The organism is Flaviaestuariibacter amylovorans, assembly GCF_039541815.1.
Classification (GTDB): Bacteria; Bacteroidota; Bacteroidia; order Chitinophagales; family Chitinophagaceae; genus Flavisolibacter; species Flavisolibacter amylovorans.
In genome coordinates, this window is sequence record NZ_BAABGY010000016.1 from 288,358 (window position 1) to 344,861 (window position 56,504).

Genomic DNA, 56,504 nt, shown 5'->3' on the forward strand with positions numbered 1-56,504 from the left:
TCGGGATCTGCACCGAGGTCTGCAACACGGCCTCGGGTGATACCCGCCGGAGCACTTCCTGCATGCGGTTCCCATAGGTCCCGATGAGGTGGCGCTGCAGGAACAACTGCATCACGTAGGGCATGTTGTAGATCTCCATCGGCGTGCGTGCCTTCAACGAGCTTTCCACAAAGGAGCGGGCGGTGGCGCCCAGCTTCGCACCGGACTCCGGCAGGTAGCGGGCCTTGAGCGTCGCCGATACGTCTTTGCGGAACGCAGGTTCGATGAGCTGCAGGCCGGCATAGAGCGCGTCGGCGAACGCATCGGCAAAGGCGCCGCCGCGGCGCTGCGCGCGCAGGGCTTCGGCGTAGGCGCGCTCCAGGAACAGGGTGGGTAGGGCAAAGCGTTGCTTATACAGGTACTGGCGTGCCGAGTCGATCAGGCGGATCGCGCCGTCGGGATCGTCGCCATACAGCCGTGCGATCACAGCCGCCGTCATCACCTCGGCCAGCAGGCCCGAATCGCGCAGGGGCTTGCGCAGGAAGGGCGCCACATCGGCCTGGAGGCGCGGAGCCACCGACCGGAACTGCAGCACCAGGGCGGCCGAATCGTCGGCGCGCAGGTCGGCAGGAAGGTCGTAGGCCAGGCGGTGAAAGTCACCGTTGGAAAGGGTATCCTGGGCACCGGCAGGCTGCAGGGCCAGGAGGGCGAAGACAAGAAGCAGGAGTCTCATGGCAGGAGTTTCGTCTCCTGAATGTAAGGCTTCCGGCCGGCACCTGCAAACGGGGCCTCAGCGCCTCGCGCGGGAATACTGCCGGGCCCCGGCTCGTCGTGCACGCCTTCGGGCATCAGCGAGTCGCGCCTCAGCAACAGGATGCGGCGGGCGATCCAGGGCCCACCGGCAAAGCGGGTGCGGAGCGAATCGAGCGCTTCGTCTTTCCGGGTCCAGTTCCGAAGGGGGCAGCTGCGCTGTGCTTCGGCATAAAAGGCCGGCCACTGCACCGGTGCTTGGATGGCGAGTGTGGCCCGGTACGAGTCCTGCGCGGGTACCCAGCGGGGCGGCGGGGCGGTCCCACGGGTACTTTTGTGCCGCGGCAAGGAGGCGGCCTTCGAAGGCGGCGGCAAACACGCGAAGCCGCGATTCGCCGCTGAAGCCGGCGTCGGAGCGGCGGTACTGATCGAGCAGGCGACGCTCCTCCGGTGTGGCAGCGGCACTCTTTCCTTCGAGGCACTCCTGGAAGCACGCGAGCAGCGCGCCGATCGCCGTACTGACGGTGCTGTGGCTGTTGCCGAAGCGGCGATCGTCCTCGGCAATGGTGGCATACGCCGCCTGCGTGGCCCCGATGCCGGCGGCGGGCAGGGGCGCGGACTCGTACCAGGTGGCAAAGCCGGTTTCGATGGGGCGCTGGGCGCCGGCGGCGCGCACGAGCATCGGCACCGACAGTATAAATACGGTGCGTAACATGAGGGCGGGGTTGAACGGGATCAATCAAAAAGCCGGAAGGGCGTCCCGCAATGATCGCGGTGCGCGCTTCCGGCCGGCTGCGGCGACTACAACTTCACGAACTCGACGCGGCGGTTCTTTGCCTTGCCTTCCTTGCTGGCGTTATCGGCCACGGGCTGGCCCGCGCCTTTGCCGTCGGTCTGCAGGCGGCTGGCGTCGACGCCCATGCCGGCGAGGGCGCTGCGCACGGCGGCCGCACGCTGCTTCGAAAGCGCCAGGTTCTTCGCGGCATCGCCGTCGCTGTCGGTGTGGCCGGTGATCTTCACCTTCACGGAGGGGTTATCCTGCAGCACCTTCGCGATCTCCTGGAGCACCCCGGCGCTCTCGGGCTTGATGCGGTCGGAGCTTACGTCGAAGTGGATGCCATTGGTCACGAGCCTGCCTTCGGTGAGGAGCTTGCTGCGCAGGTCGGCGCTTCCCTGCGCAAAGCGGATGTTGGAAATGTAATAGCCTACTTCATTGTCGGTATACGGTGAGGAGCCGGTCTCGAAGGCGAGGCGGTTAAAGGCGGCATTGGCGGGCACGGCCTGCGGCAGGTCGTAGATCTTGTCGCCGTTGATCCAGAGGCGGAAGCGCTCCTTCTGCACCCAGATGGCCACGTGGATCGGCTTGTCGATAAGCCCGCTCATGCTGCGCAGGTCCTTGCCTTCCTGGCTGAACAGGACGTTGTTGTGCCCGCCCTCGGAGCTGAAGATGCTGAGGGTGGAGCCTTCCTCGGGATAGGGCGCCAGCACAAGCCGCACGTCGGTCTTCGCCTCGAAGTTGCCCGCGAAGAACTTGCGGGCGCGGTCGTCGCCGGTCTCTACGTTCATGAGGCGGATCACGAACTCGGGGTAATTGGTGTTCTGTGTATTGGGCGGCAGGTGCAGCACGAGGTCGAATTCCGTGGTGAAGTTCTCGGGCAGCTTCTTGATGTAGGGCGACACGAAGTGGCCTTCCTTGAACAGCTGCATCCACTTCCCGTCGAGGCCCTGGATCGTGACAGCCTCGCCGCGGTTGTTGGTCGACCACTTGAGCGGAAATTCGCCGATGACGTCCTGCGAGAAGTCTTCGGCGTATACGATCTCGGCACCGGGGATGAAGTCATAGCGCGAATAAGCCTTGAACGCGGCGGCAGGCGTAGCAGCGACAGCGGGAGTCGCCGTGGCCGTGCTGGCAGGCGCAGCGGTGCTTGCCGGCGAGGCGGCCGTTGCTGCCGGCTGCGCGGCGGGCTGGGCTTTGGTCTTGTCTTTGCGGGCGGCTTCGGCGGCCTTGCCTTCGGCGGCGTCGAGGCCTTTGTCCATACCCTGGTCGATCTTCTGGTCGACGCGGTTCTTCACCTTGTCGGAGAACCGGTCGAGGAGGGATTGCGATTGGGCGAGCGCCGGCAGGAGCAGGGCGAGCAGGAGGATGCGGTGTCTCATATAGCGGTTTTGGTAGAATGGAAACGGTTGGTCGGATGCAAAGGTGCACCGGCCTGAGGTGGAGGCGCAGTGCGTCTGTATGAGTTGGTAAAAGGGAGCGATGAAGTGACGACCGTAAGACTACGGGAAGGGTTCGCGGATGTGGGATTTGAGATTTGAGATTTCGGATTTCAGATTCCTGGGCGGCGCGGGTGCAACGAGTGTGGCGATGGGCCGGCTCGCGTCCTGGCCGGAAGCTGACTCTAAATCAGGAGTGCTCGGAAAAACCGTGAAGCGTGAAGCTTGAGGTGTGAGCGGAAAGCGGCTCCTGCCCGATTCTTCTTTTCACGCCTGGCAAAGCGGAGGCGGAATGATGTTCGGGCCCTGGAGGCCGTGTGCCGCGGGCCCCGCGCACAGGCGCCGCTCACCTGGTGCCGACACGACATCCAGGCGGGAACCGGCACGCCATGCTTCCTGCGGTAGGCCTCGGGAAATCCGCCGCATTCGGGTGTTACCGGCAGGTTTCGGTGCAGGTATCAACGGGAGGTGCCGCGCCGGCCTCCGCTTTCAGGAAGAGGAGCAGGAGCAGCAGGGCGAGGAGCTTGAAGAAAGTGGGGAACATGCACCGAAAGTAAACGGAGACCCGCGGCCGGCAGGGATCGAACCGTACCGACCGGCGCATTTGTTTTATGAATTGCACATGCAGCTGCCAAAGCCGGCCCGCATGCTCCCTGGCCTCCAGCTCCAGCAACAAGAGCAGGGACTACTTTCTCCCGCCTCGTGGAGCTCCCGGCTCGGGGATTACTCCCGACCTGCTCATCGTTTCGCCTCAAGCGAGCTCATGTCGATCACGTAGCGGAAGCGTACCTCCCCCTTCGCCATCCGGTCGAACGCGTCGTTGATGTCGGGCATGTTGATCAGTTCCACATCGGGCTGGATGCCGTGCTGCGCGCAGAAGTCGAGCACCTCCTGCGTTTCGGCCACGCCGCCGATGAGCGATCCGGCGATGCTGCGCCGGTGAAAAGCCACCTCGTTGTTGTCGATGCCCTTCTTGTAGGCACCCAGCATGCCCACCGTCACCAGCGTGCCGTCGCGCTTCAGCAGCGTCACGTAGGGGTTGACGTCGAAAGGATCGGGGATCGTAACGAGGATGAAGTGGTAGGAAAGCTCTTTGGCCTCCATTGCTTTCTTGTCGGTCGAAAGAAGTACTTCGTCCGCACCGAGTGCCTTCGCCTCTGCTTCCTTTTCTCCGGAGGTAGTGATCACGGTAACCGTGGCGCCACGCGCCTTCGCGAGCTTCACGGCCATATGCCCGAGCCCGCCGAGACCCACTACGGCAACCTGGTGCCCGGCGCCGATCTTCCAGTGCTTCAGCGGCGACCAGGTGGTGACGCCCGCGCAGAGGATGGGCGCGGCGCGCTCCACCGCCAGCTCCGGCGGTATCCGCAGCACGAAGCGCTCCTTCACCACGATATTGACCGAGTAGCCGCCATACGTATTACTACCGTCCGGCTTCATCGGGCCGTTATAGGTGAGCGTGCAGCCCTTCGGGCCCTCGCAGTATTGCTCCTCGCCTTCGGCGCAGGGTGCGCAGGTGCCGCAGGAATCGACCATGCAGCCAACGCCCACGATATCGCCCGCCTTGAACTTCGTGACCGACGCACCCGCCTCGCGCACGCGCCCGATGATCTCGTGGCCCGGAACGCAGGGATAGATCGTATTGCCCCAGTCGTTCTTTACCTGGTGCAGGTCGGAGTGGCACACGCCGCAGTACAGGATGTCGATGAGGAGCTCGTCGGCCTTCGGTGCGGCACGCTCGAAGTCGATGGGATGCAGTTTGCTGAGCACGGAGCCGGTGGCGCCGTATCCTCTGGAAGGAATGGGAGTCATGGAAGAAGCGTTTTAGACCCGCAGCGCTGCGAAACGTATACCACGGTGCGGATGTGCAGAATCGGGCATAGCGGCGTCCCTGTACCACTCCACAAAACCATCGCTACCGGAAGGGCTTCCTCAGGATGGGCACAGGGCGTCAACGCTTCCTTTCGAGGCGGCGCAGGGCCTCGGCCTCAGCTGCCTTGACAAAGGCGTCCTTACCGGTGTTGTAGGCGTTCATATCGGGCCACTCCTGCGCGGACAGTTCTAGCTTGAGGGCCGTATAGGCCGTCCGCAGCGCGGCGTCGGAGCGCAACCGGTCGCGGAAGGCGAGGTCCCGGATCCAGTCGGGCGTGCCGTGTACGATGAGGTGGATATGCGTCAGCGAGTGTACGTCGCGGCCGATCACCAGGGAGCTTCCGGCGCCTATCTCAGGAAACGCACCTTCCTGCAGGCGCACGAAAAAGCGGCGGGCGGGCCAGGCCCGCTCGAATGCCGACACATAGGTGAACCCGGCGGTCGTCATGGGCCCGACCGTTTCATCCAGGTTTCCTTCCGCTCCGACCCCGACCAGTATATCTACGATCGGCTTCGCCGCGAGCCCTGGCACCGACGTACTTCCGATGTGCCCGATGGCCGGCGCAAGCGGATGCAGCGCGGCCGTGATGACCGCCCGCTCGGCCTCGAAGCGGCACGTCCAACCGGGATCGTAAGAGACAACGGAAACCTTCATGAGGCTTTGCTCAGGCAAGTTTTCCGACCACTTCGGCAAATACCTTACTCAGCTTCTGGTCGGCCTGGCCCGCCACTTCGATGATCTCGGCAATGTTCACGGGCTTCAGGTTATCGGGATCGCATTCATCGGTGATGACCGACACGGCTGCGCATTCGATGCCGATCTGGTTGGCTACGATCACCTCGGGCACCGTGCTCATGCCTACGGTGTCGGCGCCCATGGAGCGGAGCCAGCGGTACTCGGCGCGCGTTTCGAGGTTGGGGCCCATCACCGACACGTATACACCTTTGTGCACGGGTAATCCCTGCGCTGCAATCGCTTCCGACAGCAGCTCCTGGAGGCGCGCGTTGTAGGGCGCGCTCATATCGGTGAAGCGGTTGCCAAAGGCGTCGCCAAGGCCGCGCAGCGGGTTGTCGGGCAGGAGGTTGATGTGGTCGTCGGCGATGACGAGGTCGCCCTTGCGGAAGGCGGGGTTCATGCCGCCGGCCGCGTTGCTGAGGAGGAGCTGCCGGATGCCGAGCCCGCCCAGCACACGCACGGGGAAGGTGAGCTGCGCCATCGAGAAGCCGTCGTAATAATGAAAGCGGCCCTGCATGGCCACCACCGGCACTCCGCTCAGCGTGCCGAAGAGGAGCGCGCCCTGGTGAAAGGCCGTGGCCGACTTCGGGAAGTGCGGGAGCTCGGCATAAGGAAAGCGGTGCGTAACGTCGATGAGGCCCGCGAGCGCATGAAGGCCCGTGCCCAGCACGATGCCGACGCGCGGCGCCGTGGGCACGCGTTCCTGGATAAAAGCGATGGTCTCGGAAAGGGCGGCGGCAATAGGTTCCATAAGCAGTGCTGTTGCGAAAGGCTAATGTACAGCATTGCGGGCCCGTTAAAATAGATTCCGGGCAGAACCCCCGCGGCGTAAATTACGTACCTAACCCTGCACCATCCAATCGCCATGCTCCGACCGCTTGTCTTTGCCCTGCTGCTGCTCTGCGGCCCCGCGGCCGCCCAAGGCTTCCGGCCCGGCGACGTCGTGCCCGACCTGCCCACGCCCCGCGTGCTCAACCACAGCGGCAGGGCCGCAACGCTTGCGGAGCTCCGTGGCCGCATTACGATCCTCGATCTCTTCGGCACCTGGTGCGTGCCCTGCGTGCGCGCCCTCCCCCACCTGCGATCGCTGCAGGCGCAGTTCCCGGAACTGAAGGTGCTGTTGCTGTCGAGCGAGCCGGAAGCGAAGCTGCGTGCCTTTCTCCAGGGCCGCGATCTGCCCTTCCCGGTGATCGTGGATGCCGGCGGATCGCTTACCGCGCGCTTTGCACCGCCGGCCTATCCCTATACCCTTGTGCTCGACGCCCGCGGCGCTGTGCTCGCCGCCACCGACGCCGCGGCGCTCACGCCGGAGGCGATCCGGGGCTGGCTCGCCGCGCAGCCCGGTACTGCCGTATCTTCCGGTAGCCCCGCCCCCATGCCTGCTGCCGGCAACCATACCACCCCCTCGTCCGCCCTCGTGCGCCTGTCGCAGGAGTTTGCCTACGCGGTGAAGACCGGCGATCCCGCAGCGCCCTTCCTCGACCGCCTCCGCGCCCTCGACCTCCCGACCCTGCGCGACAGCCTGCGCACCAATGCGGAGAAGACCGCCTTCTGGATCAACGTCTACAATGCCTATACGCAGGTACTGCTGCACGGCGATCCGTCGCTCTACCAAAGCCGTGGGCGCTTCTTCTCGGCCCGGCGGCTCGAGCTCGGGGGCGAGCGGCTTTCGCTCGACGATATCGAGCACGGCCTCCTCCGCCGCTCGCGCATCAAGTGGAGCCATGGCTACCTCCGCAACCCGTTTCCCGGCGCGTTCAAGAAGGCGCTGCGTGTCGATACCGTAGATCCACGGGTCCACTTCGCCCTCAACTGCGGCGCGAAGAGCTGCCCGCCCATCGCTTTCTACTCCGACACCGGCCTCGACCGGCAGCTGGAGCTCGCCGCCAACAATTACCTCTCCACAAGCGTTAGCTACGACGCGGCGCAGAACGTGGCCACGCTCCCGGCGATCCTCGGCTGGTTCCGCGGCGACTTCGGCGGCAAGGACGGGCTGCGCCGGCTCCTGCACGAAAAAGGACTCGTGCCGCCGAACAAAAAGCCGCGCCTGCGCTTCGGTAGATACGACTGGCAACTCTTTCTCGATAACTACAAAACAGACCCGATATGAGCAATCATTATTACAACGCAGAGGACCTCGGCAAATTCGGCAGCATCGGCGAATTCCAGCAGCCGCTGGCTGACAAGTTCTTCGCCTATTATGGCGAGGTGTTCAAGGACAGCGCGCTCACGGCGCGCGAGAAGTCGCTCATCGCCCTGGCGGTGGCCCACGCCGTGCAATGCCCCTATTGCATCGACGCCTACAGCACCGACGCCTACGAGAAGGGCTGGAGCGAAGGCCAGATGATGGAGGCCATCCATGTAGCCGGTGCCATCAAGGGCGGCGCCGTGCTGGTGCATGGCGTGCAGATGATGAACAAGGTGAAGGAAATAGCGATGTGATTTCGGATTTGGGATTTCAGATTTGCTTGGGTCCCCGCTTTTCCTAATCGTGCCTGACCGACTTTAATGCTTGTAGGAACCCGAAGTAATGGCCGCATGGAAGAGAATCTGAAATCACAAATCTGAAATCTGAAATAAAGCAAGCTGTTTGCTATAAATGAACGACTGATGAATCTACCCCCCCGCACTTCCCTCCAGCGGCAGCAACATGCGCTTGCAGATGTGCAGGCCCAGCTCAACATCCTGGAGCACGGGCAGACCGGCGACTTTGCGCTCGTGCCCTTCCAGCAGAAGCTGGAGGAAAGCGCGCTGTACCCGCTGAAGCCCACCGGTGTCTCCATCTTCCAGGTCAACGTAGGCAAGATGTGCAACCAGGTGTGCAAGCACTGTCATGTGGATGCGGGTCCCGACCGCACCGAGATCATGACCCGCGACACGATGGAGCAATGCCTCGCCGCGCTGCGCGCCCACCCCGGGCTCACTACCGTGGACCTTACCGGCGGCGCGCCCGAGATGAACCCGCACTTCCGCTGGTTCGTAACGGAAATCCGGAAGCTGGGGCGCCACGTGCTGGTGCGCTGCAACCTCACCATCATCCGCGCCAACAAGAAGTACCACGACCTCCCGCAATTCTACAGGGAGCACGGTGTAGAGGTGGTGTCGTCGCTGCCCTTCTACACCGCCGACCGCACCGACCGCCAGCGCGGCGACGGGGTCTTCGCCGACTCGATCGCGGCGCTGCAGCAGCTCAACGAAGCAGGTTATGGAAAGGACGGCACCGGCCTCGTGCTCAACCTGGTGTACAACCCCGCGGGCGCCTTTATGCCGCCCCCGCAGGCCGCGCTCGAAAAGGAGTACAAGCAGGCCCTGCTCGAGCGGTATGGCATCGTGTTCAACAACCTCTTCGCCATCACCAACCTGCCCATCTCGCGCTTCCTCGACTTCCTGCTGCAAAGCGGCAACTACGAGAAGTACATGGAAAAGCTCGTGAACGCGTACAACCCGGTAGCCGCTGCCAACGTGATGTGCCGCAACACGATCTCCATCGGCTGGGACGGGTACCTCTATGACTGCGATTTCAACCAGATGCTCGACCTGAAGGTGGACGGCGCGGTGAAGCACATCGCGCAATTCGACACCGCGGTGCTCAACGGCCGCGACATCGTCATCAACCAGCATTGCTACGGCTGCACCGCGGGCTCGGGATCGAGCTGCGGCGGCGCGGTGGCGTAAAAACAAATTCAAAAGTCAAAAATGTACCCCTTTCATCTGTCTTACGCATTTGTAAAGCCCGTTGCCGCGAACCCGTTTTTTGACTTTTGAATTTTGACTTTTCACTTAACCCCATTGATATGCACCCTACTTACCTCGAGACCACGAAGAATGTATACCGCGAAGCCGCCGAGAGCCCGCAGGTGGGGCTTTGCTGCACCACTACCCCGGTGTGGCAATTACCCGGGCTTCGCATCCCGCTCCGGATGCAGCAAATGAATTACGGCTGCGGCTCCACCGTGCACCCGCGCGACCTCGTCAACGATCCGAAGGTGCTTTATGTAGGCGTCGGCGGCGGTATGGAGCTGCTGCAGTTCTCCTACTTCAGCCGCCAGGCAGCCGGCGTTACCGGCGTGGACGTGGTGGACGAAATGCTCGAAGCCTGCCGCGGGAACCTGCGCGCCGCCAAGGAGCAGAATCCCTGGTTCCGGTCGGAGTTCATCCGCCTTGTCAAGGGCGACGCGCTGCACCTTCCGGTGGCCGACGGCTCCATCGACGTGGCGGCGCAAAACTGCCTCTTCAACATCTTCAAACATGAAGACCTGCGGCAGGCGCTGCGCGAGATGTACCGCGTGCTGAAGCCGCGCGGTCGCCTCGTGCTGTCGGATCCTACCTGCGAGCAGGCGATGCCGCCGCACCTGCAGGAAGATGAGCGCCTGCGCGCCCTTTGCCTCAGCGGTGCGCTGCCCCTCGATGAGTATATACAGCTGATCACCGACGCCGGCTTCGGCACCGTGGAAATACGGGCCCGCCGTCCGTACCGCATCCTCGACCCGGCCAACTACGGCACCGACGGGCTGGTCTTCATCGAAAGCGTGGAGGTCTGCGCCATCAAGGACCCGATGCCCGCCGACGGACCCTGCGTGTTCACCGGCCGCACGGCCATCTACTACGGCAGTGAAGAGAGCTTCGACGACGGGAAAGGACACGTGCTGCTGCCCAACCAGCCACTGGCCGTATGCGACAAGACCGCCGCTGCGCTGGAAGCGTTGGGGCGCAACGACATCTATGTTTCAGAAAGCACGTATTTCTACGACGGTGGTGGTTGCTGCTGATGCGGTGCCGCAGCAGCGAGCTGCTTCTTCACCTTTCGCCAGGAGCCGTAGCCGCTGATGAGCGTAGACGTAGTGATGACGGCGTAGACCCGGAACGGCAGGTTGCGCCCGAAAAGCACGAGGTAGATGTTGGCCGCATTGAACACGAAGATGGCGGTGAGCGCCGGCCAGAACGGCGATCGCCCGCGCCGGTGGCTGCGCACAAGCCAGGCCACTGCCCAGATGAAGAGCGGCGTCGCCACGATGTGGATGCCCACGAACAGCACGGGATCCACGCTGTAGCGCTCGCCGAGCATCGTGTAATAGTTGACAATCTGTTCCCAGAGCTCTTTCAACATTTGTAGAAACCGGGGACCACGGTCCCACGCTTGCAATACTGCCAACATGAAGCCAAATGACGCCAACGCCGCCCTGCCGCCGGAGCAACGCCCCTTCCGCGTGCTGCTCCTCGCTGGCTCCGACCGCCGGCAATACAACTGCCCGGGAGTGGACAGCAAGGCACGGACCCTGATGCTGCACATGGCCAACTCATTGCCCGACGATTGGGAGATCGACTACGAAGACCTCGGCAACGTATACGGCCGCGCGCGCATCCAGAGCTGCAATGCCTGCGTGAGCACCTCGATGGCCCTCTGCGTGTGGCCCTGCAACTGCTACGAGAAGGGAAGCCGGTCCGAGCCCGACCTCCTCTGGGACCTCGACCTCTATGCGCGCCTCGACATGGCCGATGCCTGGGCCATCATCGGGCCCATCAACTGGTATGCGCCCTCCTCCAACCTGAAGCTGCTCTTCGACCGGCTCGTGTGCATGAACGGCGGCAACCCCGACGAGACCACGATCCGGCACAAGGACCCCGAGCTTGCCATGCAACTCGAGCACAGCGCGGAATGGACCGAATTGAGCCGCAACCACCTCGAGGGCCGCACCGCTGCCTTCTTTTGTTATGGTGATGAAGGCAGCGACGAGCTCGATGCCGAAGGCCGGCCCAAGATCCTGGAGCACAAGCACTACTTCGACCCGGCACAGGAACCGTTCCGCAACGAGCGCGATGCCTATGCGCCGCTCGTGTGGCAATGCCGCTACGGGGGCGTGGAAGTGCCCGACCATCTGTGGGCGCATGCCACTACCGGCAAGGGTAAGAAATACAGCGAGGACCAGGCCGAGCACGTGATCCGCGAGAACGACTTCATGCAGGCTTTCAATGAATGGACGGCCGACTTCACAGCCTTCGTGGCCGCGAAAGGGAAAGTGACGCCGGGCCGCTACCGCGCTTACGGTTACGAGCAACCGCCCCACCTGCTTCAGGAGCTCCGTACCGGCCTCCGCTCCTGGACGCTCCGCTTCGGCATTCCGCCCCACGGCTCCTCGCCCTGGAAGCAGCAGCAACTCGGCATCAACGACGACGTTACCCTGAACCCCAAAGAAGGCGAAGGCCAGAAACTCCGCAAGCCATGAACGCAACCGACGCCCTCATCCTCTTTGTGCGCCGCCCCGAGCGGGGCAAGGTAAAGACCCGCGTGGCGGCCACCGCCGGCGACGATGCGGCGCTGGCGGTGTATGAGCGGCTCCTCGCCCATACCCATGCCGTTACGCACGGGCTCTCCTGCGACAAGTACGTGTTCTATGCCGATGCCATTGTCCGGGACGACCTTTGGGAAGAGGGCTACCACAAGCTGCTGCAGGACCGGACCGACCTCGGCATGCGGCTGTACAGCGCCTTTCGCCAGGTATTCGGCAAAGGCTACCGCAACGTATGCGTGATCGGCAGCGATTGCCCCGGGCTTACCCAGGCCCTGCTCGAAGACGCCTTCCTCCGCCTCAACGACAACGACCTCGTGATCGGGCCCGCCACCGACGGCGGCTATTACCTGCTGGGCATGCGCGGCGGCACACAGGAGCTGTTCGACGACGTGGCGTGGAGCACGTCGGGCGTGCTGCGGCAGACGCTTGACAAGGCGCGGACACTCGGGCTTGTCACGGACCTGCTCCCCGCCTGCAGCGACGTAGACACCTGGGACGACGTGCCTGAAGCCTGGCGAGCGGAGCTTGCTTCCGTCACTTCATCACCCGGAAGCGGCAGCCGGTAGCAAAGGCGGTGAATGATATACCTACCGCGGCGCATCTTTGAGCGAACTGATGCTGCATGAAAACCCGTACGCTGCTTTTCCTGTTCCTGCTGTGTTCGCTTTTTGCCGGCGCACAGCCGCTGCGCCTCGCCGTATACCAGTATGCCGATAACCCGCGGATACGCAACCTCGAGCCGGTGGCCGCCTACCTGGGGCGCGCGCTCGGCCGGGAAACCACCGTACGCAGCTACCCCGACGTGCATGCGCTTATCCGCGGCCTGCAGGCCGGCGAGGTGGACCTTGCCTTCATCAGCACCTTCGGCTACCTGCTGCTCGCCGGCGACAGCCTTTCGCACCCCATGCGCCCGCTCTGTGCCCTCGCTGCCGACCAACCGCAGGGTCAGTACCGCACGGCTTTCGTGGCCCGCCGGGAAGTCGTGGTAAGCACCTGGCCGCAACTGGGCGACCCGGGAGCCGAATCCCTGCGCCTCGCCCTCGTGGCAAGCGGCTCCACCAGCGGCAACCTCGTGCCCCGGCTAATGCTCGGCGGCATCGGGATCGGGAAGGCGGACGCTCATTTTGCATCGGTGCGGTACGCCGGTACGCATGCCCGCGCCCTGGAGCTCCTGTTGCGCGATTCGGCCGACGTAGCCGCGATGGGCAGCACCGAATGGGAGCGGCTCGACAAGGCCCGGCAAGACCGCCTGCGGTTACTGGCCCTTTCGGAAGACATTCCGCTCGGCCCTGCCCTGGTGAACCAGCGCCTGCCTGCCGGCCTGCAAAAAAAGATCGGCCGCTTGCTGATGCGGCTTCCTGCCTCCGACCCCGCTGCGTTCGACGCCCTCAGGGCTGCCTGGACCGAGTCGCGCAACGCCACGCGCTTCGATCGGGTAACGCTGGCCGATTACGAGCGCTACCTGCGCTCCTTCGGCAGCAAGACGCCCCTGCAGGCCCTGCTCCGCTCCCTCGCGCACTAGTGCGATACCGAATTGACGTACCTTTTCGGCGTTGCTGTACCGACTGCTCAAAATATATGCACGCGGCGCGATCCGGATCTTTTGCCGCCACATCGAACTGAACCGGCCGGAGCTCCTGCACGCGGAGGGGCCGCTGCTGCTGGCGGCCAATCACCCCAATTCCTTCCTCGATGGCGTCATCATGACCATCCTGCTCGACCGGCCCCTGTATTCGCTGGCCCGCGGCGACGCCTTCGCGCACCCGCTGCTCCGCCGCATCATGAAGCAACTGCACCTGCTGCCCGTATACCGCACCTCCGAAGGCGTGGAGAACCTGCAACACAACTACAGCACCTTCGCGGCCTGCCAGGAGGTGTTCCGGCAAAAAGGCATCGTGCTCATCTTCAGCGAAGGCGGCTGCGTGAACGAATGGCACCTGCGCCCGCTGCGCAAGGGCACGGCGCGGCTCGCGCTCTCGTCGTGGCAGCAGGGCATCCCGCTCAACGTGATCCCGCTGGGATTCAATTACAACCGCTTCCGGAACTTCGGGAAGAACGTATTTATACGGTCCGGCGCCCCGATCGACCGGGCCGCGGTGGAGCGGGAACCTACCGAAGGAAAGCAGCTCCTGGAATTCAACAGGCAGCTCCGTGCGCAGCTGGAAGAACTGGTGTACGAGATCGACCCGGACGACCGGGCGGCACTGCGGCGAAAGGTGGCGGTACCACAGCCCCTTTGGAAGCGGGTGCTGCTCGCGCCTCCTGCACTGGCAGGCGCCGTGCTGCATGCCCCCCTCTACTTCCCGCTAAAATGGTTCACAGGCGCCCGGTTCAACAACGATCACTTCGACAGCGTGCTGACCGCGCTGCTCTTCCTGCTGTACCCGTTTTACCTCCTGCTGTGCTTCGGGCTGGCCACCATCTGGCTGCCGGCAGGGGCCGCGCTCTCCGTATTTATACTGATGCCCTTCTTTGCGCGGGCCACCGTGCAGCTGAAGGATCAGCTCTCGAGCTGAGGCGCCCGCGGGCTGAAGCGGAGGCAGCGCAGCATCCAGTCGGGCAGCGGCCGTCCGGCAGGCCGCTTGCGGAGGTCGAGGTACCAGCCAAGCTTCCTGAGGATGGGCACACGGTGCGTTTCCACGTATTCGATGAGAGTACCGTCGGGGTCCTCGTTATAACAGAAATGGCCGGCGGCCTGCCCCATGGAAAAGGAGTCCTCGCTGTTCACGGTCATCGGGTAGCCGGCCGCCGCGCAGCATTGTGCCTGCTGCATCATCCCGCATACGTCGAAGCAGACATGGATGAAGCCGAGATCGCCCCAGTAGCGGCCGCCGAAGAGGGGTCCTTCCTGCCTGCCGGGCACCTCCACGAGCTCGAGCTGCGTGGGGCCGAGCAACCGCCCGAAGGGGCCGGCCACCGGCGCCGACGACCGGAGCAGCGCCCGCCGCAGCGGGCCTTCCGCGCCGGGAAGGCCTTCCAGGTCGGCATAGTGGTTCTCGCCGCGGAACAGCACTTCATCATAGCCCAGCACGCCTTTGCAGAACTGCAGCGAGCGCTCCATGTCCGAAACGCCCAGCACTACGCCGCAGACGCCTCCTACGGGCTGCCCGCGGCGCTTTCCGAACCAATAGGGATCCTCCGTCAACTCGAAGCGGTTGCCGTAAGGGTCGGCCACGTACACATGCAGGCGTCCGGCCGGGTCGGGCGCCACGTCGGTGCACATCGTTACGCCGGCCTCCCGCAGCCTCCGGGCCGCCGCGGCCACATCGCGGCAGCGCAGCTTCACGGCGAATACGCCGGTGCCGGCCAGGGTCACGGGCTTCGGCGCCGGCTGCGGGCTCCGGCTCGTGTACTGCCAGATCTCGAGCCCGCCGCCGCCCTGCAGGTTCATGGCCAGCAGGGCATAGCGTTGCTGCACCGTGCCGCCTGTGTAGCGGGTCATGAGGGTGGCCGGCGCCTTGTCCTCGAACAGGATTGTATCGAAACCGAAGTGCTTTTTGTACCAGCGAAAGGCCTCGGCCGCCGACGCCACGCCGACGCCGACCTGCTGGATACCGGAACGAATAGGCTGCATAAGTAGATATACGGTGAAGGGAAAGGCTTGGTTCAATCGAGGCTACCAGTTGAGGCGGCGCCGGTACTCGTCCACGAGCTCTTCCTGGGAGGCGCCGTTCCGGTAGCGCTGCACCACGGCGTAGTTGGCGCGCTGCACGCTGAGCCAGCTGTTCTTGTCGTACTTGCGGGCCGATACCAGGGCGCAATCGTTCAGGATCGTGTAGCGTCCTCTTGCCCGCGCGCGGGTGCAGAACTCATACTCCTCCATGATGCGCATCTCGGAGCGGAAGCCGCCGAGCTCGCGGAAGAGCGGCTTGCGGATAAAGAGCGTCTGGTCGCCGCCCATGCAGATGAACAGGTCGAAGCGGGTGAACCAGGCATTGAGGCGCAGCAACCATTTGCGGGAGTCGAAACGCGTGCGGTAGCGGCCGAGGTCGTAGCCTTTTTCAAGGGCGCGCCGGATGTCGGCTACATAGGTGGGTGGCGGGAAGGTGTCGGCGTGCACGAAATACAGCACGTCACCGGCGGCCAGCGCGGCGCCGTGGTTCATCTGCGCGGCGCGGCCCTTCTGCGGGCTCTGCAATACAACGGCGCCTGCAGCCGCGGCCAATGCGCCCGTGTCGTCGGTGCTGCCCCCGTCGCTTACCGTGATACCCGCGAGGGCATCGCCGCCGTGCTCGCTCAGGTAGCGGACCAGCGGGCCGATAGTGGCCGCTTCATTGTAGGTGGGAATGATGATGCTGAGGCGCATGCGTTACCTGCGTAGTTTTCCTTTCAATTTACCCGCTTTTCACCGATGACGGTTAAAAAGATACAGGTAGGGATCCTGGCGGCCGTGTTCCTGCTGCACTATGTGCTGGAGCAGCTGCACCCCAAGCGGCCCCGCAACCGATGCTGGCGCTTCAGCCGCGGCAATATCGGCACTGGAATTATCAACGTACTGCTCACGCTCCCCCTGGCCACACTCTTCGTGCGTGGCTTCACTGGATCGATGCCAACAGTATCGGCCGCCTCCAGACACTTCCGGCGCCCTTCTGGCTGCGGGTGCTGTGCAGTTGAAGGACCAAACAGATACCCGGATGTGCAGTGTCCGCCGTCGCAAAGGAATCGGTATATTCGTTTTCATGCCTCAATTGCCAACTGCTTCAAACCTTCACGAAATCGCCCGGATAGAAGGATCGAAGCGGCTTCTCGGTAATTCCTTTCAAATTCCGTCCATCAAGCCGACCGCAGCTTACCGTTCGAAGATCGTACCCGATTCTGCGTGCACCAGCCATACATTTACCCCGAATCTTCTGCGTTCCGTTGTCATAGCAGGGCTCATCGGAACAATCCCGCTCGGGATATTAATGAACCAGTCGTCCCTATTGACTGGAGCAGAACGCTTATATGTGCCGCTCGCCACCGCGGCAATCTTCATTGGCGTATGCGCGCTGTTCATAGGAATAACAACCAAGCCAGTTGTATTGCTACTGAATCCGGAAGGCATGTCCATCAATGGTCATTTCGTATCCTGGAGCGGGATTCGCGATACGGCGATCCTCCGGATGAAAGTGGGAAAAAACAAAAGTGATTACCTGGTTACTTGGCTACGCGACGAGCGTTACCTCCTTACCGACCTTGGCTGTTTCGTGAGATTCCGCGTAGGCGGCATTCGTGGGGAATTGGCGGCCTATATCGAATACTTCCGGGCAAAAGCGACTTGACTTTTTACTCCAGAAGAACGGCAGCTCCGGAGCAGTGCTGACACCTATACCCGGCAACCTTTAGAGGCCTTCCGGAAGAGAACTGCCGGCAGCTCCCAGAGTTTACGGGCATGCAAAAGCCCCTGCTATCCAGGGGCTTTTGCTGTATTCTTCGCGAAGTGCTTCGCAATTGTGTCGGTTCTTAACCCAGGGCAACGCGCTTGAACTCGACCACTTTGAGGTCTTTGTTCACGCTCTTCAGGTAATCGCCTACCGACTTGGAGCCGTCTTTTACGAAGGCCTGGGCGGTGAGGGTGCTTTCCTTGAAGAAGGCGTTGAGCTTACCGGCGGAGATCTTCTCGAGCATCTCGGCGGGCTTGCCGGCCATCTTGGGGTCCTGCTGGATGATGTCCATGATCACGGCCTTCTCGCGCTCCACCACGTCGGCGGGAACGGAAGACTCGTCAACGGCAACCGGGTTCATGGCGGCGATCTGCATGGCGATGTCGCGGCCGGCTTCGCCAGCTTCCTGGTTGAAGCCTACGAGCACACCCATGCGGTTGGCGCCGTGGATGTAAGAAGCTACGAAGGGAGCCTCAACGCGCTCGAAGCGCACGATCGCGATCTTCTCACCGATGGAGGCGAGCTTGTCGTTGATCATGTCGGCCACCTTGGCACCATTCACGGTTACTTCGTTCAGCTCGTCGATGCTCTTCACGTTGTTGGCAACGGCGGCGTCGGCGATGCTTTGGGCGAAGGCCACGAAGTCGGCGTTCTTGGATACGAAGTCGGTCTCGCAGGAAATGGTCACGATGAAGCCGGTCTTGTTGTCGTCGGTGGTCTTGGCGATCACGACGCCTTCCTTGGCTTCACGGTCGGCACGCTTGGCGGCCACTTTCTGGCCCTGCTTGCGCAGCCAGTCGATCGCAGCTTCGAAGTCGCCGTTGGTCTCGGTGAGGGCCTTGCGGCAATCCATCATACCGGCGCCGGTAGCCTGGCGCAGCTTATTGATATCCTGTGCTGTAATGGTTACAGTAGACATAGAAAATAATTTGCTAATGGGGTAATGGGGTAATGGGATAATGCTTGCGCACTATCCCATTCCTTAGTTTCTGTTGAAAGAGCGAGGTCGGATGGAGTTCTGTTCGAATGGCAGGGTATTATCCCATTACCCCATTCTCCCATTACCCCATTCGGTGGGCGCATTAGCGACCACCGGGGCGACGGGCGCCACCACCGCCACCGGCGGGAGTGCGACGACGGGCACCGCCGGGACCACCGGCACCGGGACCGCCGGCGTTGCCGCCACCGCCCTGGCCGCCACGGCCACCGCGTCCGCCACGGCCGCCTTCGGCATTGGCTTCAGCTTCGAGGCGGGCTGCGCGCTTCTCGTTCTCGGCGTTGTTCTCGCCGTCTTCACCGTCCACGTCCTTATCGGCCTGACGCTCGGCAAGACCTTCGGCGATGGCAGCAGTGATGTAGTTGGTGATGATCGCGATGGACTTCGTGGCATCGTCGTTACCGGGGATGGCGAAGTCTACCTTGTTGGGGTCGCAGTTGGTGTCGACCACGCCGAAGGTCTGGATACCCAGGCGCTTCGCTTCTGCGAGGGCGATGTGCTCATGGCCGATGTCGACGATGAAGAGGGCAGCCGGCACGCGGCCGAGCTGGGCGATACCGCCGAGTACCTTTTCCATCTTCTCCTTGTCGCGGGAGAGGGTCAGGCGCTCCTTCTTGGTGATGGAGTCGAACGAACCGTCGCTGAGCATTTTCTCGATGCTCTGCATCTTCTTCACGCTCTTGCGAACGGTGTTGAAGTTGGTTAGCATGCCACCGAGCCAGCGCTCCGTCACATAGGGCATGTTGACGCGGGCGGCGCATTCGGTAACGATATCTTTTGCCTGCTTCTTGGTGCCTACGAAGAGGATCTTCTTGCCGGAGCGGGCGATCTGCTTCATAGCAGCCGCGGCTTCCTGCAGGTGCTCGGTCGTTTTGTTGAGGTCGATGATGTGAATGCCTTTCTTCTCCGCGAAGATGTAGGGCAGCATCTTGGGGTTCCACTTCTTCTTCAGGTGACCGAAGTGTACGCCAGCCTCCAGAAGTTGTTGCTGTAAGGAAGTGTTCTGTTCCATTTGTGTTTGTTTATAGCCGCCAGTCGCAACCAGCGCACAATTGTTTTTAATTTTTCGAGAACCACTCTCCGGAGAGAGAACCAACCCCCTCCCCCCTGGGGAGGGATGGGGAGGGGCTGGGGAGGGGTTTAGCGCTTCGAGAACTGGAAGGAGCGGCGGGCTTTCTTCTTACCGAACTTCTTACGCTCTACGGAGCGGGGGTCACGCTTCAGGAGGCCGGCGGCCTTGAGGGCGGGACGGAAGTCGGGGTTCAGGTCCACCAGCACACGGGCGATGCCCAGCATGGCGGCTTCGGCCTGGCCTTTCATACCACCACCGGCAGCGTTGATCTTGATGTCGAACTTGTCGGCAGCTTCAACGGTCTTGAGGGGGCGCTCCACCTGGTTCTGCAGGTACACGAGCGGGAAATAGGCCTTGTAGTCTTTATCGTTGATGGTGATGGCACCGTTTCCACGCGATACAAATACGCGGGTCACAGCTTCCTTACGGCGGCCAACACTATTTTTTTGCTTTTCCATTTAAGATGGGGTTTGCGGTTGTTTAGAGTTTGTTGCTCCCCTCCCTCCTGGGGAGGGGCCGGGGGTGGGGTCACTTGCCGATCTTCAGCTCCTTGGGCTGCTGGGCAGTGTGGGGATGCTGGGGGCCTGCGTATACGTACAGCTTCTTGTACATCTGGCGGCCGAGGCGGTTCTTCGGCAGCATGCCTTTCACGGCGCGCTCGATCAGCACTTCCGGACGACGCTTCTGCAGGTCCTTGGCGATCTCTTCCTTACGACCACCGGGGTAGCCCGTGTAGTTGTCGTACACCTTCTCGTTCATCTTGTTGCCGGTCAGGATCACTTTCTCGGCGTTGATCACGATGATGTTGTCACCCGTGTCAACGTGCGGGGTATAGTACGCTTTGTTCTTACCGCGCAGAATAGCGGCGATACGAGCGCACATACGACCCACGGTTTGATTGGTACCGTCCACAACATACCAGTTGCGCTGCACGGTAGCCGCATTCGCATGCTTCGTTGTAAAATGTAATTTGCTCATGAGATTTGCTTTTCCGGTATTACCCGGGTTTGTTGAATAATCACCCGCAGGACCATCCTCCTGCCAGGCTCCTCCAACCACCTCGCGGCGGCTTTTGGAGGCGCAAAGGTAGCCCGAACTTATCCACATCACCAAAAAAACGGATGTGTATTTTAGCGGCGACCTTTGCAACTCATTGAAAAACAATAAAATTTTTGACGCGTTTTTAAAAACCTTCACATCCTCCCCTATGCCGCGCCTCCCGGCGGCCCGGGCTAATCCCTTTCCGAAACCCACAGCTGAAGCCATGGGCTGGTACACCTCGAACACCCAGGGCTGCTCTCTTCGCTGTGCCCGGGATGACAAACGTGGGCTGCCAGCTCCCTGAGCTACAAACTTCCCCAACGAAAAAGGCCGCCCCTGCGGGCGGCCTTGCTTGTTTGGTTGCGACGAGGACAGCTATCGTTATTGCTTGAAGAAGTGCTTTGTAATGTACTGGTTCGGCGACTGCACCACGAAGGTGTAGTAACCGGTAGGCAGCGTGCTCACGCCGTAATCCCAGTTGTTGATGCCGGACCAGGCATAGCGCGTTCCCTGGCGCACCACGAGGCCGCTGGCGTTTACGATCCGCACGGTCACCTGCTGGGCATAGAGCGAGTAGAACACCGCGTGCAGCGTCGTGCTCACCGGGTTGGGCATCAGCACCAGCGTGGTCTGACCGGGCGCCTGGATCGTGACGGAGCGGCAGAGGCGGGCTTCGCAGCCGCGGGCCGTGCGCACCGTAAGGCAGGCATAGTAGGTACCGCCGTTCACATAGGCATGCACCGGGTTCTGCACATTGGCCGAGGTGCCGTCGCCGAAGGTCCAACGCCAGGATACTACCGTATCGCCGGGCATCAGCAGCGCCCCGCCTTCGAAGCGTACGGTACGCGGCGCCACGAGCGAGTCGCGGATGGTAGCCGTGCAGCTGAGGATCGGCTGCACCTGGATGTAGCGGCAGGTCTGGGCGGCACAGCCGTTTTCGTACTCGATGCGGAGACATGCCTGGTAGTTGCCATACTGCGTATAGCGGTGGGGCACCACGAGCGAGGCAACGGTAACCGGGTTGGGCAGCTGCACCGTCGTATCCGTGCCATCGCCGAAGAACCAGCGCAGGCGCACGGGGCGGCGGGTGCTCTGGGGCAGGGCGCGGAACTCGCGGAGGAGCGGCGTCGCTGTTTGCGTGGGCAGCACGGTATAGCCCGCAAAGCAGGTCGTATCGTTGGCCGGGGGCGGCGGGGTCGGCATCAGGGTCACCGTGTGGCAGGTGGTGCTCACGCAGCCGCCGTCGTACGTGATGGTGACGCAGACCGTATACGTGCCGTATTGGGCGTAGGTATGCGGTGCGCGGTATGGCTCCGGTGTGGTGGCGCTGTAGTTGATGCAGGTATCGCGGCCATCGCCGAAGGCCCAGCACACCTTTGTCACATGCTTGCTGTTGTTGTGCCAGGGCACGGCGGTGAACTGGCGGGTGAGCGGCGCCCCGGGCATGGAAGTGGTGAAGAAGGAGGCACGGCACGAATCGGCCGCCGGCGGCGGGATGGTCACCGTGTGGCAGGACTGGCTCACACATCCGCCCTGATACGTGAGGGTCACGCAGGCGTTATAGGTACCGGCACCGGGATAGATGTGCGGAATGATGGCGCCGTTGTAGCCGTTCGGGTACTGCACGCAGGTGTCGCGGCCATCGCCGAACGTGTAGCATACCTGCGTCACCGGCTTCTGGCGGTTGTGCCAGGGCAGCGCGCCGAAGTTCACCACGCGGCCGCGCGGGTTGGCAGCGGAAATGCTCCAGTGGAAGTCGGCGCGGCACGAGTCGGGCACGTTTACTGTAGAGTCGGTGATGGTTACGAGGCGGCAGCGCTGGGCCTGGCAGCCACCGTCGTACATGGTCGTCAGGCACACGTTATACGTACCGGCAGCCGCGTAGGTATGTCCGTAGTTATACTGTCCGGGCACCAGGTTGCTCGAGAAGGTCGATACAGACCCGTCGCCCCAGTTCCACAGCAGCTGCGTGGCCGGGCGGTTGTTGTTGTGCGCCGCCTGGAACGCGAACTGGCGGTGCAGCGGTCCGGCGCCTGCCGGGCGGATGTTGCTGTGGTCGGTGGCGCAGGAGTCTGCAGCGCCCTGGATCGTGACTACGCGGCAGAACGTGCTCACGCAGCCGCCCTGGTAAGTGATCGTAACACAGGCATTGTAGTTCCCGTTCTGGTTGTAGGTATGCGGTATCGCTGCGCCGTTGTAGCCGTTGGGGTAGTTGATGCAGGTGTCGCGGCCGTCGCCGAAGGTCCAGCAGACCTTGGTCACGGGCTTTTGGCCGTTGTGCCAGGGCAGCGCGGTAAAGTTGCGGCCGCGCGGGTTGCCGGCCATCGCCGTCGTGCCGAAGTCGGCGCGGCAGGAGTCTGTGGGCCCGGGTGCCGGCAGCTGCACGGTGCGGCACATGGTGGTCTGGCAGCCGCCCTCGTAGGTTACGGTAACGCAGATATTATAGGTGCCGTTCTGGTTGTATACATGCGTGGCCTGTAGTGCGGGCGGCGTGGAGGTGTTCGAGGAGTCGCACTGCACCGGGCTGTTATCACCCCACGACCAACACACCTTGCGCACCGGCTTCTGGAAGTTGTGCCAGGGCTGGGCGCTGGCCGTGAGCGTGTAGGGCGCGGTATTGCCGGGGCCTTGCTGCACGGTGAGGTTCACGCGGCAGGAGTCGGCCGGCGGCGGCGGCGGTGCGATCACTACCTGGCGGCAGTTCGTGCTCACGCAGCCACCTTCATAGGTGACGGTGACGCAGGCATTGTAGGTGCCGTAGCCGGGGTACGTGTGGTTGATGGTATTGCCCTGGTAGCCGTTGGGATACAGGATACAGGTGTCGCGGCCATCGCCGAAGCTGTAGCAGACCTTGTTGGCGATCTTGCCGCGGCTGTGCCAGGTAGAAGCGTAAAAGAGCTGGGCAAGCGGATTGCTGACCAGGGGGGCGTTGAACAGGACCGACCGGCAGGAGTCGGGCAGGCCGGCAGTGGAGTCAACTACGGTCAGCGTACGGCATACCTGCTTCTGGCAGCCGCCCTCGTAGGTCATCGTCAGGCAGGCATTGTAGGTACCGGGCTGCGCATACGTATGGGTGGTGCTCCAGTTGCCGAACACCTGCGGCATGCAGGGCACCGAGGTGCCGTCGCCGAAGTTCCAGCAGGCGCTCACGAGCTGCCGGTTGTTGCTGCTCCAGGGCTGCTCCAGGAAGCGGCGCTGCAGGGGCGCATCGCCGCTGAAGCGGGTCACCTGGAAGTTGCCGCCGCAGGAGTCGGGCCCGACCACCACGAGCCGGCACGTGGCCGCCGTTTGCGCAATGGTGTCCTGCGTCACCGGGGAAATACTGTAGATGCGCAGGCACACCGAATAGGTGCCCGGCGACGTGTAGCTATGGTTGACGCTGTGCGTGGCCGCTGTGGTGGCCATCGTGCCGTCGCCGAAGAACCAGTAGGCACGCTTCGAATTGGAGTCGTTGACGTGCGAGGTGTTGTGGAAGAAGAAATTGTTGTTGGTGCTGTAAGGGGTAAAGGCGGCGCTGTCGCCGGATTGGGCCCGAACGCCGAGCACGGCGAGCAGGCACAGGAAAAGCAGGTAGCATTGCTTCATACGAGGATAGTTTAGGTAGGTGTTTCCCGGAGGTGGGTCGGCACCATTGACCGGCCCCTGAACCCGCAGTTTAACGCCGCTGAAAATAAAAAAAGGGCATTCCGGGAACGGCCGACGATGGCTAGAATACAGGTACGACGGGGATTTACAGAGGGTTGGGTGCCGGGCCAGCTATTTTTTCGGCAAGCAGGAAAAAGCCCCCCGGGCGCACCGGGGGGCTTGGAGAAATCCAGGCCGGGATCAGGAGATCGCGGGCTGCTTTTCGAGGATAAAGGCAATGATGTCCTCCAGCGGCGTATCGATCCGCGAAAGTGCATCCTGGATATCGTCGCGGCTGACCTGGGCGGCAAAGGAGGGCGTCTTCAGCTTCTTGAGCACGCTCTTCACGTCCATGCCTTCATACCGCGTAGGGCGTACCAGCGCGGCGGCATGGATGAACCCGGAAAGCTCGTCGAAGGCATAGATCATCTTGTCCATCCTTGACACCGGCTCTACACCGAAGTACTTCGGCCCGTGCGACGCGATGCAGCGGAGGATGGCAGGATCTACCTGCCGCTGCTCGAGCTCTTCGATGATGACGCGGCAATGCTGGTCGGGGTATTTTTCCCAGTCGGCATCGTGAAGCAGTCCCGCCAGCCACCATTGGTAGGCCTCGGCTTCCGGAAGGCCCTCGCGCTCCAGCGCCCAGGCGCGCATCACGCCCCCCACCTGCTTCATATGCAGCTGCAGGCGCTCGTTGGGCACCCACTCCTGCAACAGGGCGAGGGCTTCATCGGGAGGGAGCACGTTGCCGGCATTCCGGGGGTCGCCGAATTCGGTACGGTTTAAGTTCAGGTTCATGGAAAAGCGTTCTGTGTTTTAGGTTTTGGATTCGGAAGTTAGGGAGCGGCGGCGAGATCCGTAAAAATGCGGTGCGCTGCCCCGGCGCGCCGCGGTCTTTCGAAAACGGAAAACCCGGAACTTAGAACTCCGAAATGGACAACAAGCATTGCTGTTATTGCGGGCGCGCCTTCAGCCACCACGTGCTGCCCACCATCGATCACCTCATTCCGCAGTCGAAGGGCGGGGCGAAGACGTGGGCCAACAAGCGCTACTGCTGCCGTGCCTGCAATACGCAGAAGAAAGCGCTGATGCCGCACGACTTCCTCGTGTACCTGCAGGGCGAATACGACCGCGCCGGAAAGGCCGCCACCGCCCGGAACCTCCTCGAGAAGATCGGGCACACAAAGCAGGTGGTCCAGTACGTGAACGAGGCCGGCCCGGCAGTCTTCCGCACCGAGGCCGATTACCTATGGTTCAAACGCCGCTACCTGAAGTGATCTCAGATCGGTGATGTGGGATCTGAGATCTTTCTCCAGGTTGGCCATTCATCATCATGTCACCAGATCTTCTTCCCAACACAAAAAAGGACATAGCCGGTGTAGGAAAGCCAGCACCAAAAACAGATCTAAGATCTCAGATCTCGGATCTATGATCTATGATCTTTCTCCCGGTTGGCCATGCATCATTGATGCACCAGACCTTCTCTTCAACAAAGGAAAATGACGCAGCTCGTCCAGGAAAGCCAGCACCAAAAACAGATCTCAGATCCGAGATCCCCTGATACAAGAAAAGGCTCCCATGGGGAGCCTTTTCTTGTATCAGGAAGTACGTGTTACTGGATCGTAAAGCGGCCCGAAGCACCTGAGCCCGGCGTAACCGGCGCGGCCAGGTTGAGGCGGATCGTGTAAGTACCCGTCGTAGCAGGAGCCTTGAAGTTGGCATCGAAGGTACCCGGTGTTCCGGCGCCTTTGTAGCCGAACTGGCCACCAGCCGAGATGCCGGCAACCGAGTTATCGGCGAGGGCATACTTCTGGTCCCAGCTGCCCGCGACCGGCAGGATCAGGAATTCCTGGCCGCCCTGCAGGGTGGTGGTGAGCACATACTCCGAAGAGCTGATGCGGGTAAAGGTCTGGCTGGCAGGAGGCGTGGCGGAGTTGGCCCAGCCGTCGCCGGTAGCGGCACCCGTAACATAGAAATTGGGGGTCAGCATGCCGCTCCAGGGAGTAATGGTATAACGGCCCATCTGGAAGTCCAGCTCGATCCGGTAGAGGCCGGTAGCGGCGGGTGCCTTGAAGTTGGCGTCGAATGTATTCGGCGTGCCGGGACCCTTGTAGCCAAAGGTGCCTGTGCTCCCTACGTTCGGAACGTTGTTGTCCGACATCGCGTACTTCTTGTCCCAGTTGCCGGCCTCGGGGAGGATCAGGAACTCCTGACCGCCGTTGAGCCGGAAGATGCCCGCCCAGGTGGTGGCGTTGATCTTCACGAACTTCTGCAGGCGCTGTGCCGGGTTGTTGTTGGTCCAGCCCACCTCGGTAGCCGCACCCACGATCACGAGGCTGTCGGATGCAGGCACCGCAACGCGGGGAGGGATGAGGTAGGGACGCAGCGTCATGGCGATCACGTTGGACGTGAGTCGGTCATTGTTGTTGGCGTGCGAGGAGATGAGGCGGGCCTGCATCGATACAGGCACGTTGAAGGCGTAGCCGCGGCCCAGCATCCAGTTGTTCAGGTCCTTGGCGATGATCGAGGTGGTGTTGGCACCGATCAGCTCACGCGTAAAGGGGTTCGAGAAGTTCTTTCCTGCGGAGTCGATCTGGAGGATGTACTTCGTGTTGGAGTTGATCTGGTACTGCGGGTCCGTCCACTTGAAGGTGACCACAGCATTGTTGGAGTCGGCCGCAGTCGGCGCGATGGTGACGTTGTTGACGCTCAGCTGGGGCGCGGTACCATCGGCATAGTTGGTCAGATCCTGCTTCTTATCGCAGCTCACGACCGCCAGTGCCAGGAGCACGAAAGCGAAGAGTTGGGAAATGCGTTTCATGGGAATTTCTTTTTATCGGTTTAGACAGGTGTTACGGTAAAGGTACCGAGCTGGAAGTCCACCTCGATCTTGTAGTTGCCACTGGCGGCAGGCGCTTTGATGTCGTTGCCACCGCGGCGGAACGTATCACCGCTCGTGTTGTTGGCATTGCCGCCACCGGTGAAGCCGTACTTGTCACCCCAGTCGCCGTAGGTCGGCACGAAGAGCATCGACTGGCCGCCATTCAGCTGGATGCTGTTGATGACGTACTTGGTGGGGCTCACCTGCGTGAATCTCTGGCCGGCATTGACGGCGCTCGCTTCCGGGTCGCCACCGCTCATCCAGCTAAGGGGAGCAGCAGATCCGGTCAGGAACAGCTTACCGCTCGCCGGGGGCGCCACCGCGGGCGGCGTCGAGAACGGCGTCAGTGTGTAGGTAAGCGTGTTGGACACCTGCATGGCGGCTTCGTTGCCGATGTAGGCCATTACGCGGATCTCCAGCTTGTGCGGGATCTCCGGCACGAGGCGCATACCGGTAAGCATGAGCGTGTTGAGCTCTTCCTGCGTGAACGAGCGCGACGTGCCACCCGTAACCAGGAAGGTCTGCTTGCGGCTCCATTTGAAGTTGTTGCCCACCGTGTCGATCTCGATCCGGTAGCTCACCGACTGCGAGCTGAGGCCCGTGTTGAAGCGGTAGTTCGGGTTGGTCCAGTTGAGCGTAAGCGCCGTTTGTGCACGATCGGCGTAGGCCATCGGGACGGTGGCGTTGTTGGGCAGGGAGCCCGTCAGGGCCACCGGCTGAACGCTTTCGAGCACCACCCGGTTTTCCTGCTTCTTGCAGGACCACAGTACCGACAGCAGGAGCGCGGACAGTACCAGGAGGAATGACTTATTTTTCATATAAGCGAAATTAGTTATTTGTACGAAATTAATAACCGGAGTTTTGGGTCAGGTTCGGATTGGCCGAACGCACCTGCTGGGGAACCGGGAAGAGGTTGAACTTGGCATCTACCGCGGTACCTGCCTGCGAGCCGCCTTTCCACTGCCACAGGTAGGTGGAGGTGGTCAGCTGGTTGTAGCGCACGAGGTCGGTGCGGCGATGGCCTTCCCAGTACAGTTCGCGGCCACGCTCGTCGAGCACGGTCTGCAGGTTGATCGAAGCCAGCTGGCCCTGGGCAGTGGTGCCGAAGGCGCGCTCGCGGATCTTGTTCACATACTGGAGCGCCGTGGCGTTGTCGCCGCCGGTGCCGCCGCGCAGCACGGCCTCAGCATAGATCAGGTACATCTCGGCAAGGCGGAACACGGGGAAGTCGATGTCGGCGAAATCCTTGCGGGGGTCGGAGACCGGGCCACCGTCGGTGCGGACGTTGCGGAACTTGCGCACCTTGATGCCCTGGGCATACTGGCCCACGTCGCTGATGGTGCCGGCGCCGAGGTCATAGAACAGCGCGCGCTTGTCGGTATTGCCGGTAGGATCGGCGAAGAGGTTCACCAACTGCTGCGTAGTGCGGTAGCCGTACCAGCCGCCGTTGATGTTGTACTCCGTAAGCGCATTGTCGCCGGCGGGTGCATGCACCAGGAAGGTGGTGTTGCCGTACGACTGTGTGCGGAGGCCGTCGCAGTTGATGGCAAAGATGAATTCGTCCTTCTGCTTGTCGTTGTCGGCCATGAACAGGCTCGGGTAGTTGGGGCGAAGCGTGTAGCCGGCGTTGATCACCTTGGTAGCATAGGTGATGGCGTCGGTGAAGCGGTTCGTACCGGTGTACACACCTGCGTTGAGGTAGAGGCGTGCCAGGAGGGCCCAGGCGGCGCCGCGGTCAACGCGGCCGTACTCGGCCGTCTTGGCGGTCGGCAGCTCGGTCTCCAGTGCCTTCAGCTCGCTCTCCACGTAGGTGAAGAGGGCCTGGCGGGTCGTTTCCTGGGGCAGGTCGTTCACGCGGCTGTTCTCCGTGATGAAGGTCGACTTGCCGAATACGTCGATCATGCAGGAGTAGTTGAAGGCGCGGAGCCAGCGCACCTCGGCGCGGCTGGCGCGGATGGCGTCGGCGTCGGTGCCGGTGATGCCGCGCGCGGAGAGCTTGTCGTCGGTCGACTCACGCAGGTACTCGTTGGCGAGGGCCACGTTGTACACAAGGCGCGAGTAAAGACCGTACAGGAACGGGTCGTTGGGGGTCCAGCGCAGGAAGTGGTAGTCCTTGATGGTCTGGTCGTCCCAGCTTACGATGGCTTCGTCGGTCGGCAGCTCCTGCACGTTGAACCAGCCGCGGATGAAGGGCGACTGCGAGCCTTCGTCGAGGCCGAGGATGTCGGAGGCACCGGCGGGGCCTACGTTGCCGGTGGTGGCGAGGCCCGCATAGTTCTTCGCCAGGAAGGCACGGTAGCCGGTGGCGTCCTTAAGGGCGTCCTGTGCCAGGAACTGGTTTTCCGGGCGGACGTCCAGCTTCTTCGCGCACGACGTCACCAGAACGGCGGTCGCCAGCGCGAGGAAAAGATGATAAAACTTGATCTGTTTCATGTAGAATAAGTTGTTCGTTGATTAGAAATCCAAGTTTACGCCGAGGGTATACACGCGCGGGCGGGGGTAGATCGTTCCGGCGCGGCCAAAGTCGTCAGCGATCTCGGGATCCAGGCCTTTGTAGTTCGTGATCACGGCTACGTTCTGGATGGAGGCGTTGATGCGCATGCCTACTTTGCTGCGGAACACGCGGCCCAGGTCGTAACCGAGGTTGATATTATCTATACGAAGGAACGAGGCATTCTGGATGAAGTAATCGGAAAGGAACTGGAAGTTCGAGTTGTTGCGGAAGCCGGTCTCGAGGTACGAGGGCGAACCGTTGGACGTGATCTGGGTCGGGTTCTTGAACTGCGAGAGGATGCCGGCGCCGGCGTCGTACTGGTTGAACACGTAGTTGCCCAGGGAGCCGTGAGCGGCCATGCCTACCGTGAACTTCTTGTAGCTCACCGAGGTGCTGAAGCCGACGTTCAGCTTCGGATCGGCCTGCTTGTGGTAGTAGCGGTCGTCGAGGTTCACCTGTCCGTCGCGGTTCAGGTCCTCATATACGCCCTCGAGCGGCTTACCGTTCTGGTCGTACACCTGCTTGAGCACATAGAACTCGCTCGGGTTGCTGCCTACGATCCACTGCGACACGAAGTTACCGGTAGCGATGCCGATACCGCCACGGGGGAGGCCCGTGAAGTTCGGATCGTTGTAATCAAGCAGCTGGGTGATCTTCCGCTTGTTGTAGCTGAAGTTCACGTTCAGGTCCCAGTTGAAGTCTTTGGTGCGCACCGGAACCGTGTTCAGCGCTACTTCGAAGCCCTCCATATCCATGGCGGCTACGTTCTTCGTGGCCTCGTTGGTGAAGTTGGCGCCCGGCGCGATGGGCACGGAAGCCAGCATGTCGAAGCCCTTACGCTTATAAACGTCTACGGAGCCAGCGATGCGGTTGTTGAGGAAGCCGAAGTCGAGGCCGAGGTTGGTGGTCTGCGTGGTTTCCCAGCGCAGGTCTTCTACGTAGCCTTCCGGACGCAGCACCTGCACGAACTGACCGCCGAACTGGTACATGGCCGACTGGTTGCCCTGCGTGTAGCGCTTGATGTAAGAATAGTAGTTCAGGTTGGCCTGGTTACCGGTCTCACCCCAGCTGGCGCGGAGCTTCAGGTCGGAGATGAAGTTAACGTTCTTGAAGAATTCCTGCTTCAGTTTCCAGGCTACCGATACGGCAGGGAAGTAGCCCACGCGGCCGTCGGGGTTCAGCTTGGAGGAGGCGTCGCGGCGCATCACACCCTGGATCAGGTATTTGTCGTTGATGTTGAAGTTGACGCGGCCGATGTACGACTCGAGGCGGTACAGGTCGGTGTAGCGTACGTCTTCAGCCCTCGGCTTGGAGTTGGCGATGGTATCGCGCAGGTTATAGATCTCGGAACCCGGGGTACGGGGATCCGCGATCGGACGATAGCTGAACGAGGGGAAGTTGTACACGTCGGTCGAGAACTCCTGGAAGGTATGGCCCACCATCACGTCGAATTTCGTGCGGATGGACTTGAACTCCTTCTGGTAGAACAGCTGGAAGTCGGTCAGGAAGTTGTTCTGACCCTGCTTGTAGTTGCTGCGGGAGCCGCCGCCGAGGAGGCCGGCTGCCGACATGGAGTCGCGGTTGTTGTTGCCCGAGCCACGGCTCCAGTCGCCACCCACGTTCGCAAGGAGATGGAGGTCGGGGAGGAAGTGCAGCTTGTAATCGAGCTGGAGGTTACCGATGAAGCGGTTCACCGTCGACTTGTTGTCGATCGTGTTGATCAGCGACACCGGGTTGAGCGGGGCGAGCGCGCGCGGCGAGAAGGCGCCTACGATCGGGGCCCAGGCGGCGTCGCTCGGCTGCGTCCACTCCCAGTAGCCACCCATGCGGGTGAACTTGGCGTCGCCGGAGAGTACGGGCTGCGTGGGATCGAAGAAGACGGCGTTGCCGATGGCACCCTGGTCGGAGAAATTATTCTTCGTGTTGGAGAACTTGGCGTTCAGGTTCACCGAGAGGTGGTCGTTGAGCAGCTTCGGCGACAGGTTGAGGGCCGTGGAGATACGCTCGAAGCTGTTGTTCTTCAGCACACCCTCCTGGTGGGTGAAGCCACCGGAAAGGCGGAAGGGCAGCACATTGGCGATGGTGCCGCTGGCGCCGAGCGTATTGTCGGTACCGAAGGCTTCGCGGTAGATCTCTTTCTGCCAGTTGGTGTTGGCGGTGCCGAGCTTCTTGAAGTAGGTGGAGTCGCCCGTGGCTTCCATATCGCGGCGGATCACGTCGCGCACCTGGTCGCCGCTCAGTACGGGAGCGTACTTGGTCAGCGACTGCACGGAGGCCTGCGTGTTGAAGGTGAACTTCACCTTGCCGCGGGTACCTTTCTTGGTGGTGATGATCAGCACACCGTTGGAGGCGCGCGAACCGTAAAGGGCCGTTGCGGAGGCGTCCTTCAGTACGGAGATCGACTCGATGTCGTTCGGGTTGATGGTGTTCAGGATGTTCTGGGAGCCGGCCACGCCGCCTTCCAGCACCGGAACGCCGTCGATCACCACGAGCGGGTCGTTGCTGCCGTTGAGGGAGGAACCACCGCGGATGCGGATGCGGCTGCCGGTACCGGCGGCGCCGCCGCCGGTGGTCACCTGCAGGCCGGCCACCTTACCTACGAGCAGCTGCTCGGCGGAAGGCTGGAAGCCTTTCTGGAAGTCCTTCGCCGTCACCTGCGTCACCGAGGAGGTCAGGTCGCCGCGGCGGCGGGTACCGTACGCAACGACGACCACCTCGTTCAGGTTGCCGGCTGCGGCAGCGAGGTTCAGGTTGATGGAAGAACGGCCGTTCAGTACTTCCTCGCGGCTCGTGAAGCCGACGGAGGAGAACACGAGGGTCGTGGCATTGGCGGGAACGGTGAGGGTATACTGACCGTTCTCGTTCGTGGACGTGGCTACATTCTGGCCTTTCACCGTCACGGTGACACCCGCCAGACCGGCCCCGTTGGGGTCCGTCACCCTACCGGTGACCTGGGTCTGAGCGAACGCAGCGACATGGAAAAGCACCAGTAATACAGGCAGGGCCAATTTTCTGATGAAGTTTCTGCAGTTCATAAGCAAAGAGTAGACTAATTATTAAAAGTTGTAGTAACCGGTTTGACAGCAATCGTTATCGAAAATTCAGCAATCGTTCTCTTGGGTTCGCAATCGTCAGGGGCGCAGTCAATGTGTATTCGGGACACAATTTTAGCCCTTATTTGATTATTAACAAATTTTTCGGCCTGAATCCTTCCTTTTTTGACCAAAATCCTCGGGCTCCTTCTTAGACAACCAGTTTCTGCATTCGCTGCTTGTCGCTCATGCGGTATTCGCGGCGCAGCTGCGTCCGGAGCTTATAGAGCTTGCCCGGGCGGTGCGGCACGTCTTCCTCCATCTCGTTCAGATCCACCAGCCAGTTCTTGAGCGTGATGCGCTTGCGGAAGTTCCGGCGGTCCAACTCGATGCCGAGGATCGCCTCGTACAGGTCCTGCAGCTGGCGCAGCGAGAACTTCTCCTGGAGCAGGTTGAATACGATGGGCTCCTCCATCACCTGCTGCCGGAGGCGCGCCAGGCAGGTATCCAGTATCAGCTTATGGTCGAAGGCCAGGTTCTTGATATCGTTCACTGCGTGCCAGTGCACCTCGTGCTCGGTGATCTGCAGCTCGTGGTGCTGCACGTCGATCAGCGAGTAATAGGCCGTCGTCACAACACGCCCCGAAGGGTGACGGTTCAGTCCGCCGAAGGTGTGCACCTGCTCCAGGTACACGTCCTTGAGGCCGGTGCGGTCGATCAGGACCCGGTAGGGCGCCTCGTCGAGGTCCTCACTCGGGCGCACCAGGTCGCCCAGCAGCGAGTACATCCCGCGGAACTCCTCGAGGTCCGACTCGATGAGCAGCACCTTCAGTTGCTTGTCTTCATACCCGAAGATCACGCAGTCGACCGAGAGGCCTATGTTGAAGTACTCACTGTGTGTGGCCTTCTCTATTTCAGCATTCTTTAGCAGCAATCGTTTGGGCATAGGTTATTGAAGGATGAGGGGTAAGACGCGCATTCCGCCCTTGGCCGCGATCCGCAGGTAGTAGGTACCTGCCGGGATACCGGGGCGGTCGAGCGTAATGAGCTGGCGGCCGCGCGGCAGGAACGACTGGCGCAGCGAGCGCACCACCTGGCCTGCGCCGTTCACGAGCTCGAAGCTCGTTTGGGCGGCGGCCGGCAGGAAGAGGTCCACCACAAACTGGCCCTTTGCCGGGTTCGGGTACACGCCGGCGTCGAGGCGGCTGCCGTCGGTCACGAGGTTGCTCACGGGCGTGGTGCCCACGTTGTTGACGTTGCGGTTTACATAGATGCGGTACTCGCCGGGCAGCAGGTTGATGGTCTGCGGGTTGCCGGTGGCGGTGAACGTGGTGTTATTGAGGTAGTCGTACCAGGTGCCGGCGTTCTGGAAGGTCACCGTGCCGCTCTGGGCCACCACGTCGAAGTTGCCCACCACCGTGATGTTGGAGGTGTCGGTGGTGATCTGGAACCAGCGGAAGTTGCCGGTAAGCGGGCCGAACACGCGGTTGCTGGTGAAGTTGGCGCGGAACCAGGGATGCGACCGAAGCTTGATGACCTTGGCCCACACGTCATAGATATTGCGGCGCTCGGCAACCGTGTTGTAATCCCAGCGAACGGGCTTTGCATCCGTGCGGCAGCTCGAGTTGATGGTTCCGTTTGCGCAATAGTTAATGGAATAGTCGTAACCGAGCTCGCCAAACTGCCAGAACATCTTCGGACCCGGCTGGATGAACAGGAAGGCACCGATAAGTTCCATCCGCTTGAGGGCGGTGTTCAGGTTGCGCACATTGTAATTCGCCTGCGAGTTGTTGCCGAAGTTGAGCATCTCGTACATGAGGCGCTCCTCGTCATGGCTCTCGGCGTAGGTCATCAGGTGGGGTTGGTTCCAGCCGCGGGCCGTAAAGAGACCCCAGTCGAGGTTGGCGTCGTTGTTGGCAAAGCCGAGGGCGGAATTCTTGTACTGCGTGTGCAGGTTGCCCCAGAACAGGTGGCCGTAGTTGGCCAGCACCGTCTCCTCGCTGTTGGCGGCGAAGTGCTCCAGGATGGAGTAAGCGCCGGGAGCCACGCGGTTCAGCGTATCATAGTAGGCTTTCCAGATGTCGATGCGGCTCTGGTCGTAATTGCTCCAGGAACCTACGTCGTTCGTCTGGTTCTGCGTAAAACCTTTCGAAAGGTCGAAGCGGAAGCCGTCGATGCGGTATTCGTTGGTCCAATACTGCATGACGCGCGAGGTGAAGTAGCGGGTATCGGGGCTCTGGTGGTTGAAGTCGTAACCCACGCCAAAGGGATGGCGGTCGGTCTGGTTGAACCAGGGATTGTTGGCGGCGGGGCGGTTGTTGCTGGGGTCCCAGTACAGCTGCACCATCGGCGACAGGCCGAAAGAATGGTTCAGGGCGATGTCCATGATGATGGCGATGCCGTTGGCATGGCAGGAGTCGATAAAGCGCTTCAGCGTTTCGGGGCGGCCGTAGTATTTGTCGGGAGCAAAGTAGAAATCCGGGTTGTAGCCCCAGCTCAGGTTGCCTTCAAACTCGTTGAAGGGCATGATTTCAATGGCGTTGATGCCCAGGTTCTTGAAGTAGCTCAGGGTATCGGTCAGCTTGTCCCAGTTGGGGTTGGCCAGGAAGTCGCGCACCAGCAGCTCGTAGGCCACCAGCGTGCGTTTGTCGGGGCGGCTGTAGCTGTTGGAGTTCCAGGTGTAGGTGGGCGCCGCGGTCTGCAGCACGCCTACGATGCCGGTGGTCTTGCCAGTGGGGTAGGGCTTCAGGCCGGGGTAGGTAGTGGCGGAGATGAACTGGTCGTTCCACGGATCGAGGATCATGGTGCTGTACGGATCCGCGATGCGGATCGTGTCGTCGACCTTATACTGGAAGGCGTACTGGGTGCCCGCGGTGAGGCCCGTGAGGTTGAGCCAGAAGAACTTGCCGTCGGGCGTCCTGTTCATCACGTAGTTCAGGTCTTCCGTCCAGTTGTTGAAGTCGCCGATCACGGTCGCCTTCGTTTTGTTGGGGGCGCGGAGCACGAGGGTGGCCGTGGTGTTGGAAGTGTAGTTGACACCGTCCACAACGCCGGCGGGCAGGGCCGCTACGGGCGAAGAGGCGGGGCCTACGAAGATCTTGATGGTATCGTATACCGAAGTAGTGCCGTTGTTGGCTTCCGAAACGATGGTCTGGACGCCGAAGCCGGCCACGGTGCTGTTGCCGCTCAGCGTGGTGACGCCGGTGGCCGCCGCGATCTGGGTGCCGTTGTGGTACAGCTTCATGCTGGAAGCCGTGCTGGCGGAGCCTTTCACGTTGAAGGCGGTGCCGACGCTCCAGTTCTGCGTCTCGGCGGTCATCGTGTAGTTCGGCATGCGGAACGGCTCGTCCACGCGCGTTTGGAAGGAGCCGGTGGGATACACCGGGATGTACATGTCGCCGCCGTCGGTGTTGCGCTGCACGCGGGAGCCGGCGCCGTTGCGGAACAGGATGGCGATCTTCTGGATCGTTTCGGAGGCGTTGGTGATGCCGAAGAAGGTGCGGAGGGAGCCGGTGATGGTATACTGCCACTTGTTGGCGCTCACGTAGGGCGCGTTGGCGGCGGCGTTGGTGGTGCCCCAGGTGAACTTGGTGTACTTCCAGTCGGAGGGGCTGGTGCTCGCGCTGGTGATAACGCCGATGTGCACGTACACGTCGCTGTTGGGTGTGTAGTTGAGCAGGCCCTGGTTGCCTTTGGTAGCATCCACCGTGATCACCAGGCTCTGGCTGTTGTCATTTTCCCGGGGGAAGGGCGGGTTCCAGGAAAGCAGTTGAGCCTGGGCGCCGGCTACCGTGAGCAGCGCGAAAACAGCAAGCAGCAGTCGTTTCATAGCAAGTATTATGGGGATAAAGGTACATTATGTACCTCTAACACATTAAGAAATGGTGAAAATTTTTTATGTGGGGCAACCGGAAAGCCGCTTTGTGTAAGGGATCCGGCGACGAAGAGGACCATAGCTTCCGCAAAAGGAACTGCAGCCGGCGTCAGCCACAGATCTGAAATCTGAGATCTCAGATCTGAGATCCCCTTCTGTTCCCTAGCTTCGCCCCCACATGAAGATCATCTCCTATAACGTCAACGGCCTGCGGGCGGCCATCAAGAAAGGGTTCATCGAGTGGCTCCGCACCCACCCTGCCGACGTGATCTGCATCCAGGAGAACAAGGCGCAGCAAAGCGACGTGGATGCGGCGGCCTTCGCCGAGCTGGGCTACGAAGACCACTGGTTCTGCGCCCAGAAGAAGGGCTACAGCGGCGTCACGGTGTTTACGAAGATCCGGCCCGATCATGTGCAGTGCGGCACCGGCCACCAGGTGAGCGACGACGAGGGACGCGTGATCCAGCTCGACTTCGGCCCGCTGCGCCTCATCAACGCCTACTTCCCCTCAGGCACCTCGGGCGACCTGCGCCAGACCTATAAGTACCAGTGGCTCGACGAGTTCTACGACTACGTGCAGGACCTGCGGCGGGAGCGCCCGAACCTCGTGGTGTGCGGCGACTACAACATCGCGCACAAGGAGATCGACATCCACGACCCGAAGGGCAACAAGAAGAACAGCGGCTTCCTGCCGGAAGAGCGCGCCTGGATGGACAAGCTATACAGCAACGGCTGGGTCGACACGCTGCGGCACTTCAACCCCGAGCCCGCGCACTACACCTGGTGGAGCCAGCGCTCGCCCACGGTGCGCGCGCAGAACAAGGGCTGGCGCATCGATTACATCTCCGTCACGGAGCCACTGAAACCCGCGCTGCGCGCGGCTTCCGTGTTCCCCGACGTACAGCACTCCGACCACTGCCCCATTTTTGCGGAGATCGATGAGACCGCGTTGAAATGATTTTGGATTTGTGATTTCAGATGTCAGATTTAGCGCAAAGCGGCGCAGATCTCAAATCTGGAATACGCCCCCATGAATCTGAAATCCCAAATCTGAGATCAAAAATTCTTGTATGCTGATCTACAACGTAACCTCGAAGGTACAGGCCGACATTGCTGAAGCATGGCTCCAGTGGATCGTGCGCGAGCACGGACCGGCGATCGTGGCCACGGGCTGCTTTACCGGGTTCCGCGTGCTGCGGCTCCTGGAGCAGGACGACGCCGAGGGCCCGACCTTCACCATCCAGTACAGCGCCGACGGCACGGCGGGCTACGAGCGTTACCTGCGCGAATTTGCGCCGCGCTTCCGCCAGGAGGGCTTCGATAAGTGGGGCAACCGCTTTATCGCGTTCCGATCCGTGATGGAAGTTATCCACGCGGGAGTGTGAAAAACAGCGACGCGGGCACCCGCCGCAAACCCTTACTGGTAGCGGATTTTCATTTATATGTCGGCGCAAACGCAGGCCCATGGCCCATCTGCGCGTTTCGTAGTTTTACCATGCGCGTATCACAAATGAGCTCCGTTCGCGCAAATCCAGTCCCGGAGCGGCTTTCAGCCGACAACACAATTCTTCCGAAAAGGCGAAAATTATTTTGCCGGTATCGAAAACCGTATAAATTTGTTGCATTCTAAATCATTAACTCTATCCACTATGAACAAAGCTGAACTGATCGCCCAGATCGCAGAAGAGGCGGGCATCACCAAAACCCAGGCTAACATCGCTTTGGACTCTTTCGTTGACTCCGTTACCAAGACCCTGAAGAAAGGCGACAAGGTGACCCTCGTTGGCTTCGGTACGTTCTCCGTATCCAAGCGTGCAGCCCGCAACGGCCGCAACCCCCAGACCGGCGAAGTGATCAAGATCAAGGCCCGCAAAGTGGCCCGCTTCAAGGCTGGCAAGGAACTGTCGAGCAAGCTCTAACTATAGAGACAAGCCATAAAAAAACCCTTCCGCGCAAAAGGAAGGGTTTTTTTATGGGCTTTATTCCCGAAATTCGCAGGCTCAAACAATAAAATAATTCATTATGGGACGTGGTGATAAGAAAACCAAAAAAGGAAAGATCTTCAAAGGCTCGTTCGGCAAATCCCGCCCGGCCACCGAAAAGAAGATCACCGGCAACCAGGTAGCTACTGCTGCTACGGAAAAGAAAGCGTAAGCGAGTTGATAAGTTTATAAGTTGATCGGTGTGCGCCCAGGCGCGCATCCTTGATCTACGTGTCAACTGAGCCACTAATCATCTACTCAGGGAGCCAAACGCTCCCTTTTCCATGCCCCGTTGTCGCCGAGGCTGTACTCCAGGCGGTCGTGCAGGCGGCTCGGGCGGCCCTGCCAGAACTCCACGATCACGGGCTTCACGAGGTAGCCGCCCCAGTGCGGCGGCCGTGCGATTTCCGACCCGGTGAGCTCCGACGCCTTGCTGTTAAATTCTGCTTCCAGCCATTCGCGGCCGGGGATCACCTGGCTTTGCGGCGAGGCCCAGGCGCCGATGCGGCTCCCTTCGGGGCGCTCGCTGAAGTAGGCATCGCTCACCGGCACGGGCACCTTCGATACGAGGCCGGTCACGCGCACCTGGCGCTCCAGCTCCTTCCAGAAGAACACGAGGCAGGCGCGCGGGTTCTCCTCGAGCTGCAGGCCTTTGTAGCTGCGGTAGTTGGTGAAGAATACGAAGCCCGCATCGTCGAAGCTTTTCAGCAGCACGATCCGCGCCGAGGGCATGCCGTCGACCGATGCCGTGGCCAGCGTCATGGCGTTCACCTCCTCGATCTGGCTCTCCACGGCCTCGTCCCACCAACGACTGAACTGGTCGATGGGGTCGGCAGCGGAACTCTCTTCGAGCAGCTGGCGGGAGGCATAGTCTTTCCGGATAGCGGCAATAGTGGCGTTGAGCATGCGGCAAAACTAGAGGGAGGATGTCAGATGTGTGATCTCAGATCTCAGATTTGTTTTCAGTGCAAGTGTCTTTTTGTCTGGAAGTTTTCTTTACGCGCGGTTTATCAAGGCTGGAAAAGGCAAAGAAGAGATTTCCACCGCCAAGAAAAGAAGGGGCTAAGGTTTTCGCTAAGGAGAGCAGGTCTATTGGTGCAGACGAAGCGAAGCTTGTCTGCATGCCGGCCGGAGCGCCGGCATCTTTTCGTCTATTTGTAATTCGTGTTCGGCGCCAGCTATCTTATCGTACTGAATAATCTTACATAGGTAAGGCCGGCAGATTCGAAACCTTCATCAGTTGAAGCAATAGACCGCGCTCATCGGATCAGATCAGTGGCATCTGCGTTCTTTCTCTCCTTTCTGACCATCGTCACTACACTGCCCCATATTAAAAAAAAGACCCCGCCGTGGCAGGGTCTCTACTTCGATATTCAACATTCCTTGTTCTTTATTCGATATTCATATCCGCCTCGCGGGTCATGTTCTTCAGCAGGGCAAGCTGTTTCCGGAGGCGGTAGGCTTCTTCCATCGCTTCGAGCGCTTCCTCGCGGGAGGCGGCGAGCTCGAGGCCGAGCCCCTCGTTCTCGGCGCGAAGTGATTCGAGCTCGTACTGTCGGTCGAGGTACTGGCCCTGCAGCTGGCGGTGCTCGAGCTGCAACCCCTCGAGCTCGAGGGCCATCAGTTTAAGAGTGCGCAGGCGGTCTTCGAGGGCGGAAAGGCGCCCCTGCACCGAGTACAGGCCGGCGTCGATCTCCTCGAGGCGGGCAGCACTCTCGCGGCGCTGGATGGCGAGGTCGCGCTCCTGCTCGAGGGCAGCGCGCCGCTGCGCGAGCAGCCACTGCAGGTCCTCAAACTCGAGCAGGTCTTCCTCGAGCACCTCGGGCAGTGCGCCTTCGGTAAGCGGCGGCGCGGCTGCGGGTGACGGGGGAGCCGGCTGCTGCGCGACCGGGGGCCACCAGTGGGCACGGTAGCGCCAGGCGGCACCCGCCAGCCCAAGCGCGGCCAGCAGGAGGAGGAGCACGGTAAGCATAAGGTTCGGTTTGTACGCCTAAGCTACGCCAAATTGCGGAGCCGGGGGTATCAGGCGCCGCGCACGAGGGTACCGACCTTTTCGCCCGTAACCACGCGGCGCAGGTTTTCGGTGCGGTTCATGTCGAACACCACGATCGGCAGCTCGTTCTCCATGCAGAGGGTAAAGGCCGTCATGTCCATCACTTTCAGCTGCTGCGAGATGCACTCCTGGTAGGTGATGACGCCGTACTTGGTGGCGGTGGGGTCCTTCTCGGGGTCGGCGGTGTAGATGCCGTCAACGCGGGTGCCCTTCATGATAACGTCGGCTTTGATCTCGATGGCGCGCAGCGAGCCGGCGGTGTCGGTGGTAAAGTAGGGGTTGCCGGTGCCCGCGCCGAAGATGACCACGCGGCCCTTCTCGAGGTGGCGGATCGCGCGGCGGCGGATGTAGGGCTCTGCGATCTGCTCCATCTTGATGGCGCTCTGGAGGCGGGTGTACACGCCTTGCTTCTCGAGGGCCGCCTGCAGGGCCATGCCGTTGATGACGGTGGCGAGCATACCCATATAGTCGCCGTGGGCGCGCTCGATGCCCGTCTCGGCCTCGTTCATGCCGCGGTAAATGTTGCCGCCGCCGATCACGATGGCGACCTGCACGCCGAGATCCACGATGGACTTGATGTCGAGGGCATACTGGGTGAGCACGGAAGTGTCGAAACCAAAGCTTTTGTCGCCCATGAGCGACTCACCGGAAAGCTTCAGCAGGATACGTTTGTATTTGGGGAGCATAGTTGCGGGATTGGCCGCGAAGATAACCGGAACTTCGGGAGTTTGGGAAGGTTCGGAAAAGTTCAGATAGGTTCAGAAGGGTTCAGAAGGGTTCGCAGGGGGCGCGTTCCCGGTGCCTGGCGATTTACGGCGTCAGCCAACCTTCCTGAACCCTCCTGAACCTTCCAGAAACTTTTTTCCCCACCGACCCAACCCTTTGGTGCCCCCGGCCGGTATCTCCTTCAAAACATCGAAACTATGCGCTTGAACACCAAAGCCGCTTCGCTCCTCGCCCTCACGGCCGCCCTTTTCCTGGGCAGCTGCCAGAAAGAGGTCGGCCACATCGGCTCCCCTGACCCCCAGCCCGTGCTCCCCACCCCCATCACCGCTACGCTTTCGGGCAACGTAGTGGACGAGAACGGCGCTCCCGCCTCCGGCGTCACCGTCAAGGTAGGCGGCCGGACCGTTTCCACCGACAACCGCGGCTACTTCCGCCTTACCGGTGCGGCCCTCGACAAGAACCAATCGCTCGTAACCGCTGAAAAGAGCGGCTATTTCAAGGCCTACCGCTCCTTTGCCGCCACCTCCGGCGCCAACCAGGTCATGATCAAGCTGCTGCCGCGCACCGTAGCCGGTAACGTGGACGCTGTAGCCGGCGGAGAGGCCTCCCTCGCCAACGGCTCCAAGGTAGCCCTGCCCGCGGGCGGCATCGTTAATGCCGCCACAGGTGCCGCGTACACCGGCTCCGTGAAGGTATACGCCGCCTATATCGACCCCACGGCCGCCGACTTCGGGGGTACCGTGCCCGGCTCGCTGATGGCCAACGACAAGACCGGCAAGCGCGTGGTGCTCACCTCCTACGGCATGCTGGCCGTGGAGCTCGAGGGCGCCTCGGGCGAGAAGCTGCAGATCAAGAGCGGCGCCAAGGCCCGCCTCACCACGGTGATCCCGGCCGCCGGCACCGCCTCGGCGCCCGCTTCGATCCCGATGTGGTACGTGGATGAAACCACCGGCATCTGGAAGGAAGAAGGCTCCGCCACGAAGCAGGGCAACGCCTACGTAGGCGAGGTGCCGCACTTCTCCTTCTGGAACTGCGACGTGCCCGAGAACTTCGTGAACCTCTCGCTCACGCTGAAGACCAACGACAATGCACCCCTCGTGAATGCCCGCGTGCGCCTCACCCGCACCGGTCAGTACTCCTCCAGCGCCAACGGCTTCACCGACTCGCTTGGCCAGGTAAGCGGCGCCGTTCCGATCAACGCGCCCCTCCAGCTCGAGGTGCTCGACGAATGCGGCAACGTGGTGTACACGCAGAACGTAGGCCCCTTCAGCCAGAACACGACCCTCCCCGCCATCACCGTAACGCCCAGCGGCCAGGCCTTCAGCACCATCAGCGGCAAGCTGCTGGACTGCAACAACGCCCCGGTAACCAACGGATACGCCATCATCGCCGTCAACAACCTCGTGCGCTATGTGGCTACCGACGCCCAGGGCCGCTACAGCACCAACGTGCTCACCTGCACCGGCAGCAACGTTACGGTGAGCGTAGTAGGCGTGGACAACAGCACCCAGCAGCAGAGCAGCGGCACCAGCGCAGCCTATGCATCGCCCGCCACCAGCGTTGCCGATATCTCGATCTGCAACGGCACGTCGACGGCCCAGTTCATCAACTTCCAGCTCGACGGCACGTCCTACAGCATCACGAGCACGGCGACGAGCGACTCGCTGACCTACTTCTCGATGCCCGACAGCTCCGGCGGCAGCGCCCGCAGCTACATCATGGGCTCACGCCGACCGGGCGCCGGCAACAACGACAACATCTCGTTCATGTTCTTCCACAGCGCTAACCCGGTGCCCGGACCGTTCAACATGATGAACATCCAGGTCAATAACTACCAGCAGAACGTGATGATCCAGCCCTCTACGGTGACGGTAACGGCCTTCCCGACCGTGGTAGGCACCTTCATCGAAGGATCGTTCACCGGGTCCTTCCGCGAAGGCGGCGCCACGCCTACCCACACGGTGAGCGGCACCTTCCGCCTCCGGAAAACGTTCTAACCGGATTTCGGGAACCGTGGGCCTTGCAGCCCACGGTTTTCCGCTTCCGGACCGCCTCGATCAAACGCCCTATTTTCACCCCTGTTAAACCCGACGACAGCCCTTTTGACAACAACGCCCAGTGATACCGACCTGCTCAGGGGCTGCCGCAAAGGCGACCGCAAGGCACAGGAACTTCTCTACCGGAACTACTACCGGTCGATGATGGCCCTGTGCCTTCGGTATTGCGGCAATGACGAAGATGCGATGGAAGCGCTGAACAATGGCTTCCTCAAAGTGTTCCGGAACGTGGCGCGCTACGATGCGGCTCAGGGAAGCCTCTATACATGGATGCGCACCATCGTGCTGAATGCCTGCCTGGACTATATCAAGAGCCGCTCGCGCAACGAGCCTACCCGCGAGCTCACCGACACGATGGAGGCCGACCTCCCCGCCGAGGCCGTAAGCCGCCTGCAGGCCGCCGAGCTGCTCGCGCTGGTGCGCGCGCTGCCGCCCGCCACGGCCGCCGTTTTTAACCTGTATGCCATCGAAGGCTACAACCACCGCGAGATCGGGACGCTGCTCGGCATCTCGGAAGGCACTTCGAAATGGCACCTGAGCACCGCCCGAAAGCAACTACAGCAAATGATCCACCAGCAGAACCTGAAATGCCATGAGTAAGCTACCCCCATATGAAGAACGCGACCGGCAGTGGGACGATATGCCCCTGCCCGACGCGGATGTCGCCTGGCAGCAGATGAACGCGCTCCTCGACAAGGAGGAGCGCCGGCGCCCCCTGTTGCCGCCCTTCCTCGTGAGCTGCGCCGGCATCGGCCTCCTGGCTGCGGCCCTCATCGGCGGCGGCTGGTGGCTGCTCGCCGGCGACCGCGACGACACCGTGGGCAGGGCCACTCCGCCCGCTGCCACCGTGCCTGCCGGCACAGCACCCTCGACCCGGGAGCCGGTGGATCTGCCTGCTGCAGCAAGCAATACGCCCCGGACTGCGGATGCACAAAACGGCAGCGACGGCACTCCCCCTCCTGCTGCAGGCAGCCCCGTAACGAAAACTCCCGGTACGACCGGAGGAACAAACAACGGCACGACGAACGGGAGCACGCCTTCAGCAACCGGCACAGGCACCCCTACCGCGGGCAAATCATCCGAAGCGAGCCGCGCGGCTACTTCCGGCAAGCCGGCCGATGGAGCTCACAGTAATCCTACGGTCACGGCCATGCGCAGCCGCGTTAAGAGCAGCTCCCATCCAACAGGCCTGTTGCGCAGCGGCCGCAGCAGCAACGACGGGTCCGTTGCCCGCGATCCGAAGCGCCTGGTAACGAAGCAGGGCACTCCCGCCAACGCTGGTACTGCTACCATGCAGGACCCGACAACCCCAGCCAACGCTCAAGCAACTACGGGCGCTCCAACAAACCCCCAAAACCTCGAAAACCCTCTTTCTCCTGCCGTTCGCTTACCTCAGGACTCCGTCCGTAAAACCACCATTGCCACTACTGCCGGCCCCGGTAGCCCTGCTGCCGGGCCGGCCACCGGCAAACCGGCCGACAGCCTGCAAAGCAGCGACAGCAGCGCCAACCCCCAAAACCTTCAAAACCCTCAAAACCCCAAGAACCCTTCTTCCAAACCCCTGATCCTTTCGGCGGGCGTCGGCCTCCAGCAGCTGCTCGTTGTGGATGGGCAGCAGCCGACCCCGTATAACTACAGGGGCGGCAGCGGGTTCCTGTCCGACCATGTGCCCTCCGTGTACCTCCGCGCAGAAAAAGGCCGCTGGTTCCTGCAAGGCGAGGTAAAGCTCTCGGCGCCGCAGCTGTTCCGCTCCTTCGCCTACAGCCAGAAAACGGTGTACGATACCGCCAACGCCCAGCTTCAGGTGACACGCAACCGCCTCCGCAAGGCCTACTACCACCAGCTGCCCCTGACGCTCAACTACCGGGTATGGAAAGGCTGGAGCATCGGGGCCGGCGGCATGTACAGCGTCTTCTACCGCGCGCTTTCGGAGCAGGAGATCAGCACCCGCGCCATCACACCCGGGGCCACCGTCAGCTCCGTAACGCGCCGCGTGCCCATCCCGGAGTACCGCGATTCGTTTCTCCTGCGCTCGCAGGTGCACCTGCTGCTGCAGACCGACTATTCCTGGCGTCGCTGGAGCCTCGGCCTCCGCTACAAGCGCGACCTGCAGCCCTTCATCCGCTTCACGCGCCCTGACGGCACGGTCGAAGACCAGCACAACCATTCGCTCGAGGCCGTGCTGCGCTTCCGCCTCTGGCAGTCGAAACGGCGCTAAACCGTTGTTCGTAGTCTCCGACTACGAACAACAATTCTCGTTCACGGTTTTACATTGTCATATGTCCCCGGCGGTTTCTACCGCCGGGGTCTTTTTTTGGCGTGTAGCGCGGCCTTCTGCAAGCGAAGATGAACGGTCATTGCACTACTTACGGGCACTGCCATCAAGGATTCTTTTTCAAACACCCGCTGTGAAAAATAATACGAGCATTCCTTTAACTTTTTCCTACCGGCCCGGTCTATGAAAAAGGCGCCCCGCAAACCGCTTTGCTTACCCGCCCGCCGAATTCCAACCCGCAACCGCCAGCATGGATCCTTTCCGTAGATCTACGGAACCCGTCAACCTGTAAACACAACATACCATGCACCGGAAACTACTCACTGCCCTGCTGGCGACCCTCCTCTTCACGGCCTGCCGAAAAATGGAATCTTACGAGAACAACCCCGTGCCTTCCGCGGTGGCCCCCGATCCCGTAAGCGCCACGCTCCAGGGCACCGTGCTCGACGAAACCGGGGCACCCGCTGCCGGCGTTACCGTACGCGCCGGCAGCCGCAGCGCCACCACCGACAACAATGGCCACTTCCGCATCACGGGCGCCGCCCTCGACCGGAAAGCTTCCGTGGTCACGGCGCAAAAAAACGGCTACTTCAAGGCGGTGCGCAGCTTCGCCGCCACCAGCGGCGCCAACGAAGTGCGGATCAAGCTCATTCCGCGCAGGTCGGCCGGCTCCTTTGACGCGGCGGCGGGCGGCGCCGTATCCCTGGCCAACGGCGCACAGGTGACCCTGCCTGCCGGCGCGGTAATGCTGAAGTCGGGCGGCGGCACCTACAGCGGCACCGTGCACGTATACGCCGCTTATATCGACCCCACCGCACCCGACATCGCGCAAACCATCCCTGGATCGCTCATGGCCGACGACAAGGACGGGCGCCGGGTGACGCTCGCCTCCTACGGCATGATGTCCGTAGAACTACAGGGCGCTTCCGGCGAGGCGCTTCAGGTGAAGACCGGGCAGCAGGCAACGCTCAAAATGCCGATCCCGGCGGCCCGTGCCGCAGCTGCACCCGCAAGCATCGCGCTCTGGTATGTAGACGAGGCCACCGGCCTCTGGAAGGAAGAGGGCACAGCCACGAAGCAGGGCGACAGCTACATCGGAACCGTGAAGCACTTTTCGTTCTGGAATTGCGACATCGGGCTCAACGGCAGCTACCTCAACCTGACCCTGGGAACAGCGGGCGGAGCCCCCATCGCGCATACGATCGTCTGGCTCAGCGCCCCCCGCCCCGACGGCGCATTCGATTTCGTTTACGGCTTTACCGATTCCCTGGGCCAGGTGAGCGGATACGTACCCAACGGGCTGCCCATCACGCTGCGCCTTGATAATGCCTGCGGCAATACCTACCATACACAGGCACTCGGCACCTTCAGCCAGAACACGAGCCTCGCACTGAGCATCACGCCGCAACAGCCGGCACTCGTAACCGTAACGGGGACCCTGCTCACCTGCGCCGGTACACCGGTGACCGACGGCTATGCCAACATTCGCTACGGCTTCTCGCAAGCCTATGTGGCCACCAACGCCAGCGGCGCCTTCTCGGTGACCCTTCCCCTTTGCCCCTCGTGGAATGAGCCGGTGCGGGTGCGCGGCGTAGACGCAGGCAACATCCAACAAAGTGCCGAAATGACGTTCCCTGTCACCGGCAGCAGCATCAGCACCGGCCCCATCGCCGCCTGTGGCAACATCGACTACAGCTTTATCAATTACAGCATCGACGGGAGCGACTATCGTATTTCTACGATCCGGCCCGGCGATACCGTACGTGGCTATCCCGTTCAATACGCACAGCCGGCGCTGCCGGGCACACAGATCGCAGGCAGCCGCAGCGTGGCTAATGAATTCATCTACTTCAGCTTCGAGAACGGCAGTGCCCAGGCACCCGGCACCTATCCCCTGCGCCACATCTATGTAAACGGCAGCAGTGGCCCGGGAACCGCCGCGGCCGGGTCTACCGTGACCGTTACCCGTATGGCGCTGCAGCAGAACCAATACTACGAGGGCTCCTTCAGTGGCACGTTCACCGACGGGCAGAACACGACGCATACCCTCAACGGCACCTTCCGCGCCCTGCGCGACCGGCCCTGAGGTCCTGCGCTTTGTTTTCAGGAAACAGCCCCGGCCATAGCGCCGGGGCTTTGCTTGACAGAGGTTGTATCAACGGATCGTGGAACGACCTTTGCGCAAACTGCCGCATGCGCAAGAAAGCCCTGATCCTCGACCTCGACAACACCATCTACCCGGCCAGCGCCATTACCGCTACGTTGTTCGCCCCGCTCTATGACCTTATTCAAAAAAGCGGTGAATACCAGGGCACCTTCGAAGACGTGCAGGCCCGTCTCCTCCGGCAACCCTTCCAGGTGGTGGCACAAGCGTGTGCCTTCAGCGAAACATTGACGCAGGATGGCATCCGCCTCCTTTCCACGCTCACCTGGAACGAAAAGATGGAGCCCTTCGAAGACTATGCTTCGCTGCGCACCCTTTCCTGCAAAAAGTTCCTCGTCACTACCGGCTTCACCGCGCTGCAGCACAGCAAGATCGCGCAACTGGGGATTGAGAATGACTTCGAGGCCCTCTTCGTGGTAGACCCGACAAAGACAGAGCGCACGAAGCAGGACGTGTTTCAGCAAATCCTTTCCGACTATGGACTCGAAGCAGGCGACGTGCTGGTTGTGGGCGATGACCCGCACTCGGAGATCGCGGCGGCAACCGCGCTGGGGATCGATACGCTCCTGTATCAACACGCGGGCACGGGGCCCCGGATACCGGGCCAGGAGACCATTCACTCGTTTGCAGACGAAAAGCTGCGCCGCTTCTTCGGGTGAGTGGCCGCAGCTGCCGGATCAGGGTTCCCGATTCCCGCAGCGTTCCTTTTACCCGCGGATTGCCCTCCGGTAAGTGAACGCATCCGGCAAGCCGCTCCGCAGGTCCAGATACCTGACAGGGCAGCAGCGCCCGCCTAATTGCAATACTCGATCTTCACATCGGGCGTGTCGATCGCCTGGTAATTATCCGGGTAGATATAGAGCGTGCGGCTATAGTTACCGTATTCCCACAACGGCGGGGTCGCTCCATTGCCATCGAACGCGTCGACGTGCAGTACCCGCTGCCAGCTGGTGGACCCGCCTCTCCTCAGGTACACGTTTCGTACATAGCTGCCGTGCGGCAGGCCGCCAAACGGGTTGTACAGGTTAAGCTGCATGCCCCAGGAAAGATCCCAGACCTGGTTCGGGATGATCCGCTCCTGCAATGCCCCTGTACACACCGGCTCGCGTACGGAGATCACGACCCGGTCGGAGGAGCTGAGGTCGTGCTCGTCGGTGACGGTAAGCTCAAACTCATAATTACCGGGAACGAGCATCCTGCGCGCCCCCACGTGGGCAAGGCCTGTAGTGTTCAGATAAGCGCCGGCCGGCCCCGACACGATGCGCCAGTGATAGCGCAACCAGGTGCCGTCTGAGTCGGAGCTCCGGGTGCCGTCGAGGCCATGGGTGCTGAAGGGCAGGTAAAGCGTGGTATCGGTACCCGCGTGGGCAACAGGGCCTTTCAGGACCCGCGGTGGCCTTGTGTCGGGCGCACGGATATGCCCACTGTTGCTTTTTTTACAGGCGGTTGCCAGCAGGATCAGCACGGGCAGGAAAAAGGGCAAGAAGCGACAGGCTACACTTTTCATAAAAACGGGTTGAGGAGGCGAAAAGCGACAGGTGCGTCCGGGGGTAGCAACACTCCTAAGGTAAGAAAAAATGAACGGCAATGCTCCTCCTCCTGCCCGGTGTTCAGCGTCCGAACATCTTGTCGAGCCCGTCCTTCGCAAACTCCACATACGTCGGCTTGCCGCCCGGTGTGGCGTTGGGCTGGCGGCACCGGAAGAGATCGTCTACAAGGCGCTGCATCTCGCGGTCGGTGAGCTGGGTACCCGGCTTGATCGACTGCTGCAGGGCCACGGAGCGCAGGAGCGTTTCGCGACGCGGGAGCTTTACCTCGGAGAAATGCTTGGTCTGTTCCAGAATGCGCTCGAGCACCGCCTTCTCGTTGCCGCTTTCCACGTCGGCCGGCGTGCCCTGGATGATGAACGAAGAGGGGCCAAAGGGTTCGATGGAGTAGCCCATGCGCGCGAGGTCGGGCAGGAGCTCGGTGAGCAGCACGGCGTCGGGCGGCGCGAGCTCGAGGGTGCTGGGGAAGAGGCTGCGCTGCGTGGCCACCGGCTTGCCGTGCATCGCGGCCATCAGGCGCTCGTAGAGCACCCGCTCATGGGCCGACTGCTGGTGCACAAGCAGGAAGGAGCGCTCTGCCGCCACGAGGATGTAAGTGCTGAACAGCTGCTGCACCTCCATGCTTTCCTGCACGGCATAGGCCTGCTGCAGCGACGTAAACCCGCCTTCGCCAAAGACTTCGGCGGACGGAGCCCGCCCATCTCCTGTCCCTTCGCTGTGCCGCGGGATGACCACGTCGGAGGGCGATGCGCCTCCATGGCCCAATGCATCCGGGCGGAGCTCCAGGGCAGACTGTGTGGCGGCATCGGGCAGCGGCAGCACCGGCGACCCTTCGAAGGCGATGTCGGTGAGCGAGCGGAAGGAGCCGTTGCCCGCCGAAGGCGACGCCTCGATGCGGTGGGCCTGGTGCGCGCCGGTAAAGCCTTGGTACAGCGAAGAGGCGCGCGCGGCGCTTTGCTGCTGCTCCGTGAAAGGTCCCTGCACGGCCGACAGACCCTGGATGGACGCATCGAGCTCGAAGTCGAGCGTGGGCGTGATGGAAAACTGCGCGAGGGCATGCTTGATGGCGGCCTGCACAAAGGCGTATACGATCTTCTCGTCTTCGAACTTGATCTCCTGCTTCGTGGGGTGCACGTTCACGTCGAGCTGGGCGGGATCGAGCTCGATGAAAAGGACGTAGGAAGGAAAGGCATCGGGGCTGATCAGGTCCTGGAAGGCGTTCAGCACCGCGTGGTTGAGGTAGGCGGAGCGGATAAAGCGGTTGTTGACGAAAAAGTACTGGTCACCCCGCGTTTTCTTGGCGGTTTCGGGCTTGCCCACGAAGCCCTGTACGTTGAGGTAGTCGGTGTCTTCCCTCACGGCCACGAGCTTCGACGAATAGTTGTTGCCCAGCACCTGCACGATGCGCTGCTTCAGCGAGCCCGCCTCGAGGTGAAAAAGCCCCTGCCCGTTGTGGGTGAGGGAGAAGAAGCGGTCGGGGAAGGCGAGGGCCACGCGGATGAACTCGTCAACGATATGGCGCAGCTCGGAGGTATTGCTTTTGAGGAAATTGCGGCGGGCGGGCACGTTGAAGAACAGGTTCTTCATGCAGATGGAGGTGCCCACGGGGGCCGCCACGGGCTCCTGCTTCGTTACCTGCGAGTGCTCGAGCTCAATGCAGGTGCCGAGCTCGTCTTCGGCACGGCGGGTGCGGAGCTCCACCTGCGCCACGGCGGCGATGGAGGCGAGGGCCTCGCCGCGGAAGCCCATGGTGCGGATATGAAAGAGGTCCTCGATCTTCTGGATCTTGGAGGTGGCATGCCGCTCGAAGGCGCGGCGGGCGTCGGTGGCGCTCATGCCGGAACCGTTGTCGATGACCTGCACGAGGGCCTTGCCGGCGTCGTTGACGATCAGCTGGATCCGGGTAGCTCCGGCATCGACGGCATTCTCGAGGAGCTCCTTGACAGCGGAGGCGGGTCGCTGGATGACCTCGCCCGCGGCGATCTGGTTGGCAATATGATCGGGGAGCAATTGAATTCTATCAGCCACAGTTCTCTCTTTGAAAACGAAATTACGGGATCGGGGAAGGGTTTTGAAAGGTTTTGGAGGGTTTTGGGAGGTTTTAAAAGGTTCTGAGGGTTGCGGAGCCGGGGTTTTCTCAAAGCACAACCTGGGTTTCATCCCGCCTCCGGCGTCAGCTGCCTCGCCACGCAGGGCGACGCGGCGCGTCCTACGTTGAAACGCCTTTCCGTTGTGCCGTTGTGTCGCCGTGTCGTTGTGTGAACGATCCTGCCGCAGGTAGGACCAAACCTTTGCATCCTGGCAGGAAACCCGGGCGCCGCTTGGAACAGCTAAGGCCGCTGGCGGGCAACTGGGGATGCAGCACCCCCTTTCCCCCTGAAACCCGCTAGGGGCTTCAACTTAGCCCGAAAAAACCGAAACCCGTCCGTAGGCAAAAAGCGCCGTTTGACCGAAAGAAAAGGACGCCTCATCCGTAGCGCCGCTACCTTGGGCCCGCAACTGAAAAACACCGCCACCCGTCCCATGAACCAATTCCTGCCCGCTGCTGCCCTGCTCCTGCTTGCCGGCTGCTCCAAGGTCGCCGAGGCGATCGCTGACCGGGCCACCACCGATGCCCCTGCAACCGATGCTGCACTAGAATACCTGATCGAAGCCGGCGCGCACAGCGCCAACCAGAACGCCTTTCGCTCCGTAAGCCTCACGGAGCAGAAGTTCACCGTCCGCTTCGACTCCTCCGCCATCTATACCACCCGCAGCGCCGAGAACCAGTACGACATCAACAAGCTCTGGGGCTTTTCCGACAACGGCGGCAACCACCACCAGTTCTCCGCCCGCTTCGGCTGGCGCTGGAGCGACGGCGCCCTCCGCCTGTTTGGCTACGTCTACAACGGCGGCCGCGTATCGAGCGCCGAGTTGGGGGCCATCGCCATCGGCGCCGATCATTCCTGTAGCATCCGCACTACGGCCCGCCACTATGTGTTCAGCGTCAACGGCCGCGCCGACTCACTGCCCCGCACCGCCGCCACTGCCCGCGCCGAAGGCTACCAGCTCTATCCCTACTTCGGCGGCGATGAGCCAGCGCCGCACCGGGTCAGGATCTGGATCCGGGAAACGAAATAGAGACCCGGCCCCCTGTCCCCCGAAGGGGGAACTTAGGTCGGGGATACTTTACTTGTTTGGACCTTTTCTCAAAGCACTTTATACGAAAGACCCGCCGGTGGCGGGTCTTTCTACTTTATGGAGTACTGGAGCAATTGAGTACATGAGCAATAGAACAAACGAGGGGGAGGAAAGAAAGGATGAATTTCTCTCCTCCATACCCTGCCCTTCCCTCAAGTACTCAATTGCTCATGTACTCAATTGCTCAAGTATTCTTCTTCCACCCGAAGAAGGGCCGAATTGGTAGGTACAGCCCCAGCCTAAGTTCCCCCTTCGGGGGACAGGGGGCCGGGGCCGGGCGACTTATATTTGCTGCATGACCCGCACCGACCTTTCCGCCATCACGCAGCAGACGAAAGAGCTCCTCAAAAAGGCCACCGACAAGGCAATCACGACCGCCGACATCGAGGCGCTCCGCTCCGTGCTGCGCTTCCACGAATACCGCTACTACGTACTGAGCGAACCGCTCGTCTCCGACTTCGAATACGACACCCTCTATAAAAGCCTCGAAGCACTCGAAAAAGAAGCTCCCGACCTCGTCACGCCCGACTCCCCCACACAGCGCGTGGGCCAGGGACTGACAAAGGACTTCCCCACCGTGCCGCACCTCGTGCCGATGCTCTCGCTCGACAACTCCTACAACGCCGACGACCTCCGCACCTTCGACAAGCGCGTGCGCGAAGCCACGGGCAAAGAGGTGATCGAATACTGCGTGGAGCCCAAGTTCGACGGCGCTTCCATCTCGCTCGTGTACGAGAACGACAAGCTCGTGCGCGGCGCTACCCGCGGCGATGGCGTCCGCGGCGACGACATCACGCCCAACATCCGGCAAATCCGGAGCATCCCGCTCACCGCCGCTTTCTCGGCCCACGGCATCCATACCGCAGAAATACGGGGCGAGGTGCTGATCAACAAGAACAACTTCAAAGCCTTCAACGACGCGCTCATCGAGGGGGGCGGGCAGCCGCTCGCCAACCCGCGCAATGCCGCCTCCGGCACCCTCCGCATCAAAGACCCCCTGGAAGTGGGCCGCCGCAAGCTCGAGGCCTTTGTCTATCACCTCGGCTACTACACCCTCATCAAGGGACAGCAGGAAGACTTCAGCACGCACGGCGAGACACTGAAGATGATGTGGGACCTCGGCTTCCGCTCACCCGAAAAAGAGAAGAAAGTGTTCACCGGTATCGACGCGGTGATCGAATACTGCAACGACTTCGAAGCCGGCCGCGACGACCTTCCCTATGAGATCGACGGCATGGTGATTAAGGTGAACGACTTCGCGCTGCAGGATCGGTTGGGGATGACCACACACCACCCGCGCTGGGCCATTGCCTACAAGTTCAAGGCACGGCAGGCCACCTCGAAGCTGCTGCGCATCGATTACCAGGTGGGCCGCACCGGCAATATCGGGCCCGTGGCCAAGGTGGAGCCCGTGCACATCGGCGGCGTTACGGTATCATCCGTCTCGCTCTTCAACGAAGACGTGATCCGCGAAAAGGACATCCGCATCGGCGACACCGTGCTCGTGGAGCGCGCCGGCGACGTTATCCCCTACATCGTGAAGCCGCTTGTAGAATTACGGGACGGCTCCGAGACGCCCATCGTCTTCCCCACGCACTGCCCCTCCTGCAGCGACCCGCTCTTCCGGCCCGAGGAGGAGGCGGCCTGGCGCTGCATCAACATCGCCTGCCCCGCGCAGGTGCTCGAGCGCCTCTTCCATTTTGTGTCGAAAGACGCGATGGACATCCGCGGCCTCGGTGCGGCCAATATCGAGAAGTTCCACAAGCTCGGCCTGCTCTCCTCGATCCCCGGCATCTACCGCCTCAACTTCGAAGCGATCGGCTCCCTGGAAGGCTTTGGCGCCAAATCGGTGGAGAAGCTCCGCGCGGCCATCGAGGCTTCTAAGACACAGCCGCTGCACCGCCTCGTGTTTGCGCTCGGCATCCGCCATGTGGGCGAAACGATGGCCAAAACGCTGGCGAATGCCGTACAGCATATCCGCGACCTCGCAGCACTCAGCGAGGAGCAACTCATGGCACTCGAAGACGTGGGGCCGAAGGTGGCCGCCTCCGTGCACGCCTTCTTCCGGAACGACGATTCGCTTGCCCTCATCGCGGAGCTCGAAGCGCTTGGCCTTACCGTCACCAATGCCCCGAAGCCCAGCACCGGCGGCTCCTTCGAGGGGCAGAGCTTCCTCTTTACGGGTACCCTGAACCGACTCAAGCGCAGCCAGGCCGAAGGCCTTGTGGAGCAGCAGGGCGGTACCGTAGCGTCGGGTGTCAGCAGTAAGCTGCAGTACCTCGTGGTAGGCACCGATGCCGGCTCCAAGCTCGAGAAGGCAAAGAAGATCGCGTCGATTAAAATTTTGACCGAAGACGAGTTCATTTCCTTGATTGGCGAGGGTTTTGAAGGATAAGAGATGCGCGTGTGCTTCGGCGTTCCGGCACCGTGAGTCGTGAAGCGTCAGGCGTGAGGAGGAACATTCCGACAGTTGTGAGGCTCCTCCTCACGCTTCATCCCGCCAAGGCGGAAACGCCTCACGACTGATTTCGGAGTGCCGCGCCTTGTTGTAACACAGCCTGAATCGGTACAAACCCGGCAAAGAGGAATGAATATGATCAAGAAATTGCCTGGAGAAACCTGGAAGCCACTCACTTTCGACGGATATAAACAATTACGGAACCGCTATGCCCTTTCGAGCCACGGCCGCATCGCCTCGTACCGCGAGGACGTGCTCGAAGACGGGAAGCTGCTCAATGGATCGGTCACGACCGGGTACCGCACGCTGAACCTGCACCGGCCCGACTCGAAGGGAACCCTTTACATCCACCGGGAGCTCGCGAAGCTGTTCCTGAAGCGGCCCGGCCCGAAGTACGCCTTCGTGATCCACAAGAACCACGATAAGCTCGACAACAACATCAAGAACCTGAAATGGGCCACCCTGGAGGAAATGATCGAACACCAGCAGACGAGCCCGGCCAAGTTGGCCTATAAGGAGAAGCAGGCCAACCGCACGATCGGCCTCAAGCTCACGATCGCGCAGGTGCGCCGTATCAAAGACCAGCTCAACAGCGACCGGCGCCGGCTCACCATCAAGCAGCTCGCTGAGAAGTACGACGTGAGCGAGATGACGCTCTACCGCATCAAAAGCGGTGAGAACTGGGCGCGGGTGTGACCCCTCCCGGCCCTGCCCAAGGGGGAGGGAGCATCGGGAATCGGCGATCGGGAATCCGGCATCTTCCAGAGTGGATCCGGTTATCTGGGTACGGAAATATGCTTTACTTATTCAAGGCAAGGAGCAAGGCTCCTTGCCTTTCTGTTTCATACCTGCTTTTATCTGCGCCCGTTTGACCTAAGGAAACGCGGCCAAACGAAAAGGACCGGACTGCCGCAACGCCTAATTCCCGATTGCCGATTGCCGATTGCCGATTACCGATTGCCGATTCACGATTCCCGCTTCCGGAGCTGCCCCGTATACCGTTGCTGCATGCTGCGCAGGTATTCCTCCATCGGCGGAAGGCCCAGCTCGGCCCGGCGGGCGTCGAGGCGCGAAGGGTCGGCAACGGGCCGGGGAATAAAGGCCGTGGAGTCGGCGTTAAGCATTACCTGGGTGCCGAACAGCTGGCGCTCGCCGGCATTGAGCAGCACGCGGTCTTGGAGGAAGGCGAAGTTGGCGGCGTTGGCATTGCCCGCGGCCACCTGCTGGCGCATGAGCTGCAGGGCCTGCCGCTGCAGCGCCGGGTTGCCGTCGGCGTGTTGCAGGAGGAGCCAGAAATTATCGGAGGTCTGTGCCCCCACGGTGCGGACGCCCGGAAAGCCGTGTTCCGCCACCATGCGGCGCAGCTCGGGCAGGTGCGCGGCATCCGTCTGGCGGATCTGTTGCTGCAGGAAGGCACGCAGGGAAGAGTCGGCGGCGCCGCTCTGCTGGAGGTGCTGCAGCCGGGTGCGCCACTTGAGGTCTTCGGCGGCAAGGGAGTCGATCCGGACAGCCAGCTCGTAGTTATAACGATCCGGCTGAGCAGCCGCAGCTGCGGGCAGCAGGAAGGCCAGCAGGAGCAGCCGGAGCAGGATTATGGGACGAGGGAAGCGCGTTGCGATGGGGTTTGTTGCTCTTAAAGATAGGGCACAGGCGCAAACAGTCATCAACCTCCCCTGTTAAGCCCAACTGCGGCTAGTGTCACATTTTTTTAAACAGGTTGGGCCCATTGTACCGGAAGTGCTACAAAAAGTGGAAAACTGCGGCACGGATCACCTTTAAAAAAAATGGAATGTTTCTTGTCAAGCTTCACCTCAAGAAGTGCCGTTGCTGATTAACGTGA

General features: G+C 61.6%; 49 protein-coding genes (1 of these 49 running past the window's edge). 22 read left to right on the forward strand and 27 right to left on the reverse strand.

Annotated features, from left to right (window positions below; genetic code table 11):
- The 6 genes from ABD937_RS20950 to ABD937_RS20975 form a co-directional block, all read right to left on the reverse strand.
- Positions 1-712, reverse strand: the beginning of a protein-coding gene (locus tag ABD937_RS20950) for a CocE/NonD family hydrolase (RefSeq protein WP_345257909.1). 1,601 nt of this gene lie to the left of the window's left edge; the window shows 712 of its 2,313 coding nt (coding positions 1-712); the start codon lies at positions 710-712; its stop codon lies beyond the left edge, outside the window.
- Between the two features lie 57 nt (positions 713-769).
- Positions 770-1,444 carry a hypothetical protein gene (locus ABD937_RS20955; protein WP_345257910.1) on the reverse strand — a complete coding sequence of 225 codons (675 nt, stop codon included), beginning with the start codon at positions 1,442-1,444 and terminating at the stop codon, positions 770-772.
- An 86-nt stretch (positions 1,445-1,530) separates the two neighbouring features.
- Positions 1,531-2,886, reverse strand: coding sequence for an OmpA family protein (locus ABD937_RS20960; RefSeq protein WP_345257911.1), 1,356 nt, complete (start codon positions 2,884-2,886; stop codon positions 1,531-1,533).
- A 795-nt stretch (positions 2,887-3,681) separates the two neighbouring features.
- Positions 3,682-4,755 carry an NAD(P)-dependent alcohol dehydrogenase gene (locus ABD937_RS20965; RefSeq protein ID WP_345257912.1) on the reverse strand — a complete coding sequence of 358 codons (1,074 nt, stop codon included), beginning with the start codon at positions 4,753-4,755 and terminating at the stop codon, positions 3,682-3,684.
- 139 nt (positions 4,756-4,894) lie between these two features.
- Positions 4,895-5,470 carry a GrpB family protein gene (locus tag ABD937_RS20970; RefSeq protein ID WP_345257913.1) on the reverse strand — a complete coding sequence of 192 codons (576 nt, stop codon included), beginning with the start codon at positions 5,468-5,470 and terminating at the stop codon, positions 4,895-4,897.
- 10 nt (positions 5,471-5,480) lie between these two features.
- Positions 5,481-6,302 carry a purine-nucleoside phosphorylase gene (locus tag ABD937_RS20975; protein ID WP_345257914.1) on the reverse strand — a complete coding sequence of 274 codons (822 nt, stop codon included), beginning with the start codon at positions 6,300-6,302 and terminating at the stop codon, positions 5,481-5,483.
- Positions 6,303-6,416: 114 nt separating this feature from the next.
- On the opposite strand from ABD937_RS20975, the gene ABD937_RS20980 reads away from it, so the two are divergent.
- From ABD937_RS20980 to arsM, 4 genes are all read left to right on the forward strand, one after another.
- Complete coding sequence (locus ABD937_RS20980) at positions 6,417-7,661, forward strand: DUF547 domain-containing protein (RefSeq protein ID WP_345257915.1); 1,245 nt, start codon at positions 6,417-6,419, stop codon at positions 7,659-7,661.
- The gene (locus tag ABD937_RS20985) at positions 7,658-7,993 is read left to right on the forward strand and encodes an arsenosugar biosynthesis-associated peroxidase-like protein (RefSeq protein WP_345257916.1); all 336 of its coding nucleotides are present in this window, start codon (positions 7,658-7,660) and stop codon (positions 7,991-7,993) included. The genes ABD937_RS20980 and ABD937_RS20985 overlap by 4 nt, the downstream gene beginning before the upstream one ends.
- Before the next feature lie 168 nt (positions 7,994-8,161).
- Positions 8,162-9,226, forward strand: a complete 1,065-nt coding sequence (gene arsS, locus ABD937_RS20990) for an arsenosugar biosynthesis radical SAM (seleno)protein ArsS (protein ID WP_345257917.1) — start codon at positions 8,162-8,164, stop codon at positions 9,224-9,226.
- Positions 9,227-9,345: 119 nt separating this feature from the next.
- The gene (gene arsM / locus ABD937_RS20995) at positions 9,346-10,320 is read left to right on the forward strand and encodes an arsenosugar biosynthesis arsenite methyltransferase ArsM (RefSeq protein ID WP_345257918.1); all 975 of its coding nucleotides are present in this window, start codon (positions 9,346-9,348) and stop codon (positions 10,318-10,320) included.
- Here arsM and ABD937_RS21000 read toward each other — a convergent pair.
- A complete protein-coding gene (locus ABD937_RS21000; protein WP_345257919.1) occupies positions 10,296-10,658 on the reverse strand; it encodes a hypothetical protein in 363 nt (120 codons plus the stop codon). The genes arsM and ABD937_RS21000 overlap by 25 nt on opposite strands.
- Positions 10,659-10,704: 46 nt before the next feature.
- Here ABD937_RS21000 and ABD937_RS21005 point away from each other — a divergent pair, with 46 nt between their 5' ends.
- From ABD937_RS21005 to ABD937_RS21020, 4 genes are read left to right on the forward strand one after another with little or no spacing between them, the layout of a single operon-like run.
- Positions 10,705-11,775 carry an NADPH-dependent FMN reductase family protein gene (locus ABD937_RS21005; protein ID WP_345257920.1) on the forward strand — a complete coding sequence of 357 codons (1,071 nt, stop codon included), beginning with the start codon at positions 10,705-10,707 and terminating at the stop codon, positions 11,773-11,775.
- Positions 11,772-12,407 carry a TIGR04282 family arsenosugar biosynthesis glycosyltransferase gene (locus tag ABD937_RS21010; RefSeq protein WP_345257921.1) on the forward strand — a complete coding sequence of 212 codons (636 nt, stop codon included), beginning with the start codon at positions 11,772-11,774 and terminating at the stop codon, positions 12,405-12,407. The genes ABD937_RS21005 and ABD937_RS21010 overlap by 4 nt, the downstream gene beginning before the upstream one ends.
- A gap of 56 nt (positions 12,408-12,463) precedes the next feature.
- Complete coding sequence (locus ABD937_RS21015; RefSeq protein ID WP_345257923.1) at positions 12,464-13,363, forward strand: phosphate/phosphite/phosphonate ABC transporter substrate-binding protein; 900 nt, start codon at positions 12,464-12,466, stop codon at positions 13,361-13,363.
- A 31-nt stretch (positions 13,364-13,394) separates the two neighbouring features.
- The gene (locus tag ABD937_RS21020; protein WP_345257924.1) at positions 13,395-14,357 is read left to right on the forward strand and encodes a 1-acyl-sn-glycerol-3-phosphate acyltransferase; all 963 of its coding nucleotides are present in this window, start codon (positions 13,395-13,397) and stop codon (positions 14,355-14,357) included.
- Here ABD937_RS21020 and ABD937_RS21025 read toward each other — a convergent pair.
- Together ABD937_RS21025 and ABD937_RS21030 are read right to left on the reverse strand one after the other, a co-directional pair.
- Complete coding sequence (locus ABD937_RS21025) at positions 14,342-15,415, reverse strand: VOC family protein (protein WP_345257925.1); 1,074 nt, start codon at positions 15,413-15,415, stop codon at positions 14,342-14,344. The two genes, ABD937_RS21020 and ABD937_RS21025, sit on opposite strands and share 16 nt — an antisense overlap.
- A 42-nt stretch (positions 15,416-15,457) precedes the next feature.
- Positions 15,458-16,147 (reverse strand): TIGR04283 family arsenosugar biosynthesis glycosyltransferase, encoded by a 690-nt coding sequence (locus ABD937_RS21030; protein WP_345257926.1) that lies wholly within the window; start codon positions 16,145-16,147, stop codon positions 15,458-15,460.
- A gap of 373 nt (positions 16,148-16,520) precedes the next feature.
- Here ABD937_RS21030 and ABD937_RS21035 point away from each other — a divergent pair, with 373 nt between their 5' ends.
- Positions 16,521-17,102, forward strand: coding sequence for a hypothetical protein (locus ABD937_RS21035; RefSeq protein ID WP_345257928.1), 582 nt, complete (start codon positions 16,521-16,523; stop codon positions 17,100-17,102).
- A 181-nt stretch (positions 17,103-17,283) separates the two neighbouring features.
- Here the strand turns inward: ABD937_RS21035 and tsf are convergent, their stop codons facing one another.
- From tsf to ABD937_RS21065, 6 genes are all read right to left on the reverse strand, one after another.
- Positions 17,284-18,123, reverse strand: coding sequence for a translation elongation factor Ts (gene tsf, locus ABD937_RS21040; protein ID WP_345257929.1), 840 nt, complete (start codon positions 18,121-18,123; stop codon positions 17,284-17,286).
- 163 nt (positions 18,124-18,286) lie between these two features.
- Entirely contained in the window at positions 18,287-19,213 is a 927-nt protein-coding gene (gene rpsB, locus ABD937_RS21045; protein WP_345257931.1) for a 30S ribosomal protein S2, read from the reverse strand.
- 128 nt (positions 19,214-19,341) lie between these two features.
- Positions 19,342-19,731: a 30S ribosomal protein S9 gene (rpsI, locus tag ABD937_RS21050; protein ID WP_345257932.1), complete on the reverse strand. Its 390-nt coding sequence runs from the start codon at positions 19,729-19,731 to the stop codon at positions 19,342-19,344.
- Positions 19,732-19,801: 70 nt separating this feature from the next.
- Positions 19,802-20,251 (reverse strand): 50S ribosomal protein L13, encoded by a 450-nt coding sequence (rplM, locus tag ABD937_RS21055; RefSeq protein ID WP_345257933.1) that lies wholly within the window; start codon positions 20,249-20,251, stop codon positions 19,802-19,804.
- 444 nt (positions 20,252-20,695) lie between these two features.
- Positions 20,696-23,899: a PKD domain-containing protein gene (locus ABD937_RS21060; protein WP_345257934.1), complete on the reverse strand. Its 3,204-nt coding sequence runs from the start codon at positions 23,897-23,899 to the stop codon at positions 20,696-20,698.
- A gap of 240 nt (positions 23,900-24,139) precedes the next feature.
- On the reverse strand, positions 24,140-24,739 hold the full coding sequence (locus ABD937_RS21065) for a hydrolase (RefSeq protein WP_345257935.1): 600 nt from the start codon (positions 24,737-24,739) through the stop codon (positions 24,140-24,142).
- A 134-nt stretch (positions 24,740-24,873) separates the two neighbouring features.
- Here ABD937_RS21065 and ABD937_RS21070 point away from each other — a divergent pair, with 134 nt between their 5' ends.
- Entirely contained in the window at positions 24,874-25,218 is a 345-nt protein-coding gene (locus ABD937_RS21070; RefSeq protein ID WP_345257936.1) for an HNH endonuclease, read from the forward strand.
- Between the two features lie 335 nt (positions 25,219-25,553).
- Here the strand turns inward: ABD937_RS21070 and ABD937_RS21075 are convergent, their stop codons facing one another.
- The 6 genes from ABD937_RS21075 to ABD937_RS21100 all read right to left on the reverse strand — a co-directional run bounded on the left by ABD937_RS21075 (position 25,554) and on the right by ABD937_RS21100 (position 36,177).
- Positions 25,554-26,762, reverse strand: coding sequence for a SusE domain-containing protein (locus ABD937_RS21075; RefSeq protein ID WP_345257937.1), 1,209 nt, complete (start codon positions 26,760-26,762; stop codon positions 25,554-25,556).
- A 20-nt stretch (positions 26,763-26,782) separates the two neighbouring features.
- Entirely contained in the window at positions 26,783-27,640 is an 858-nt protein-coding gene (locus tag ABD937_RS21080) for a SusE domain-containing protein (protein ID WP_345257938.1), read from the reverse strand.
- A 28-nt stretch (positions 27,641-27,668) separates the two neighbouring features.
- Positions 27,669-29,255 (reverse strand): RagB/SusD family nutrient uptake outer membrane protein, encoded by a 1,587-nt coding sequence (locus ABD937_RS21085; protein WP_345257939.1) that lies wholly within the window; start codon positions 29,253-29,255, stop codon positions 27,669-27,671.
- A 21-nt stretch (positions 29,256-29,276) separates the two neighbouring features.
- Positions 29,277-32,351 (reverse strand): SusC/RagA family TonB-linked outer membrane protein, encoded by a 3,075-nt coding sequence (locus ABD937_RS21090; RefSeq protein WP_345257940.1) that lies wholly within the window; start codon positions 32,349-32,351, stop codon positions 29,277-29,279.
- 208 nt (positions 32,352-32,559) lie between these two features.
- Positions 32,560-33,294, reverse strand: a complete 735-nt coding sequence (locus tag ABD937_RS21095; protein WP_345257941.1) for an NUDIX hydrolase — start codon at positions 33,292-33,294, stop codon at positions 32,560-32,562.
- A gap of 3 nt (positions 33,295-33,297) precedes the next feature.
- Positions 33,298-36,177 carry an alpha-amylase family glycosyl hydrolase gene (locus ABD937_RS21100; RefSeq protein WP_345257942.1) on the reverse strand — a complete coding sequence of 960 codons (2,880 nt, stop codon included), beginning with the start codon at positions 36,175-36,177 and terminating at the stop codon, positions 33,298-33,300.
- A gap of 223 nt (positions 36,178-36,400) precedes the next feature.
- Here ABD937_RS21100 and ABD937_RS21105 point away from each other — a divergent pair, with 223 nt between their 5' ends.
- The 4 genes from ABD937_RS21105 to ABD937_RS21120 all read left to right on the forward strand — a co-directional run bounded on the left by ABD937_RS21105 (position 36,401) and on the right by ABD937_RS21120 (position 38,376).
- Positions 36,401-37,180 (forward strand): exodeoxyribonuclease III, encoded by a 780-nt coding sequence (locus tag ABD937_RS21105; protein WP_345257943.1) that lies wholly within the window; start codon positions 36,401-36,403, stop codon positions 37,178-37,180.
- Positions 37,181-37,292: 112 nt separating this feature from the next.
- Positions 37,293-37,607 carry a DUF4286 family protein gene (locus ABD937_RS21110; RefSeq protein ID WP_345257944.1) on the forward strand — a complete coding sequence of 105 codons (315 nt, stop codon included), beginning with the start codon at positions 37,293-37,295 and terminating at the stop codon, positions 37,605-37,607.
- 234 nt (positions 37,608-37,841) lie between these two features.
- A complete protein-coding gene (locus tag ABD937_RS21115; RefSeq protein ID WP_345258107.1) occupies positions 37,842-38,141 on the forward strand; it encodes an HU family DNA-binding protein in 300 nt (99 codons plus the stop codon).
- Positions 38,142-38,244: 103 nt separating this feature from the next.
- Positions 38,245-38,376: a 30S ribosomal protein THX gene (locus tag ABD937_RS21120; protein ID WP_345257946.1), complete on the forward strand. Its 132-nt coding sequence runs from the start codon at positions 38,245-38,247 to the stop codon at positions 38,374-38,376.
- 86 nt (positions 38,377-38,462) lie between these two features.
- On the opposite strand, the gene pdxH is transcribed toward ABD937_RS21120, so the two are convergent.
- The 3 genes from pdxH to pyrH all read right to left on the reverse strand — a co-directional run bounded on the left by pdxH (position 38,463) and on the right by pyrH (position 40,943).
- Positions 38,463-39,110 carry a pyridoxamine 5'-phosphate oxidase gene (gene pdxH, locus ABD937_RS21125; protein ID WP_345257947.1) on the reverse strand — a complete coding sequence of 216 codons (648 nt, stop codon included), beginning with the start codon at positions 39,108-39,110 and terminating at the stop codon, positions 38,463-38,465.
- A gap of 484 nt (positions 39,111-39,594) precedes the next feature.
- Complete coding sequence (locus ABD937_RS21130; RefSeq protein ID WP_345257948.1) at positions 39,595-40,176, reverse strand: hypothetical protein; 582 nt, start codon at positions 40,174-40,176, stop codon at positions 39,595-39,597.
- Positions 40,177-40,226: 50 nt separating this feature from the next.
- Positions 40,227-40,943, reverse strand: a complete 717-nt coding sequence (pyrH, locus tag ABD937_RS21135; protein WP_345257949.1) for a UMP kinase — start codon at positions 40,941-40,943, stop codon at positions 40,227-40,229.
- Positions 40,944-41,180: 237 nt separating this feature from the next.
- Between pyrH and ABD937_RS21140 the strand changes: the two genes are divergently transcribed.
- From ABD937_RS21140 to ABD937_RS21160, 5 genes are all read left to right on the forward strand, one after another.
- Positions 41,181-42,980 carry a carboxypeptidase-like regulatory domain-containing protein gene (locus tag ABD937_RS21140; RefSeq protein WP_345257950.1) on the forward strand — a complete coding sequence of 600 codons (1,800 nt, stop codon included), beginning with the start codon at positions 41,181-41,183 and terminating at the stop codon, positions 42,978-42,980.
- A gap of 105 nt (positions 42,981-43,085) precedes the next feature.
- Complete coding sequence (locus ABD937_RS21145) at positions 43,086-43,640, forward strand: RNA polymerase sigma factor (protein WP_345257951.1); 555 nt, start codon at positions 43,086-43,088, stop codon at positions 43,638-43,640.
- The gene (locus tag ABD937_RS21150; RefSeq protein ID WP_345257953.1) at positions 43,633-45,258 is read left to right on the forward strand and encodes a hypothetical protein; all 1,626 of its coding nucleotides are present in this window, start codon (positions 43,633-43,635) and stop codon (positions 45,256-45,258) included. The genes ABD937_RS21145 and ABD937_RS21150 overlap by 8 nt, the downstream gene beginning before the upstream one ends.
- Before the next feature lie 361 nt (positions 45,259-45,619).
- Positions 45,620-47,401 (forward strand): carboxypeptidase-like regulatory domain-containing protein, encoded by a 1,782-nt coding sequence (locus ABD937_RS21155; protein WP_345257954.1) that lies wholly within the window; start codon positions 45,620-45,622, stop codon positions 47,399-47,401.
- Positions 47,402-47,508: 107 nt separating this feature from the next.
- Complete coding sequence (locus ABD937_RS21160) at positions 47,509-48,138, forward strand: HAD family hydrolase (protein ID WP_345257955.1); 630 nt, start codon at positions 47,509-47,511, stop codon at positions 48,136-48,138.
- Positions 48,139-48,272: 134 nt separating this feature from the next.
- On the opposite strand, the gene ABD937_RS21165 is transcribed toward ABD937_RS21160, so the two are convergent.
- The gene (locus tag ABD937_RS21165) at positions 48,273-48,986 is read right to left on the reverse strand and encodes a PKD domain-containing protein (RefSeq protein WP_345257957.1); all 714 of its coding nucleotides are present in this window, start codon (positions 48,984-48,986) and stop codon (positions 48,273-48,275) included.
- 103 nt (positions 48,987-49,089) lie between these two features.
- A complete protein-coding gene (gene mutL, locus ABD937_RS21170) occupies positions 49,090-51,054 on the reverse strand; it encodes a DNA mismatch repair endonuclease MutL (protein ID WP_345257958.1) in 1,965 nt (654 codons plus the stop codon).
- A gap of 495 nt (positions 51,055-51,549) precedes the next feature.
- On the opposite strand from mutL, the gene ABD937_RS21175 reads away from it, so the two are divergent.
- The 3 genes from ABD937_RS21175 to ABD937_RS21185 all read left to right on the forward strand — a co-directional run bounded on the left by ABD937_RS21175 (position 51,550) and on the right by ABD937_RS21185 (position 55,360).
- Positions 51,550-52,146 (forward strand): hypothetical protein, encoded by a 597-nt coding sequence (locus tag ABD937_RS21175; protein WP_345257959.1) that lies wholly within the window; start codon positions 51,550-51,552, stop codon positions 52,144-52,146.
- A gap of 355 nt (positions 52,147-52,501) precedes the next feature.
- A complete protein-coding gene (gene ligA / locus ABD937_RS21180) occupies positions 52,502-54,601 on the forward strand; it encodes an NAD-dependent DNA ligase LigA (protein ID WP_345257960.1) in 2,100 nt (699 codons plus the stop codon).
- 198 nt (positions 54,602-54,799) lie between these two features.
- Positions 54,800-55,360 (forward strand): NUMOD4 domain-containing protein, encoded by a 561-nt coding sequence (locus ABD937_RS21185; RefSeq protein ID WP_345257961.1) that lies wholly within the window; start codon positions 54,800-54,802, stop codon positions 55,358-55,360.
- A gap of 269 nt (positions 55,361-55,629) precedes the next feature.
- Here the strand turns inward: ABD937_RS21185 and ABD937_RS21190 are convergent, their stop codons facing one another.
- Positions 55,630-56,328, reverse strand: a complete 699-nt coding sequence (locus ABD937_RS21190; protein WP_345258108.1) for a DUF6624 domain-containing protein — start codon at positions 56,326-56,328, stop codon at positions 55,630-55,632.
- Positions 56,329-56,504: the final 176 nt, after the last annotated feature.

Excerpts from the sequence above, each read along its gene's own strand:
- ABD937_RS21190 (WP_345258108.1), bottom strand. The coding sequence starts at position 56,328 with ATGACTGTTTGCGCCTGTGCCCTATCTTTAAGAGCAACAAACCCCATC.
- ABD937_RS21120 (WP_345257946.1), top strand. The coding sequence starts at position 38,245 with ATGGGACGTGGTGATAAGAAAACCAAAAAAGGAAAGATCTTCAAAGGC.
- arsS (WP_345257917.1), top strand. The coding sequence starts at position 8,162 with ATGAATCTACCCCCCCGCACTTCCCTCCAGCGGCAGCAACATGCGCTT.
- ABD937_RS21175 (WP_345257959.1), top strand. The coding sequence starts at position 51,550 with ATGAACCAATTCCTGCCCGCTGCTGCCCTGCTCCTGCTTGCCGGCTGC.
- ABD937_RS21100 (WP_345257942.1), bottom strand. The coding sequence starts at position 36,177 with ATGAAACGACTGCTGCTTGCTGTTTTCGCGCTGCTCACGGTAGCCGGC.
- ABD937_RS21150 (WP_345257953.1), top strand. The coding sequence starts at position 43,633 with ATGAGTAAGCTACCCCCATATGAAGAACGCGACCGGCAGTGGGACGAT.
- ABD937_RS21075 (WP_345257937.1), bottom strand. The coding sequence starts at position 26,762 with ATGAAACGCATTTCCCAACTCTTCGCTTTCGTGCTCCTGGCACTGGCG.
- ABD937_RS21030 (WP_345257926.1), bottom strand. The coding sequence starts at position 16,147 with ATGCGCCTCAGCATCATCATTCCCACCTACAATGAAGCGGCCACTATC.
- ABD937_RS21090 (WP_345257940.1), bottom strand. The coding sequence starts at position 32,351 with ATGAACTGCAGAAACTTCATCAGAAAATTGGCCCTGCCTGTATTACTG.
- ABD937_RS21165 (WP_345257957.1), bottom strand. The coding sequence starts at position 48,986 with ATGAAAAGTGTAGCCTGTCGCTTCTTGCCCTTTTTCCTGCCCGTGCTG.
- ABD937_RS20985 (WP_345257916.1), top strand. The coding sequence starts at position 7,658 with ATGAGCAATCATTATTACAACGCAGAGGACCTCGGCAAATTCGGCAGC.
- ABD937_RS21065 (WP_345257935.1), bottom strand. The coding sequence starts at position 24,739 with ATGAACCTGAACTTAAACCGTACCGAATTCGGCGACCCCCGGAATGCC.
- ABD937_RS21160 (WP_345257955.1), top strand. The coding sequence starts at position 47,509 with ATGCGCAAGAAAGCCCTGATCCTCGACCTCGACAACACCATCTACCCG.
- ABD937_RS21010 (WP_345257921.1), top strand. The coding sequence starts at position 11,772 with ATGAACGCAACCGACGCCCTCATCCTCTTTGTGCGCCGCCCCGAGCGG.
- pdxH (WP_345257947.1), bottom strand. The coding sequence starts at position 39,110 with ATGCTCAACGCCACTATTGCCGCTATCCGGAAAGACTATGCCTCCCGC.
- ABD937_RS20970 (WP_345257913.1), bottom strand. The coding sequence starts at position 5,470 with ATGAAGGTTTCCGTTGTCTCTTACGATCCCGGTTGGACGTGCCGCTTC.
- ABD937_RS20955 (WP_345257910.1), bottom strand. The coding sequence starts at position 1,444 with ATGTTACGCACCGTATTTATACTGTCGGTGCCGATGCTCGTGCGCGCC.
- ABD937_RS21025 (WP_345257925.1), bottom strand. The coding sequence starts at position 15,415 with ATGCAGCCTATTCGTTCCGGTATCCAGCAGGTCGGCGTCGGCGTGGCG.
- ABD937_RS21000 (WP_345257919.1), bottom strand. The coding sequence starts at position 10,658 with ATGTTGAAAGAGCTCTGGGAACAGATTGTCAACTATTACACGATGCTC.
- tsf (WP_345257929.1), bottom strand. The coding sequence starts at position 18,123 with ATGTCTACTGTAACCATTACAGCACAGGATATCAATAAGCTGCGCCAG.
- ABD937_RS20975 (WP_345257914.1), bottom strand. The coding sequence starts at position 6,302 with ATGGAACCTATTGCCGCCGCCCTTTCCGAGACCATCGCTTTTATCCAG.
- ABD937_RS21140 (WP_345257950.1), top strand. The coding sequence starts at position 41,181 with ATGCGCTTGAACACCAAAGCCGCTTCGCTCCTCGCCCTCACGGCCGCC.
- ABD937_RS21130 (WP_345257948.1), bottom strand. The coding sequence starts at position 40,176 with ATGCTTACCGTGCTCCTCCTCCTGCTGGCCGCGCTTGGGCTGGCGGGT.
- ABD937_RS21105 (WP_345257943.1), top strand. The coding sequence starts at position 36,401 with ATGAAGATCATCTCCTATAACGTCAACGGCCTGCGGGCGGCCATCAAG.
- ABD937_RS21015 (WP_345257923.1), top strand. The coding sequence starts at position 12,464 with ATGAAAACCCGTACGCTGCTTTTCCTGTTCCTGCTGTGTTCGCTTTTT.
- ABD937_RS21060 (WP_345257934.1), bottom strand. The coding sequence starts at position 23,899 with ATGAAGCAATGCTACCTGCTTTTCCTGTGCCTGCTCGCCGTGCTCGGC.
- ABD937_RS20960 (WP_345257911.1), bottom strand. The coding sequence starts at position 2,886 with ATGAGACACCGCATCCTCCTGCTCGCCCTGCTCCTGCCGGCGCTCGCC.
- rpsI (WP_345257932.1), bottom strand. The coding sequence starts at position 19,731 with ATGGAAAAGCAAAAAAATAGTGTTGGCCGCCGTAAGGAAGCTGTGACC.
- ABD937_RS21085 (WP_345257939.1), bottom strand. The coding sequence starts at position 29,255 with ATGAAACAGATCAAGTTTTATCATCTTTTCCTCGCGCTGGCGACCGCC.
- ABD937_RS21110 (WP_345257944.1), top strand. The coding sequence starts at position 37,293 with ATGCTGATCTACAACGTAACCTCGAAGGTACAGGCCGACATTGCTGAA.
- ABD937_RS21095 (WP_345257941.1), bottom strand. The coding sequence starts at position 33,294 with ATGCCCAAACGATTGCTGCTAAAGAATGCTGAAATAGAGAAGGCCACA.
- ABD937_RS21155 (WP_345257954.1), top strand. The coding sequence starts at position 45,620 with ATGCACCGGAAACTACTCACTGCCCTGCTGGCGACCCTCCTCTTCACG.
- rplM (WP_345257933.1), bottom strand. The coding sequence starts at position 20,251 with ATGAGCAAATTACATTTTACAACGAAGCATGCGAATGCGGCTACCGTG.
- ABD937_RS21080 (WP_345257938.1), bottom strand. The coding sequence starts at position 27,640 with ATGAAAAATAAGTCATTCCTCCTGGTACTGTCCGCGCTCCTGCTGTCG.
- pyrH (WP_345257949.1), bottom strand. The coding sequence starts at position 40,943 with ATGCTCCCCAAATACAAACGTATCCTGCTGAAGCTTTCCGGTGAGTCG.
- arsM (WP_345257918.1), top strand. The coding sequence starts at position 9,346 with ATGCACCCTACTTACCTCGAGACCACGAAGAATGTATACCGCGAAGCC.
- ABD937_RS20965 (WP_345257912.1), bottom strand. The coding sequence starts at position 4,755 with ATGACTCCCATTCCTTCCAGAGGATACGGCGCCACCGGCTCCGTGCTC.
- ABD937_RS20980 (WP_345257915.1), top strand. The coding sequence starts at position 6,417 with ATGCTCCGACCGCTTGTCTTTGCCCTGCTGCTGCTCTGCGGCCCCGCG.
- ABD937_RS21185 (WP_345257961.1), top strand. The coding sequence starts at position 54,800 with ATGATCAAGAAATTGCCTGGAGAAACCTGGAAGCCACTCACTTTCGAC.
- ABD937_RS21070 (WP_345257936.1), top strand. The coding sequence starts at position 24,874 with ATGGACAACAAGCATTGCTGTTATTGCGGGCGCGCCTTCAGCCACCAC.
- ligA (WP_345257960.1), top strand. The coding sequence starts at position 52,502 with ATGACCCGCACCGACCTTTCCGCCATCACGCAGCAGACGAAAGAGCTC.
- ABD937_RS21035 (WP_345257928.1), top strand. The coding sequence starts at position 16,521 with ATGCCTCAATTGCCAACTGCTTCAAACCTTCACGAAATCGCCCGGATA.
- rpsB (WP_345257931.1), bottom strand. The coding sequence starts at position 19,213 with ATGGAACAGAACACTTCCTTACAGCAACAACTTCTGGAGGCTGGCGTA.
- ABD937_RS21005 (WP_345257920.1), top strand. The coding sequence starts at position 10,705 with ATGAAGCCAAATGACGCCAACGCCGCCCTGCCGCCGGAGCAACGCCCC.